The 57,164-nt window shown below is 46.6% G+C and carries 61 protein-coding genes and 5 tRNA genes (1 of these 66 running past the window's edge); 49 read left to right on the top strand and 17 right to left on the bottom strand.

The genetic code is table 11. The features are described 5' to 3' along the window. Positions 1-735, top strand: the 3' portion of a protein-coding gene (gene murB / locus AB1K83_RS16270; protein WP_413059269.1) for a UDP-N-acetylmuramate dehydrogenase. 177 nt of this gene lie to the left of the window's left edge; 735 of the gene's 912 nt are visible here — the last part of the coding sequence; the start codon falls outside the window, past its left edge; the stop codon is at positions 733-735. An 80-nt stretch (positions 736-815) separates the two neighbouring features. On the opposite strand, the gene AB1K83_RS16265 is transcribed toward murB, so the two are convergent. Beyond that, positions 816-1,487, bottom strand: coding sequence for a histidine kinase (locus AB1K83_RS16265; protein WP_413059268.1), 672 nt, complete (start codon positions 1,485-1,487; stop codon positions 816-818). A 340-nt stretch (positions 1,488-1,827) separates the two neighbouring features. Between AB1K83_RS16265 and AB1K83_RS16260 the strand changes: the two genes are divergently transcribed. The 8 genes from AB1K83_RS16260 (at position 1,828) to AB1K83_RS16225 (ending at position 9,220) form a co-directional block, all read left to right on the top strand. Then, positions 1,828-4,239 carry a Na+/H+ antiporter subunit A gene (locus tag AB1K83_RS16260; protein WP_413059267.1) on the top strand — a complete coding sequence of 804 codons (2,412 nt, stop codon included), beginning with the start codon at positions 1,828-1,830 and terminating at the stop codon, positions 4,237-4,239. Beyond that, positions 4,226-4,648 carry a Na(+)/H(+) antiporter subunit B gene (locus AB1K83_RS16255; RefSeq protein ID WP_413059266.1) on the top strand — a complete coding sequence of 141 codons (423 nt, stop codon included), beginning with the start codon at positions 4,226-4,228 and terminating at the stop codon, positions 4,646-4,648. The genes AB1K83_RS16260 and AB1K83_RS16255 overlap by 14 nt, the downstream gene beginning before the upstream one ends. 3 nt (positions 4,649-4,651) lie before the next feature. After that, a complete protein-coding gene (locus AB1K83_RS16250) occupies positions 4,652-4,990 on the top strand; it encodes a Na(+)/H(+) antiporter subunit C (protein ID WP_413059265.1) in 339 nt (112 codons plus the stop codon). Beyond that, positions 4,983-6,458: a Na+/H+ antiporter subunit D gene (locus AB1K83_RS16245; protein WP_413059264.1), complete on the top strand. Its 1,476-nt coding sequence runs from the start codon at positions 4,983-4,985 to the stop codon at positions 6,456-6,458. The genes AB1K83_RS16250 and AB1K83_RS16245 overlap by 8 nt, the downstream gene beginning before the upstream one ends. Before the next feature lie 53 nt (positions 6,459-6,511). Continuing rightward, positions 6,512-6,994, top strand: coding sequence for a Na+/H+ antiporter subunit E (locus AB1K83_RS16240; protein WP_413059263.1), 483 nt, complete (start codon positions 6,512-6,514; stop codon positions 6,992-6,994). Beyond that, entirely contained in the window at positions 6,994-7,278 is a 285-nt protein-coding gene (locus tag AB1K83_RS16235) for a Na(+)/H(+) antiporter subunit F1 (protein WP_413059284.1), read from the top strand. Before AB1K83_RS16240 ends, AB1K83_RS16235 begins: the two co-directional genes overlap by 1 nt. Then, positions 7,256-7,633 (top strand): Na+/H+ antiporter subunit G, encoded by a 378-nt coding sequence (locus AB1K83_RS16230; RefSeq protein ID WP_413059262.1) that lies wholly within the window; start codon positions 7,256-7,258, stop codon positions 7,631-7,633. Before AB1K83_RS16235 ends, AB1K83_RS16230 begins: the two co-directional genes overlap by 23 nt. 102 nt (positions 7,634-7,735) lie before the next feature. After that, entirely contained in the window at positions 7,736-9,220 is a 1,485-nt protein-coding gene (locus tag AB1K83_RS16225) for a potassium/proton antiporter (RefSeq protein ID WP_413059261.1), read from the top strand. A gap of 68 nt (positions 9,221-9,288) precedes the next feature. On the opposite strand, the gene AB1K83_RS16220 is transcribed toward AB1K83_RS16225, so the two are convergent. Then, positions 9,289-9,708, bottom strand: a complete 420-nt coding sequence (locus tag AB1K83_RS16220) for a universal stress protein (protein WP_413059260.1) — start codon at positions 9,706-9,708, stop codon at positions 9,289-9,291. Between the two features lie 166 nt (positions 9,709-9,874). Here AB1K83_RS16220 and AB1K83_RS16215 point away from each other — a divergent pair, with 166 nt between their 5' ends. The 3 genes from AB1K83_RS16215 (at position 9,875) to AB1K83_RS16205 (ending at position 13,586) form a co-directional block, all read left to right on the top strand. Further along, on the top strand, positions 9,875-10,246 hold the full coding sequence (locus AB1K83_RS16215) for an ArsR/SmtB family transcription factor (protein WP_413059259.1): 372 nt from the start codon (positions 9,875-9,877) through the stop codon (positions 10,244-10,246). Continuing rightward, positions 10,233-12,347 (top strand): heavy metal translocating P-type ATPase, encoded by a 2,115-nt coding sequence (locus tag AB1K83_RS16210; protein WP_413059258.1) that lies wholly within the window; start codon positions 10,233-10,235, stop codon positions 12,345-12,347. Before AB1K83_RS16215 ends, AB1K83_RS16210 begins: the two co-directional genes overlap by 14 nt. Before the next feature lie 126 nt (positions 12,348-12,473). Further along, complete coding sequence (locus AB1K83_RS16205) at positions 12,474-13,586, top strand: GNAT family N-acetyltransferase (protein ID WP_413059257.1); 1,113 nt, start codon at positions 12,474-12,476, stop codon at positions 13,584-13,586. Between the two features lie 51 nt (positions 13,587-13,637). On the opposite strand, the gene AB1K83_RS16200 is transcribed toward AB1K83_RS16205, so the two are convergent. Continuing rightward, the gene (locus AB1K83_RS16200) at positions 13,638-13,793 is read right to left on the bottom strand and encodes a lmo0937 family membrane protein (RefSeq protein ID WP_413059256.1); all 156 of its coding nucleotides are present in this window, start codon (positions 13,791-13,793) and stop codon (positions 13,638-13,640) included. 122 nt (positions 13,794-13,915) lie between these two features. Here AB1K83_RS16200 and mntR point away from each other — a divergent pair, with 122 nt between their 5' ends. From mntR to AB1K83_RS16175, 5 genes are all read left to right on the top strand, one after another. Beyond that, entirely contained in the window at positions 13,916-14,341 is a 426-nt protein-coding gene (gene mntR, locus AB1K83_RS16195) for a transcriptional regulator MntR (RefSeq protein WP_413059255.1), read from the top strand. Then, on the top strand, positions 14,338-15,186 hold the full coding sequence (locus AB1K83_RS16190) for a S1 RNA-binding domain-containing protein (protein ID WP_413059254.1): 849 nt from the start codon (positions 14,338-14,340) through the stop codon (positions 15,184-15,186). Before mntR ends, AB1K83_RS16190 begins: the two co-directional genes overlap by 4 nt. A gap of 64 nt (positions 15,187-15,250) precedes the next feature. Beyond that, positions 15,251-16,138 (top strand): DUF1002 domain-containing protein, encoded by an 888-nt coding sequence (locus AB1K83_RS16185; protein WP_413059253.1) that lies wholly within the window; start codon positions 15,251-15,253, stop codon positions 16,136-16,138. 310 nt (positions 16,139-16,448) lie between these two features. After that, positions 16,449-17,411 (top strand): ring-cleaving dioxygenase, encoded by a 963-nt coding sequence (locus AB1K83_RS16180; RefSeq protein WP_413059252.1) that lies wholly within the window; start codon positions 16,449-16,451, stop codon positions 17,409-17,411. Between the two features lie 165 nt (positions 17,412-17,576). Next, a complete protein-coding gene (locus AB1K83_RS16175) occupies positions 17,577-17,858 on the top strand; it encodes a GNAT family N-acetyltransferase (RefSeq protein ID WP_413059251.1) in 282 nt (93 codons plus the stop codon). Positions 17,859-18,200: 342 nt separating this feature from the next. On the opposite strand, the gene AB1K83_RS16170 is transcribed toward AB1K83_RS16175, so the two are convergent. The 5 genes from AB1K83_RS16170 to AB1K83_RS16150 all read right to left on the bottom strand — a co-directional run bounded on the left by AB1K83_RS16170 (position 18,201) and on the right by AB1K83_RS16150 (position 22,822). After that, positions 18,201-19,472 (bottom strand): TRAP transporter large permease, encoded by a 1,272-nt coding sequence (locus AB1K83_RS16170; RefSeq protein ID WP_413059250.1) that lies wholly within the window; start codon positions 19,470-19,472, stop codon positions 18,201-18,203. Continuing rightward, positions 19,453-19,950, bottom strand: coding sequence for a TRAP transporter small permease (locus AB1K83_RS16165; RefSeq protein ID WP_413059249.1), 498 nt, complete (start codon positions 19,948-19,950; stop codon positions 19,453-19,455). Before AB1K83_RS16165 ends, AB1K83_RS16170 begins: the two co-directional genes overlap by 20 nt. Before the next feature lie 131 nt (positions 19,951-20,081). Next, positions 20,082-21,122, bottom strand: a complete 1,041-nt coding sequence (locus AB1K83_RS16160) for a DctP family TRAP transporter solute-binding subunit (RefSeq protein WP_413059248.1) — start codon at positions 21,120-21,122, stop codon at positions 20,082-20,084. Between the two features lie 266 nt (positions 21,123-21,388). Beyond that, the gene (locus AB1K83_RS16155; RefSeq protein WP_413059247.1) at positions 21,389-22,060 is read right to left on the bottom strand and encodes a response regulator; all 672 of its coding nucleotides are present in this window, start codon (positions 22,058-22,060) and stop codon (positions 21,389-21,391) included. Positions 22,061-22,327: 267 nt separating this feature from the next. Further along, the gene (locus AB1K83_RS16150; RefSeq protein ID WP_413059246.1) at positions 22,328-22,822 is read right to left on the bottom strand and encodes an N-acetyltransferase family protein; all 495 of its coding nucleotides are present in this window, start codon (positions 22,820-22,822) and stop codon (positions 22,328-22,330) included. 276 nt (positions 22,823-23,098) lie between these two features. On the opposite strand from AB1K83_RS16150, the gene AB1K83_RS16145 reads away from it, so the two are divergent. The 3 genes from AB1K83_RS16145 to AB1K83_RS16135 all read left to right on the top strand — a co-directional run bounded on the left by AB1K83_RS16145 (position 23,099) and on the right by AB1K83_RS16135 (position 24,772). Then, entirely contained in the window at positions 23,099-23,446 is a 348-nt protein-coding gene (locus AB1K83_RS16145; protein ID WP_413059245.1) for a hypothetical protein, read from the top strand. 164 nt (positions 23,447-23,610) lie between these two features. Continuing rightward, positions 23,611-24,474, top strand: a complete 864-nt coding sequence (gene yidC / locus AB1K83_RS16140; RefSeq protein ID WP_413059244.1) for a membrane protein insertase YidC — start codon at positions 23,611-23,613, stop codon at positions 24,472-24,474. Positions 24,475-24,520: 46 nt separating this feature from the next. Continuing rightward, the gene (locus tag AB1K83_RS16135) at positions 24,521-24,772 is read left to right on the top strand and encodes a hypothetical protein (RefSeq protein WP_413059243.1); all 252 of its coding nucleotides are present in this window, start codon (positions 24,521-24,523) and stop codon (positions 24,770-24,772) included. A 32-nt stretch (positions 24,773-24,804) separates the two neighbouring features. On the opposite strand, the gene AB1K83_RS16130 is transcribed toward AB1K83_RS16135, so the two are convergent. After that, positions 24,805-25,965, bottom strand: a complete 1,161-nt coding sequence (locus AB1K83_RS16130) for an MFS transporter (protein ID WP_413059242.1) — start codon at positions 25,963-25,965, stop codon at positions 24,805-24,807. A 113-nt stretch (positions 25,966-26,078) separates the two neighbouring features. Here AB1K83_RS16130 and AB1K83_RS16125 point away from each other — a divergent pair, with 113 nt between their 5' ends. Further along, the gene (locus AB1K83_RS16125) at positions 26,079-26,930 is read left to right on the top strand and encodes a D-alanyl-D-alanine carboxypeptidase family protein (protein ID WP_413059241.1); all 852 of its coding nucleotides are present in this window, start codon (positions 26,079-26,081) and stop codon (positions 26,928-26,930) included. Positions 26,931-27,197: 267 nt separating this feature from the next. Here AB1K83_RS16125 and cls read toward each other — a convergent pair whose 3' ends face one another. From cls to AB1K83_RS16100, 5 genes are all read right to left on the bottom strand, one after another. After that, a complete protein-coding gene (cls, locus tag AB1K83_RS16120; protein ID WP_413059240.1) occupies positions 27,198-28,652 on the bottom strand; it encodes a cardiolipin synthase in 1,455 nt (484 codons plus the stop codon). Between the two features lie 181 nt (positions 28,653-28,833). Continuing rightward, complete coding sequence (locus tag AB1K83_RS16115; protein WP_413059239.1) at positions 28,834-30,009, bottom strand: MFS transporter; 1,176 nt, start codon at positions 30,007-30,009, stop codon at positions 28,834-28,836. Positions 30,010-30,294: 285 nt separating this feature from the next. Beyond that, positions 30,295-32,697, bottom strand: coding sequence for a heavy metal translocating P-type ATPase (locus tag AB1K83_RS16110; protein ID WP_413059238.1), 2,403 nt, complete (start codon positions 32,695-32,697; stop codon positions 30,295-30,297). Between the two features lie 70 nt (positions 32,698-32,767). Continuing rightward, on the bottom strand, positions 32,768-32,980 hold the full coding sequence (copZ, locus tag AB1K83_RS16105; protein WP_413059237.1) for a copper chaperone CopZ: 213 nt from the start codon (positions 32,978-32,980) through the stop codon (positions 32,768-32,770). Positions 32,981-32,993: 13 nt separating this feature from the next. Continuing rightward, positions 32,994-33,314: a metal-sensitive transcriptional regulator gene (locus AB1K83_RS16100; protein ID WP_413059283.1), complete on the bottom strand. Its 321-nt coding sequence runs from the start codon at positions 33,312-33,314 to the stop codon at positions 32,994-32,996. 300 nt (positions 33,315-33,614) lie between these two features. Here AB1K83_RS16100 and AB1K83_RS16095 point away from each other — a divergent pair, with 300 nt between their 5' ends. Then, the gene (locus AB1K83_RS16095; protein ID WP_413059236.1) at positions 33,615-33,755 is read left to right on the top strand and encodes an Lmo0850 family protein; all 141 of its coding nucleotides are present in this window, start codon (positions 33,615-33,617) and stop codon (positions 33,753-33,755) included. 60 nt (positions 33,756-33,815) lie between these two features. Further along, positions 33,816-34,220: a hypothetical protein gene (locus AB1K83_RS16090; protein ID WP_413059235.1), complete on the top strand. Its 405-nt coding sequence runs from the start codon at positions 33,816-33,818 to the stop codon at positions 34,218-34,220. 39 nt (positions 34,221-34,259) lie between these two features. Here AB1K83_RS16090 and AB1K83_RS16085 read toward each other — a convergent pair whose 3' ends face one another. Together AB1K83_RS16085 and AB1K83_RS16080 are read right to left on the bottom strand one after the other, a co-directional pair. Continuing rightward, positions 34,260-35,441 (bottom strand): FtsW/RodA/SpoVE family cell cycle protein, encoded by a 1,182-nt coding sequence (locus AB1K83_RS16085; protein ID WP_413059234.1) that lies wholly within the window; start codon positions 35,439-35,441, stop codon positions 34,260-34,262. A gap of 110 nt (positions 35,442-35,551) precedes the next feature. Next, the gene (locus AB1K83_RS16080; RefSeq protein ID WP_413059233.1) at positions 35,552-36,745 is read right to left on the bottom strand and encodes an FtsW/RodA/SpoVE family cell cycle protein; all 1,194 of its coding nucleotides are present in this window, start codon (positions 36,743-36,745) and stop codon (positions 35,552-35,554) included. A gap of 256 nt (positions 36,746-37,001) precedes the next feature. On the opposite strand from AB1K83_RS16080, the gene AB1K83_RS16075 reads away from it, so the two are divergent. From AB1K83_RS16075 to AB1K83_RS16050, 6 genes are all read left to right on the top strand, one after another. Further along, entirely contained in the window at positions 37,002-38,069 is a 1,068-nt protein-coding gene (locus tag AB1K83_RS16075; RefSeq protein ID WP_413059232.1) for a D-alanine--D-alanine ligase, read from the top strand. A gap of 12 nt (positions 38,070-38,081) precedes the next feature. After that, positions 38,082-39,458: a UDP-N-acetylmuramoyl-tripeptide--D-alanyl-D-alanine ligase gene (locus tag AB1K83_RS16070; RefSeq protein ID WP_413059231.1), complete on the top strand. Its 1,377-nt coding sequence runs from the start codon at positions 38,082-38,084 to the stop codon at positions 39,456-39,458. Further along, complete coding sequence (locus AB1K83_RS16065) at positions 39,455-40,144, top strand: alpha/beta hydrolase (protein WP_413059230.1); 690 nt, start codon at positions 39,455-39,457, stop codon at positions 40,142-40,144. Before AB1K83_RS16070 ends, AB1K83_RS16065 begins: the two co-directional genes overlap by 4 nt. A 560-nt stretch (positions 40,145-40,704) precedes the next feature. Further along, a complete protein-coding gene (locus AB1K83_RS16060) occupies positions 40,705-42,198 on the top strand; it encodes a DEAD/DEAH box helicase (RefSeq protein WP_413059229.1) in 1,494 nt (497 codons plus the stop codon). Between the two features lie 123 nt (positions 42,199-42,321). Then, positions 42,322-42,801: a PH domain-containing protein gene (locus tag AB1K83_RS16055; RefSeq protein WP_413059228.1), complete on the top strand. Its 480-nt coding sequence runs from the start codon at positions 42,322-42,324 to the stop codon at positions 42,799-42,801. Then, entirely contained in the window at positions 42,791-44,302 is a 1,512-nt protein-coding gene (locus AB1K83_RS16050) for a PH domain-containing protein (RefSeq protein ID WP_413059227.1), read from the top strand. Before AB1K83_RS16055 ends, AB1K83_RS16050 begins: the two co-directional genes overlap by 11 nt. A gap of 37 nt (positions 44,303-44,339) precedes the next feature. On the opposite strand, the gene AB1K83_RS16045 is transcribed toward AB1K83_RS16050, so the two are convergent. Further along, positions 44,340-44,963: a rhomboid family intramembrane serine protease gene (locus AB1K83_RS16045; RefSeq protein WP_413059226.1), complete on the bottom strand. Its 624-nt coding sequence runs from the start codon at positions 44,961-44,963 to the stop codon at positions 44,340-44,342. Between the two features lie 70 nt (positions 44,964-45,033). On the opposite strand from AB1K83_RS16045, the gene acpS reads away from it, so the two are divergent. The 20 genes from acpS (at position 45,034) to AB1K83_RS15945 (ending at position 57,164) form a co-directional block, all read left to right on the top strand. Then, a complete protein-coding gene (gene acpS, locus AB1K83_RS16040; protein WP_413059225.1) occupies positions 45,034-45,393 on the top strand; it encodes a holo-ACP synthase in 360 nt (119 codons plus the stop codon). 139 nt (positions 45,394-45,532) lie between these two features. Then, positions 45,533-46,531 carry a LolA family protein gene (locus AB1K83_RS16035; protein WP_413059224.1) on the top strand — a complete coding sequence of 333 codons (999 nt, stop codon included), beginning with the start codon at positions 45,533-45,535 and terminating at the stop codon, positions 46,529-46,531. Positions 46,532-46,596: 65 nt separating this feature from the next. Continuing rightward, positions 46,597-47,742, top strand: coding sequence for an alanine racemase (gene alr, locus AB1K83_RS16030; RefSeq protein WP_413059223.1), 1,146 nt, complete (start codon positions 46,597-46,599; stop codon positions 47,740-47,742). 133 nt (positions 47,743-47,875) lie between these two features. Beyond that, positions 47,876-48,166, top strand: a complete 291-nt coding sequence (locus AB1K83_RS16025; protein ID WP_413059282.1) for a transcriptional regulator — start codon at positions 47,876-47,878, stop codon at positions 48,164-48,166. A gap of 4 nt (positions 48,167-48,170) precedes the next feature. Then, on the top strand, positions 48,171-48,521 hold the full coding sequence (locus AB1K83_RS16020) for a type II toxin-antitoxin system PemK/MazF family toxin (protein WP_041071628.1): 351 nt from the start codon (positions 48,171-48,173) through the stop codon (positions 48,519-48,521). Between the two features lie 143 nt (positions 48,522-48,664). Beyond that, on the top strand, positions 48,665-49,495 hold the full coding sequence (locus AB1K83_RS16015; protein WP_413059222.1) for an STAS domain-containing protein: 831 nt from the start codon (positions 48,665-48,667) through the stop codon (positions 49,493-49,495). Beyond that, positions 49,492-49,854, top strand: coding sequence for an STAS domain-containing protein (locus tag AB1K83_RS16010; RefSeq protein ID WP_413059221.1), 363 nt, complete (start codon positions 49,492-49,494; stop codon positions 49,852-49,854). Before AB1K83_RS16015 ends, AB1K83_RS16010 begins: the two co-directional genes overlap by 4 nt. Before the next feature lie 2 nt (positions 49,855-49,856). Further along, the gene (locus AB1K83_RS16005; RefSeq protein ID WP_413059220.1) at positions 49,857-50,258 is read left to right on the top strand and encodes an anti-sigma regulatory factor; all 402 of its coding nucleotides are present in this window, start codon (positions 49,857-49,859) and stop codon (positions 50,256-50,258) included. 14 nt (positions 50,259-50,272) lie between these two features. Beyond that, positions 50,273-51,283: a PP2C family protein-serine/threonine phosphatase gene (locus tag AB1K83_RS16000; protein ID WP_413059219.1), complete on the top strand. Its 1,011-nt coding sequence runs from the start codon at positions 50,273-50,275 to the stop codon at positions 51,281-51,283. A 79-nt stretch (positions 51,284-51,362) separates the two neighbouring features. Continuing rightward, positions 51,363-51,701 carry an anti-sigma factor antagonist gene (locus tag AB1K83_RS15995; protein WP_413059218.1) on the top strand — a complete coding sequence of 113 codons (339 nt, stop codon included), beginning with the start codon at positions 51,363-51,365 and terminating at the stop codon, positions 51,699-51,701. Then, positions 51,688-52,161, top strand: coding sequence for an anti-sigma B factor RsbW (rsbW, locus tag AB1K83_RS15990; protein WP_413059217.1), 474 nt, complete (start codon positions 51,688-51,690; stop codon positions 52,159-52,161). Before AB1K83_RS15995 ends, rsbW begins: the two co-directional genes overlap by 14 nt. After that, entirely contained in the window at positions 52,136-52,921 is a 786-nt protein-coding gene (gene sigB / locus AB1K83_RS15985) for an RNA polymerase sigma factor SigB (RefSeq protein ID WP_413059216.1), read from the top strand. The genes rsbW and sigB overlap by 26 nt, the downstream gene beginning before the upstream one ends. Next, the gene (locus AB1K83_RS15980; protein WP_413059215.1) at positions 52,921-53,517 is read left to right on the top strand and encodes a PP2C family serine/threonine-protein phosphatase; all 597 of its coding nucleotides are present in this window, start codon (positions 52,921-52,923) and stop codon (positions 53,515-53,517) included. Before sigB ends, AB1K83_RS15980 begins: the two co-directional genes overlap by 1 nt. A gap of 110 nt (positions 53,518-53,627) precedes the next feature. Further along, entirely contained in the window at positions 53,628-55,793 is a 2,166-nt protein-coding gene (locus AB1K83_RS15975) for a Tex family protein (RefSeq protein ID WP_413059214.1), read from the top strand. Between the two features lie 10 nt (positions 55,794-55,803). Further along, entirely contained in the window at positions 55,804-56,265 is a 462-nt protein-coding gene (locus tag AB1K83_RS15970) for a SprT family protein (RefSeq protein WP_413059281.1), read from the top strand. Between the two features lie 231 nt (positions 56,266-56,496). Continuing rightward, a tRNA-Glu gene (locus AB1K83_RS15965) sits at positions 56,497-56,568 on the top strand. A gap of 52 nt (positions 56,569-56,620) precedes the next feature. After that, positions 56,621-56,695: transfer RNA gene (locus tag AB1K83_RS15960), tRNA-Gln, on the top strand. Between the two features lie 144 nt (positions 56,696-56,839). Further along, positions 56,840-56,915 (top strand) — tRNA-Lys (locus AB1K83_RS15955). 67 nt (positions 56,916-56,982) lie between these two features. Then, positions 56,983-57,069, top strand: a tRNA-Leu gene (locus tag AB1K83_RS15950). Between the two features lie 18 nt (positions 57,070-57,087). Further along, positions 57,088-57,164 (top strand) — tRNA-Arg (locus tag AB1K83_RS15945).

Genomic DNA, 57,164 nt, shown 5'->3' with positions numbered 1-57,164 from the left:
GAAATCCCTCTTCTTCTGCTTGGTAATGGGTCGAATATGGTCGTGCGGGATGGGGGAGTCAGAGGAATTGTACTTCATCTCTCCAAGCTAAATGCGATTCACATTGAGGGGACGCAGGTCCATGCGGAAGCAGGGGCGCTGATCATCGATGTTTCTAGACGAGCAGCAAGCGAAACGTTGACCGGATTGGAATTCGCCTGTGGCATCCCGGGATCCATCGGGGGGGCGATGGCGATGAATGCAGGTGCCTATGGTGGCGAGATCAAGGACGTCATCAAACAAGCGACCGTCCTTACGAAATCCGGGGAACGGCTGGTCTTGTCGAAGGATGAACTGGAGCTTGGTTATCGTCAAAGCATCATTGCGAAAAAAGGATACTATGTATTATCGGCCGATTTCGAACTGGCTCCGGGAAGCCAAGAAGAGATTGATGCGAAGGTGGCAGACTTGACGTTTCAACGGGAATCCAAACAGCCGCTCGAATATCCGTCTGCCGGGAGTGTATTCAAAAGACCGCCTGGAAAATTTGCCGGAAAACTGATCCAGGATAGCGGATTGCAAGGCAAAGGGCATGGGGGCGCGGAAGTGTCGTTGAAGCATGCCGGTTTTATTATTAATAAAAACAACGCGACCGCTACGGATTATATTCGGACGATTGACATGGTGAAAGAAGAAGTGAAAAAACGATTTGGAATTGAATTGGAGTTAGAGGTGAAAATTGTGGGCGAGGAGTAATCCGGATTATCCTCTATTTCCAGTCTAATCCAAAACAGGCGGATGACCTATTTCTGGGCCGTCCGCCTGTTCCATGTCTATTATTCGATTTTACAACTAATCAAAGACGGGTCGCTTACTTGGTCGTCAATAATGGGTACTTGGCACATCTTGTTATTGTGCATGAATTTAAAAATACCATTGTTAAAATCCGTTCCGATTTCCTTGAAAAATATTCCTTCAAAACGGACATCCTTGGAAAGAGTGAAGTTGATACGAAAACTGGATCCATCCTCGACTAAATAAGCCCGCACTCCTTTTTCGAATAACCCTTCACTTTCATCCCGAATGGAGCGCGCGACCGAGACGACATGAAAGTCGACAAACGTAATTTCGCGCAACAATACATTCATAAAGGAACCTTTGGTGATTTCTTCCCACCTGCTTTGCGCGGTTTGCCCAATAATAATCTGTGTAATGTTATATTGATGTGCGACCTCCTTGATCACTTTTGCAGTAGAGCGTTTTTCATTATCCTGAATAATGAATTCTTCTACTTCAAGTTCCTCGGCCAATTCCTTCCAGCTTTCCAGATACTCGGATTTTTCAGCGTCGAAATCATCGAGGGGAAGTGGATCGACAGTCAATATATATAATGGGCAGTCCATAATACTTGCCATTTTATGTCCGCGCCTGATAAGACGTTCACCATTTGGACCGTAGTAGACACAGACGAGAATACTCTCATCCATACGGCCTTTCACTTTGCCCATGACGGTAGTCACCTCTTAATGAATAGTAATTGTATTGTTCTATCAAAACTACGAAATTATATAGGACAACGGTGAGTTTTTCAAGAAGAAATTGAAGAAAGTCATCAATGTGCGACGTATCTGATATTAGTGTATAATTTCTTATGTAAACTCATCGAAGTTCCCCTAACATGGTGCCTATGGCTACCTATTATCTCGCCAGTAGCGTTACGAGTCAAGTGTACGACAAGCTGGATGAACTCCATTCTATCTCTATAATGAAGTAAGTTGCAACAATATTACGAATTTGTCGTTCGTCCCCAGTTTGAATTCAAGTCCTTTCCATATTGGAGGTATAGATTTGTTGATTATCACGATTGCTATCTTTGCCCCTTTTTTAGCTGCAGTATTAGTGCCTTTCATTTATAAGCAGATTCCCAATCGAAATATCGGTTGGTTTGTTCTGCTCGTTCCGCTCTTGTTATTTCTCTTGCTTTCCAGTTTCATACCTAATGTTGCTTCTGGAAATGTATACATACATACCATTCAATGGATTGAGTCAGCGGGGATTCATTTTACGACCTATCTAGATGGCCTTAGTCTAATTTTTAGCCTTCTTATTACTGGGGTCGGGACACTCGTTATCCTTTATTCCATATATTATTTATCGGAACGCGAATCATTAGGGCGTTTTTACGTTTATTTGCTCCTGTTCATGGGTGCCATGCTAGGAGTAGTCTTTTCGGATAATTTAATGGTGCTGTATGTTTTCTGGGAGTTAACGAGTATTTCCTCCTTTCTATTAATTGCCTTTTGGTACTATCGAAAAAAATCTAGATATGGTGCACAAAAATCAATGCTCATTACCGTTACGGGTGGAGTCGGGATGCTTGCCGGATTTATTATGCTATTTGTGATGACCGGCTCCTACAGTGTTCGGGAAATCATCTCCTCGATCGGACAATATACGGATGATAGTTTGTTCATGCCGGCGATGGCACTCATCCTGCTCGGCGCCTTTACTAAATCTGCCCAGTTTCCATTTCATATTTGGTTGCCTGATGCCATGGAGGCACCTACGCCGGTCAGTGCCTATTTGCATTCGGCTACCATGGTCAAAGCGGGCATCTATCTGGTAGCGCGTTTCACGCCTATATTCGGTGGGGAAATGGTTTGGTTTTATGCTGTCAGTTGTGTCGGGATCTTCACATTATTCTGGGGCTCGTTCAACGCAGTAAAGCAGACCGACTTAAAAGCGTTGCTTGCATATTCCACTATTAGTCAGCTGGGTCTCATCATGTGTCTGTTAGGCCTGGGCTCTATAGGTCTTCGAGAGGGCTACAGTGCGAATGCCATCCTCTATACGCAGGCAACATTTGCGGCATTATTCCATCTCATAAATCATTCGACGTTCAAAGGAGCCCTCTTCATGGTGGTCGGTATTTTGGACCATGAACTAGGCACGAGGGATATCCGGAGACTTGGCGGGCTCATGTCATTCATGCCTGCCACGTTTACGATCGCTTTGATTGGCAGTTTTTCTATGGCGGGATTGCCTCCGTTCAATGGTTTCTTGAGTAAGGAGATGTTCTTTGAGGCAATAGTAAGTATCAGGAATCTTGATATTCTTTCGACGGGAATGTTGGGATCGATGTTTCCGGTTGTCGCTTGGATAGCGAGTGTGTTGACGTTTGTTTACTCGGTGATCATTGTCTTCCAAACATTTCTGGGGCAGCATCATCCAACTAGGCTCGACCGTAAAGCACATGAAGCGCCGATTGGAATGCTGATAGCACCCTCAATTCTTGCTGTTCTTGTCCTCGGTATCTTCTTTTTCCCGAATGTGATCGGTTCTTATTTATTGCGTCCTGCGATGATGGCGGTTTTCCCGGCATTTGAGGGTGCTCCTGGATTGGTTCCGGAAATATCGGCTTGGCACGGTTTTAATCCTGCGCTCTGGATGACGGTGGGTGTGGTGGTTGTCGGGACACTGCTATACTTCTCTCTTCGGTATTGGAAGGGCATTTACAACATTGCACCAATGCGCTGGAGTCTTGACTCGCTTTACAATAGCCTGTTGATCCGGACAGAGCTAGGGGCCTCGGTCCTGACAAGAAGTTATATGACAGGTTATCTTCGGGATTACTTTACCTATATCTTCATTTTCTTCATTGTCGTTGTAGGAGGGGGCTTATTTTGGACAGGCCAGGTTACGATTGATCTATCGAATGACGCCTCGATCACCATTAATGAATACATCATCGTATGCGTCATGATGGTGGCGGCAGTAGCGATCCTCTTTGCAAAATCACGCACTTCCGCGATTATCTTGAATGGGGTTCTGGGCTATTCCATTGCCATCCTGTTTGTTGTCCTCCGGGCACCGGATCTGGCTCTCACTCAGATCATCGTAGAGACGGTAACAACAGCGTTGTTTCTTCTTTGCTTCTATTTCCTACCTGAATGGAAGAAAGAAAAGTCTCTTTGGACTACTAAAATTATCAATGGGATGATTGCCATTTCAATGGGTACCGTCGTCACAGTTCTAGGACTTGTTGTGCAGGGCAATAAAATGTTTGAGTCGATATCCGTTTACTTTGAAAATGCGTATGATCTCGCTGGGGGGTCCAATATTGTAAACACAATATTGGGAGACTTCCGTGCTTTCGATACGATGTTGGAAGTCGTTGTTCTATTCCTGGCTGGAATTGGTGTATTTGCTTTGATTAAACTGAAGGCTGGTAAAGGAGGGCGAGACGTTGAAGATCAATGATGTCATTTTAAGGACTGTCACAAAAATTGTCGTCTTTATCATTTTGACATTTGGAGTGGAACTCTTCCTATCTGGTCACCATAATCCCGGTGGGGGCTTCATTGGCGGACTTGTCCTATCTTCCGCGTTCGTCCTGCTATACCTGGTACATGATATCGAAACGGTTCACAAAGGAATTCCATTTGACTTTAAAAAAATTGCCGCTTTTGGTGTCTTGCTGGCAGTCGGTACAGGGGCAGGAGCTGTTCTGTTCGGAGCTCAGTTTCTTACACAGACGTTCGGCTACTTTCAATTACCGGTTTTCGGTGAAACGGAACTGGCAACCGTCATCTTGTTTGAAGCGGGGGTGGCGTTAACAGTTGTTGGTGTAGTTGTCACCATTATTTTAAGTATAAGTGAGGATGTGTAGCAGATGGAAACGTTCATAACGTTACTGGTTGGAGTTCTCGTCACGGTTGCGGTTTACTTGCTGCTATCCAGAAATCTGATTCGGGTTATTCTTGGCACGGCTCTCTTGTCCCACGCTGTTCATTTATTATTAATGACAATGGGGGGGCTGAAGAAGGGGAGTGTTCCTTTGTTAAGCGAAAATGCCGAGAGCTATACAGATGCTCTTCCACAGGCGCTCATTTTGACGGCGATCGTTATCAGTTTCGCAGTCACTGCTTTTTTACTGGTGCTCGCTTACCGTACATATAAAGAGACAAATTTTGACGAACTCGACGCATTGAGAGGGTTCGAAGATGAATAATAGTATTGTTATGCCTATGATTATTCCACTATTGACAGGCATTGTGCTTATCTTCTTGAGACCGTATGTGAGAGTCCAGCGGATGCTTAGCATTGTCTCCATTTTGGCAATAGCATTTGTCAGTTTATTTATTTTGAATCGCGTTCAGTCTGAAGGGATTTTGCGGCTTGATTTCGGAGGGTGGTTGCCGCCTTACGGAATATTGTTTGTTGCAGATTCCTTCTCCGTTTTGCTGGTATTGACATCGGTAGTCGTAGCTGGAGTCATTCTTCTATATTCTTTTTTATCAACTGGCAAAGAGCATGAACATATGTTTTTTTACCCCTTTGTCTTTTTCCTTCTTGCCGGTGTTAACGGGTCATTTTTGACGGGCGATCTCTTTAACTTATTTGTCTGCTTTGAGGTCATGCTCCTCTCATCTTATGTACTTATTGCGCTGGGGGGAAGAAAGGTACAACTGGTCGAATCGATTAAATATGTCGCCATTAATGTCTTATCATCTTGGTTTTTCCTTCTGGGAATTGCGTATCTCTATGGTGTGGTGGGTACGCTGAATATGGCACATCTATCGGTCCGTGTAGCGGAAGTAGGGCAAGGGCCTCTCCTGACTGTCATCAGTATCATATTCCTTGTCGTCTTTAGCCTGAAGGCCGGCCTGCTTCTATACTTCTGGTTGCCGGGCTCCTATAGTGCCCCCCCGACGGCAGTGGCCGCTTTGTTCGGGGCATTATTGACGAAAGTCGGGATCTATGCGATGTTTCGGACATTCACACTCATTTTTTATCATGAACCGGAAATCACCCATACACTTATCGGTATCATGGCTGCGGTGACAATGATTGCTGGGAGTATTGGGGCTATAGCCTATAACGATATCAGGCAGATCGTTTCCTACAATGTGATCATTGCGGTTGGATTCATCCTGGTGGGTCTTGCTGTTTCAACAGAAGCCGCATTTCAAGGATCCATTTATTATTTAATTCACGACATGATCATCAAAGCGCTATTATTTCTCCTTGCAGGTACCATGATATTTTTGACAGGCACTGCAAAGATAGGGGAAATGAGTGGACTGATCCGGAACTACCCAGTACTAGGATGGTTATTTTTTATCACGATGCTTTCGCTTACGGGGATTCCGCCACTTAGCGGGTTTATCGGAAAAGTGTACATCGGCCAAGGATCAATAGAAGCCGGGGCGTTTGTCTTGCTGGCCATCGGTTTTCTATCAAGTATTTTTGTCCTGTATTCATTACTGCGGATATTCTTGAACTGTTTTTGGGGTGAAACCATCATTAATGAAGATGATGACGTTCCTCTGCGCAAAGGATTGCTCGTTCCTGCAGTGATTTTAAGTTTGATGACCATTGCATTGGGAATTGGAGCGGAAGGGATTGCGCCGTATGTGAGCGACGCCGCAAGAACGCTGATGAATCCGGAAATATATATCGAGGCCGTATTGAATTGAAATGGAATTGGGGTGTTTTTTCCCCAACGACAAGAAGGAAGAGGTGACGAATCTTGCCCGCTCAGCTGCTGTTAAATTTATTCATAGCATTTCTCTGGATGACCTTGATGGATGAAGACGAGCTGAAGTTTACGACTTTCTTTGCCGGCTTTCTTGTCGGGATTGGAATCATTTTTTTCATGCATCGGTTTTTCGGCACCCAATTTTATTTGCGCCGGTTATATTCATCTTTCAAATTGATGCTCATTTTTATTTCGGAGCTTACCCAGTCGAGCATTATTGTGTTAAAGCAGATTTTAAGTCCAAGATTGAAGATAAAACCTGGCATCTTCAAATACGAAACGATTTTGAAAAGTGATGTGGAAGTAACGATGCTTTCGCTTCTCTTAACTTTGACACCGGGATCTGTCGTAATGGAAGTCGCCCCAGAAGGGAATTTGCTCTATATTCATGCGATGGACGTGGAGCAGTCCCGTGCAGGACTTATTAAACAGTTGAAGAATTTTGAAAAGGCGATTATGGAGGTGACCCGATGATGATTGAAATAATGCTTGCGGTCTCCATTGTCTTATTTGCCATTACCATTGCGATTGCGGTATTACGTATAATTCTCGGGCCCTCCATGCCGGACCGGGTCATTGCCCTGGATGTCATAGGCGTCAACTTGATCGCGACAATTGCAGTCATTTCAGTCATTATGAAAACAAAAGCATTCTTGGAAGTCATTCTGATCCTAGGAATATTATCGTTTATTGGGACGATCGCTTTCTCCAAATCTATCGAGAGGGGTGTTATCGTTGAGCGTAGACGAGATCGGTAAATTTATAGGGGCATTATTAATTTTAACGGGCGGAATTGCAAGTGTAATCAGTGTCTTCGGGCTCATCCGTTTGCCTGATGTGTATACGAGATCCCATGCTGCCACGAAAAGCTCGACACTTGCGGTTTTGCTGACATTGTCTGGTGCTTTTTTATACTTTTTGTTTAGTGAACATTTTATCAGTGTCCGGTTGCTTTTAGGAATTGTTTTTGTGTTTTTGACAGCGCCAGTTGCGGGACACTTGATTATTCGGGCGGCGTATCGGTCGAATGTGAAATTGGCCGATATCTCCGCTGAGGATGAACTTTACGAGGTACTGCATGGCAAAGAGGGGGAAGACAACGCGGATAGATAGAGTTCCTCTTTTTTCTGCGGGCTTTCGTATTAAATGAAAGAGCCTGTAATTTACTACCTTCTCCATTACTGCTAATTGCTATCTGAGAGATGAGGGTGTTGGATGAATTCAATTTCCTTGGACGGACTAATTTTCCTGATTGGTTTTTTTCTATTAAGTGGGGTTTTCATGACGAAGATCACATCCCGTGCAGGGGTTCCGGCATTGGTTCTCTTCATGATTTTGGGGATGGTGTTAGGTAGTGACATTACGGGGCTGATTGATTTTTCGGATGTACACCTTGCCCAGACAATCGGTATGGTTGCACTAATCGTCATCCATTTTGAGGGTGGGTTGCGGACAGATTGGAATCATGTCCGGCCGAATTTAGGCGGAGCTGCTGTTCTGGCAACAGCGGGCGTCATTTTCACTGCAGCTATTCTGGCAGGCGCGGCACATTATTTGCTAGGCCTCGGATGGTTGGAATCGTTTCTACTTGGCTCCATCGTTGGCTCAACAGATGCTGCTGCCGTATTTTCTGTGATGGCGGGACAAAACATTCGGAAGAATATGTCGTCAACACTCGAATTGGAATCAGGTTCCAATGATCCAATGGCGATGTTTTTGACCATTGCCTTCATTGAATGGCTAACCCGACCCGAATTTTCCAATGGGAATCCTTACCTTATACCTAGTTTTTTCATTCAAATGGGGATGGGACTTGCATTAGGACTTGGTTTCGGCTATTTATCTTCACGGTTGATGAACAAAATTAAGTTAGATGCGAGCGGTTTGTATGCGGTGTTGTCAATGGGGCTAGCCATTTCCATTTATAGTGTAACAACGGTAACCGGAGGAAGTGGCTTGCTCGCAGTGTATGTGGCCGGCATTCTGATCGGCAACCGGGAATTGAGCCATAGTCATTCCATTTTCCGGTTCCACGAGGGGTTTGCTTGGTTAATGCAGATCACCATGTTTGTCATTCTGGGGTTATTGGTCTTCCCGAATGAATTGACAAGTTGGAATTTAATTTGGAAAGGGCTTGTCCTGTCATTCGTTTTGATGTTCATTGCCCGACCGATTGCTGTTTTCCTTTGTACTATGTTTTTCGATTATACTTTCAAAGAGAAACTATTTCTGTCTTGGGGAGGACTCCGTGGCGCCGTCCCAATCGTTCTCGCAACATTTCCTCTCCTCGCTGGAGTACCAGATCCGTTTCTCTATTTCAATATGGTATTTTTCATTGTCTTAATGTCGGCCTTACTACAGGGTTCAACGATTTCAATCGTAGCAAGTTGGCTTGGCCTCGAAGCACAACCCCCGCCGAAACGAATTCATCAGCTGGAGCTCATTTCGATGGGGAAGGCCAATGCGGAAATGCTTGAGGTGGAAATATCGGCACATTCACCGTTCCTCAATCAGGAAGTACAAACGCTCGGACTTCCGAGAGAGACGGTCATTTCAGCCATTATCCGCAACGGTACACTCGTTATGCCTACTGGAAAAACGATGTTAGAGGTGGGGGATGTTTTATACATATTGACCGCCAAGGAACAAGTGCCGAAGGTGAAACTGGTCTTGGCGGAGGAAATTGGGATCGAAGTGTAAGAATATGCAATAGGGCTGTTACCGAGATCCGAGGTAACAGCCTTGTTTTATGTTTGGATAGGAGTTATTTACTTGACAATCAACACAGGGGCCTTCGCCCGCTTTGCCACTTTGTGGCTGACGCTTCCGAGGACCATTTCCTGGAATGCGTTCAGCCCGCGACTGCCGAGGATGACCAGGTCGAATTGGCCTTCATTGGCGTAGATAACAATGGTCGGACCGGGTTCGCCATGTTTAATGACCAGTTTATATGAAATACCTTGCTCTTTGAATAATTTCTCAATCGGCGCAATCCGATTTTTTCGGTCGATGTGTAAATCGTCTGCGCTTGCATCCAGGATGACATCCGCCCGGATTCGATCATAATCCAAGATATATATCAAATCCACGGTTGCGCCGGGAGTCAACGAAGCCAAATGAACAGCATGCTGTGCGGCCCGTACAGAGTTATCCGACCCATCTACCGCCACTAATATTTTGTTATACACATCGAATGCCTCCTTTTCTTACAGTATATGAAAAAGTTTCACAAATCTCTAATAGAAACCTTTATTATTTAAAAACATTCAAAGATCTGTTTGTTTGACCTTGTAACCCGAGAGTGAATTGCATATACTAAACTTAATCAAACTAACATTTGAATGAGGTGTCTATATGACGATAAAAGATGTTTGTGAAACTACGATTGTTCATGAAGAGGTTGTAGAGCGAATTCAAGGATTACTTCCGGATTTGGATGGGATGGTTCAAATCTTCAAAGCGCTGGCAGATGAAACGAGACTGAAGATCGCGTATTCGTTAACACTGGAAGAAGAGATGTGTGTATGTGATGTGGCTGCAGTTATCGGGTCATCTTCCGCCACCGCCTCGCACCATCTTCGATACTTACGGGATCATGCACTCGCAAAATCGAAACGCAAAGGAAAAATGGTCTATTATTCATTGGCCGACGATCATATTCATCAACTGGTGAAAGTCGCATATGACCATGCTATTGAAGAAGGTGATGATCATGGCAACGGTTAACGAAAACGAATACAGGTTAGAAAACTTAACATGCGCCAATTGTGCGCTGAAATTCGAGAGAAATGTAAAAAACCTACCATCTGTCGACGAAGCCCAAGTCAACTTCGGTGCTTCCAAATTGCGCTTCAGCGGCAGTGCCACGATCGAGGAGCTGGAAGCGGCAGGTGCATTTGACGGTATCAAAGTCGTTCCGCTGCATCAGGAACAGCGTAAGTTAGAACCAAAGACTCCATTTTATAAACGAAAAGAGAATATTGTATCTTTCATTTCCCTGATTTTCCTTTTGGTCGGGTCATTCGTCTCCTTCCGTTATGAAGAAACGCATCCTATGGCCATTGCTTTATTTGCCGCGTCTATCGTAGTAGGGGGAACGGGCATGTTCCGAACGGGTTTGGCCAATCTCGCCCGATTCGAATTCGACATGAAAACGCTCATGACGATTGCCATTATCGGGGCTGCAATTATTGGGGAGTGGCGCGAAGGGGCGGTAGTCGTGTTCCTGTTTGCGGTTAGCGAAGCCCTCGAAGCGTACTCGATGGACAAAGCGCGCCAGTCCATTCGGCAACTGATGGATATCGCGCCGCCTTCCGCACTCGTAAAAAGGGACGGCGAGCTAGTCGAATTGCTGACCGAAGATATCCGGATCGGTGATATCCTGGTTGTTCGACCTGGACAAAAAATCGCGATGGACGGTACCGTGCTGTCCGGGACCACAACTGTCAATCAAGCGGCCATTACGGGAGAGTCTGTCCCGGTCTTGAAAGAGCAGGGGGATGAGGTATTCGCCGGGACGCTCAACGAAGAGGGGGCGCTCGAGGTTAAAGTCAACAAATTGGTCGGTGACACAACCATCGCGAAAATTATCCATTTAGTCGAAGATGCGCAGGCGGAAAAAGCGCCTTCCCAAAAATTTGTCGATACATTTGCCCAATACTATACTCCGGTCATTATCGTCATTGCCATTTTGGTAGCCATTGTACCACCATTCCTCGGTGGAGATTGGAGTGAGTGGATTTACCAAGGGTTAGCTGTTCTCGTCGTCGGTTGTCCATGTGCGCTCGTCGTTTCCACCCCGGTAGCCATCGTCACAGCGATCGGCAATGCCGCCCGCCAAGGTGTGCTCATCAAAGGCGGCATCCATTTGGAGGAGACGGGGCGCCTGGACGCCATTGCATTTGATAAAACGGGAACCTTGACGAAGGGTTATCCGGAAGTGACGGACTTCATTGCAGCGGAGGGGACGGAAGCAGACCGGTTGCTCGGCATGGCAGCCGCAGTGGAATCGATGTCCCAGCATCCACTTGCGAAAGCGGTAGTCAATTTTGCAAAGGAAAACGGAGCTGGCACATACGAAGTTTCCGATTTCCAATCGGTAACTGGAAAAGGGGCATACGGCAAAGTGGATGGAGTCACAATCTCAATTGGAAGCCTGGATTGGGCTAATGAACTGACACAAGTGCCAGCCTTCATCATGGAGCAAGCCGTCGCTCTTCAGAAAGAAGGAAAAACGGTAATGGCCATCGTGCAAGAGAATCGATATGGTGGACTGCTCGCTGTGGAAGATCCGGTACGGGAAGAAAGCCGAACGGTCCTTGCGAAGTTGAAAGAAATCGGAATTCGGCATACGGTCATGTTGACGGGGGATCATCCGGGCACTGCGGCTGCAATCGCAGAAAAACTCGGAGTCACCGATGTCCGTGCCAGCCTGATGCCGGAGGATAAACTGACGGCCATCAAACAATTGAGAGACAAATACGGCCGTGTTGCTATGGTGGGGGATGGCATCAATGACGCTCCCGCTCTCGCTGCCTCCTCCATTGGGATTGCAATGGGCGGAGCAGGAACAGACGCTGCACTCGAGACGGCAGATATCGCATTGATGGCAGATGATTTACGTAATTTGCCATATACGATGAAATTAAGTAGAAAAACATTGCGAATTATTAAGGAAAACATTATGTTTGCATTAGGGCTGAAAATTGTAGCGCTGCTTCTCATCATTCCAGGATGGCTCACGCTCTGGATTGCCATTTTCGCCGATATGGGAGCGACCTTATTAGTAGTGCTAAATTCGCTGCGTTTATTGCGGATTCAAAAGTAAACAGCATAGTTCAGCCAATTGGCTTTGCGGGCCGGACGATCTGAAAAGAGCTGGGTTGGCATACCAGCTCTTTTAGATATTTAAATAAATGAAAGTAGAACTGAAATAGAATGGAGGCGGTTATGGATGCACTTGGAAGAATGGACAATGGAAGAGCAAGAGCAGCTGATCCATTTTATGACGACCAATACTTGGCCATTCCACGGAATTCCACACCCTGGCCGTGATATGATTGAAAAGGCGATTGAAGAAGGAGGCTATGAGTCGGATGAAGTAAAAACCTTCTGGGTCGAGAATGAAGAAGGTGAAAAAGTCGGCATAGTGAAAATTTACGACTTGCAAGACGAAATTCCACTCTTTGACTTGCGGATCGCTGATGTCTCGCGCGGATTGGGTTATGGTCCGAAGGCACTTCGACTCGTCGCGGAATATGTATTTGGATTGAAAGAGAAGAAAATTCGCTTGGAAGGGCATACCCGTCAAGATAATCTGGCTATGAGAAAAACGTTCGAACGGGCTGGTTTTGTCAAAGAGGCCCACTTGCGGAATGCTTGGTTTTCACCGAGGGAAAATAAGTATTATGATGCCGTTACATATGGAATCACCCGAGAGGATTTTATCATGGGAACGACTACGCCTGTTATTTGGGAAGATGGGGACAAGCCCAAGGTCTTCGTATCGCCACGGCGTATTCCGGATTTTCCGGATTCATTTGAATCGGAACGGCTTTTGATCCGGGCTCCCAAAATAGAAGATGCGCCGGATGCACTGCGTGCCATTCAGAGATCATTGGAAGGACTACGGAAATGGATGCCGTGGGCGAAACCGGAACCTGAGCTGCATATGACAGAGGAAAGTTTGCGGAAGGCGATTGCAAACTTTATTACCCGCCAAGACTTGCGGTTTCATATTTATCATAAAGAAACGGGGGAATTCATCGGGTCATCCGGACTGCACCGGATCGATTGGTCCATCCCTAAATTTGAGATTGGCTATTGGCTGTCAAAAGACTTTCAAGGAAATGGCTATATGACGGAGGCGGTTGTAAGAATTGAACAATTCGCTTTTGAACAACTCGGGGCGAGACGGGTGGAAATTCGTTGTGATGAGGCGAATATGAAAAGCCGCCGGGTAGCGGAGCGTGCGGGCTTCGTCCTGGAAGGAATCTTGAAACAAGATTCTCTGTCGCCTGATGGAAATGTTTTACGGAATACATGCATCTATGCGAAAATAGACTGATGAGGGTAGAACGGGGAAAGGGATGCCGACATGACGTCGACATCCCTTTCGTTACACGGTTCGTTTCCCCGTAAAGAGCTGGATGACAAAAATGATTCCGGCAACTACGAGTAAAAGGTGGATCAGTCCACCGCCAATTTTAAACACAAGCCCTAACAGCCAAAATACAATCAGGGCAACGATAAGCAACCAAATAATTCGGCCCATGCAGATCACCTCTTTCCTGATTACGTCTTACTTTAAAATTACCCTTCTAAAAGTCAGGCTAAACATAGAGGGGAAGGAGTAGAGGCGATACCATGCGGGAATCCAAATAGGAGGCGTTCCGGTTGGCAACACCAGGAATGGAAGACTATATCGAACAAATTTATTTGCATATTGAAGCGAAGGGGGAGGCACGTGTATCGGATGTTGCGGAATCACTCGCCGTCCTCCCTTCCTCTGTCACAAAAATGGCGCAGCGCTTGCATCGAGAAGGCTATGTCGTCTATGAACGGTATAGAGGACTTGAGTTGACGGACAAAGGGTTGAAATTCGGCAAGAAATTAGTGCGACGCCATGATTTGTTGGAGCAATTTCTCCGTATCATCGGAGTGGAAGAGGAGAATATTTATGGTGATGTGGAAGGGATCGAACATCATCTGAGTTGGAATGCCATGGATCGGATCACCGACCTGGTGGAGGCATTGAATCAAGACGAAGAGTTCGTCCGGAAATTGAAAATGGGAAGAGAGAAAGAAGGCGATTGGGAATGAAAGAAGTGCAACCTGGTACAACGACCGAATTGGAAGTCATCGAAAGAGAAGGCTCAAGATGGATCTTGGAAGGCGATGTAAGGATGAATGCCTCTGATGCGGACGAGGCCATTCAAGAAGGGGATCGGGTAACCGTGTTTCTCTATGTCAACCGGCGCAAGGAACTGTCCGCCACGATGCAACTCCCTCACGTGACTATCGGTTCGTACGGCTGGGCCCGCGTCATCCGGGTCGATGCCAAGGAAGGGGTCTATGTCGATATCGGGGCTCCTGTGGAAGTGCTGGTGAATAAAGCGGATATGCCCAGAATCCGTGCCCTATGGCCACAAACGGATGATATGCTCTATATGACATTACGTACCGATTTGGGAGGCAATCTGTTTGGCAGGCTAGTGACTGAAGAGAGAGTGCTCGAGCTGATTGCAGAAGCGCCTAGTGACGTAACGAACGCCAATTTGAAAGCAAGGGCATATCGTTTATTGCCTGTAGGATCTTTCCTATTAAGCATTCCGGAAAACTACCGGATTTTCATTCATAATACCGAAATGGAGAAAGAGCCGCGCCTGGGCGAGGAGCTGGAAGTCCGGGTGATCGGGGTCCGGGACGACGGGACGTTAAACGGCTCCCTGCTGCCGCGAAAACAAGAGCGCCTAGCGGACGATTCGGAGGTTATTCTTCGTTATTTACAAGACAGCGGAGGACAAATGCCATTCACCGATAAATCCACTCCTGATGAAATCCAGGAGATGTTTGCAATGAGCAAAGGGTCTTTCAAGAGAGCGCTCGGCAGACTGATGAAGGAAGGGAAAATCACCCAGGAAGATGGATGGACCAGGTTGAAATAATTGCTCGTCGGGAACTTTTCCGAGTCTCCCATCGTATTAATCCGTAAAGGAGAGGAGAATGACTATGAGACGGTTCATCACGACACTGGCGGCCATTTTGCTGACGTTTGGTGTCTTATTTCCCCAAAACATCCATGCTGAGAAGGCAATCGATGAAAAACTCGGTGTCCCTATTGTAGTGTATGGCGCCAATTTATCAGAGGCTGAGAAAGAGACGATGAAAAAAAGCTTGGGAGTTGACCAAGAGGCCGAAGTCGAAGAAATTATGGTCGATGGCAGTGACCTTGTCAAATATATTAAGAACGGCAATAGTCAGGCAAGAATGTATTCATCTGCCAAAATTACGCGTCAAGATGCAGGAAAAGGACTCGTTATTTCTATTGTCACAGAAGAGAATATTACGGAAGTGACAGCGGACATGTATGCAAACGCCATGCTGACAGCGGGAATCGAGGACGCCATCGTTGAAGTGGCGGCTCCGAAAAAAGTGTCGGGTCACTCCGCACTTGTTGGAATTTACAAGGCGTATGAAGTGACAGGTGAAACACTCGATACCGAACGGACAGATGTGGCAAACGACGAGTTGAATCTGGCAACAAAATTCGCAAAAGACTCCGGCATCGAGCAGGAGCAAGTGACAACCCTCCTGACGGAAATCAAGAAGCAGATCGCTGAACAAAACCCGGCAACCAAGGAAGAAGTCGAGCGGATCGTCAAAGAACAATTGTCCAAATTGAATATTGAGTTAAATGAAGCCGACCGCCAATTGCTCATCGACTTGATGGACAGGATCCGGAACTTGGACATCGATTTCACCAAGTTTTCCGATCAACTGAATGACATGGCTTCAAAAATAAAAGACAAAATCGGTGATATTGATCCCGGCTTTTGGGAAAAAGTGAAACAATTTTTTGCTGACCTGTTTGAATCCATCCAATCTTGGTTTAAATGATAGGTAAGAGGGGCTGTCCGGTAAATCGGATAGCCCCGTTTTTGGAAGGGGCGTAGAGTTCGGCAGCGTTATGAGCGCTTGTGAAGAAATATGAGCGGTTCTCTGCCGCTATAAGCACTTGTGGCGAAATATGGACGGCCGCGTTCGACTTATGGGCGGTTCATTGAAAATATAGGCGTAAAACATTTTTTATGGGCGTTTGTGGAAAGATATGAGCGATTACCAAAAAGCGAGATATTTGAAATCAATCGATGGAGATGATACACTTCGATTACCTTGAATTCAAGATAATGTGAAGGGAGAAATTTTTATGCGATTAGAAGGAATCCATCATGTGTCCGCCATTACAGCGGATGCGGAGCGGAATTTTAATTTTTTTACTAGGGTGCTCGGTATGCGGCTCGTGAAGAAGACGGTGAACCAAGACTCGACGTCCTCCTATCATTTATTTTACGCGGATGCGGTCGGTACACCAGGAACGGATATGACGTACTTTGACATTCCGATGGCGGGGAAGACGTACCCAGGTGTTTCCAGCATCAGTAACACGGCATTCCGGGTCATGTCCGAGGAAGCACTTGATTTTTGGAAACAACGATTTGCAACACTGGGCATTGAACACGATGCAGTAGAGGAGCGGTTCGGTCGCAAAACATTGGCATTCCGTGACCAAGAAGGATCCCGGCTCATGTTGGTCGTCGATGATGGAAAAGGGATTCCGTACGGTATTCCATGGGGCCGCGATGATATTCCGGAACAATACGCTATCGTTGGATTGGGTCCAGTCACCTTGACTGTCCGCCGTGCGGAAGCGACAGTCGATATGCTGACAACGGTGCTTCATTTCAACGAAATCGGATCCTATCCTTCAAATGTGGCAGGCATGCCCAACATCCGGGTATTTTCCACAGGGGAAGGCGGACCGGCTGGGGAAGTCCATGTCGAAACGAGGACAGATCTGCCGATGGAAAGACCCGGCCGTGGGAGTGTACATCACGTAGCATTCCGCATTAAATCTATGGATGACTACGATCGGTGGGACAACTGGCTGCGGAGCCGAGGCTTCATGACAAGCGGGCTAGTCGACCGATATTACTTCAAATCCATCTACTTCCGGGAGCCGAATGGCATTCTCTTTGAGCTGGCGACTGATGAACCGGGTTTCGCGACCGACGAGCCGTTGGAATCATTGGGCGAAACACTGGCCCTCCCACCATTTTTGGAGTCGCGGCGGGAACAGATCGAAGGCTCGCTACGGCCATTGGACTTTTGAGAGAGCAGGCGGCAAATCGAGAAAAATCGTAACTAATTTGCCGAAAAGTCGAAACATTAATTTAACCGTGTAAGCCCAATCTATGATAAAGTAATAAAAAAGTTTATCTCCAACCGTCAGGCACAAGCGTACAGGATGGAGCGCAGCTTAGAAAGGGGTAATAACATGGAATTCGAATTTGTGGAACTCGGCGGAGACGCTTTTGCATTTCGCAAGCAAGAGGATGGGAAGACAATTGCAGAAATTACATGGACGTTATTGGGAGATGTCATGGTAATGGATCACACCTTTGTCTCGCCTGCTCTACGGGGCCAAGGTGTTGCCAAGCAACTGTTGGACCAGGCCGCAGCGTATGCACGGGAGAATGACCTGAAGATGGAAGCGGTCTGCTCTTACGTTGTGACCGCGTTTGACCGCTATGCGGAATATGATGATATCAAAGCATAAGCATATTAAAAGGCAATCCTCCTCGATTCTGGTGGATTGCCTTTTATTCATAAGCTGACATGTAGATCCCTCACACTGACATCATGATGAAATGAACAATCGTCGTTAACGCAGATGCTCCGGCGACTGTATACAGCATGTCGACAGGGCTGAAAATGAGCTCTTTCTCCATTTGTATCGTCCCCTTTTCCTAAGGTGTAATTCTGTATATCTATATAAATACCCAACATTTTCCGGGGTAAACTTCGTAACCTAAAAAAACATCCCTCGGCCAGTCTCCAGGCAAGGGATGTTTCATTTTTACTGATTAGCGTCAAGAAGGTGTTCAGGAGTGCGAACCGTCTACCGTGTCCGTTCTGCAAGCCATAACGAAAGTTGCGGAAATACGATGACTATGACGAGAACAAAGATCATCAGTACAATAAAAGGAATTACACCCTTTACGACGGCCCCTAGTTTTTCTTTCGCAATGCCACTGACGACAAATAAGTTCAGACCGACCGGTGGAGTAATCATACCCAATTCCATATTAATCGTCATGATGATGGCAAAATGGATCAAGTTGATATCAAAATGTTTCAGCATTGGAAGTAAAATCGGTAGTGTAATCAAAATGATTGAAACAGCTTCCAAGAACATTCCCATGAAGAAGAACAGGATATTGACCATAATCATGAATGTCCATTTATTCACATCACTCGCTGAAATCCATGCACCGATTTGCTGTGGAATCTGCGCATTTGTCAAATACAGGCCGAACAAACTGGCTGCACCGATAATTAAGAAAATCATCGCCGTAATATTGACCGATTCAACGATAATTGGCTTGATATCTCTCCAATGAAGTTCCCGATAAATGAATGCAGAAACAATGATACCGTAGAATACTGCGATTACTGCTGATTCAGTCGGTGTAACAACCCCACTGTAAATACTTCCAAGGATCAGGACAGGCAAGAATGCGCCCCAGATCGCTTTAAGCGAACTTTTTCCCCGTTGCTCCCAAGTCGCTTTTTCTCCTTTTCCATACCCATTTTTCTTGGCATAGAAAATAGCGGAAACGATTAAGACGCCTCCAAGTAATAGACCAGGAATTACACCGGCCATGAAAAGCTTTCCGATTGATTCTTCTGCGGTAATCCCGTAGATGATCAATGGAATACTTGGTGGAATCAAAATCCCTAACGTACCCGCCGCGGCAACAAGGCCCATCGAGTACTTTTTATCATATCCTGCTTGAACCATTGCAGGGATCATGATCGAACCGATTGCTGCTGCCGTCGCCGGACTGGACCCGGAAATGGCGGCGAAAATCATACAAGCCATAATCGTAACGACGGATAGACCGCCTGGCAGATGACCGACCCAAGATTTGAGCGCTTCAATCAAGTACTTTGATATTCCCCCGCGAGCAAGCAAAACACCAGCCAAGACGAATCCTGGAATCGCCATCATCGGGAAGGAGTCAAGCGCCGTGAAGATCCGCTGCGGAACCATATTCATATTGAAGTCGCTTTGCATTAAAACAATCATAGTGGAAAGGGCAAGACTGATGGCAATCGGAACCCGCAAAACGAGTAGGCCGAAGAAAATACTAAGTAATAGGATTATCATATTGCACGTCCTTTCCTCTCACTATGTTGACAAGCCGTTCAACGAAACGTAATAAGAACATCGTTCCGGAAATCGGCAAGATCAAATAGACGATCCACATCGGAATCCCGACATCCAAGGAAACCATTCCGGATGTAAATCGGTTTTCAACCAGGATGATGCCGTAATAGGTGTAGACCGCACAAAATGCAATGCTGACCAAGGTTGCAAAAAGGTCTACAAAAAATTTAGCTTTCTTTGGAAGCTTGTCATAGACGATATCCACTTGGATATGCTGATTGTGACGCAATGCTAAAGAGAAGCCTAAAAAGACCCCCCAAATGATGACGTAACGGACGACTTCTTCCACCCATGCTTTCGGTTCATTGAACACGTACCGCATGAGAACGCCGTAAAAGATCAGGGTAATTCCCGCGAAAAAGAACGTACCCGCTGAAACTTCTTCAAATAAGTTCCAAAACTTTTTCAACTTTTTCATGTTTCGCACTCCTACTCCTTCTTCGCCTAATCAAAAACGCAAGTGACTATCGGACACATTCCAAAACATGGAATACGCTGTGTGAAAGTTTTACGGGTGTCGATCCCTGGAAGATCGACACCCGTTACATATTACTGAAGACCGCGAATACCATCGATTAGTTCAGGAGTGATCGTTTCAGTGAACTCATCGTATACAGGTTGAAGAGCATCAATTAATGCTTGGCGCTCTTCGGCAGTCAACTCAAGAACTTCAACTTTTCCAGAGTTTTTGATGTTATCCAAGCTTGCCGCGTTTTCATCGGAAGCGAGTTGCCACTCAAGTTCTGTCGCTTCTTTCAAAGCTTCTTCCACTTGTGTGCGGATATCTTCTGGCATGCTTTCCCAGAATGGTTTGTTAACGAAAATTGCATAGTCCAGACGTCCATGCTCACTAAGAGTCATGTATTTTTGAACTTCTTGATATTTTTGTGTGTCAATGTTGTTGTATGTGTTTTCTTGTCCATCAACAGTACCTTGTTGTAGAGCAGCATACGTTTCACCGAATGCGATCGTTGCACTTCCAGCACCTAGTGCTTGGAATTGAGCTTCTAGCACTTTACCTGCTTGCGCACGGAATTTAAGGCCTTTGAAGTCTTCTGGATTTTTCAAAGCGTGCTTGTTGTTCGTGAAGTGTTTGAAACCATTTTCCCAGAAAGCAAGTCCCATGATATCGTTAGCAGCCAATTTATCACTGTTTAGAAGTGTTTGAGCTACATCACTCTCAAAGAATTTGCGAGCGTGTTCTTGGTCGTTAAATAGGAACGGCATGTCAACATACTGCCAACGTGGGTCCAATTTAACCATTTTTGTAACAGATGGAGCGATCATGTGGACGTTGCCGGATACAAGCGCATCCAATTCGTCGTTATCTCCGTAAAGTTGGGAAGATGGATACACTTCCACTTTTGCCTTGCCGCCCGTTTTTTCTTCTACTAATTTAGCGAAGTGGTCAGCAGCTTGACCTTTAACACTATCAATCGATGTTACGTGCGAAAACTTGATGATAACCGGTTTATCGTCAGAAGCTTTTTCGCCGGAACCTGTAGAGCCTTCGTTCGCTTTGTCGCCAGAACATGCAGCTGCAAAAATGGCGAGCAAGCTGATGATGCTGACCAACAGAAACTTTTTCATCTTTTTTCCCCCTCTTGATGTTTTCTTCTGTGAATAAAACGTTTTCACAGATGACTATCCACAAATTAAAGATTAATTTGATAATTGCTAGTTTAGACGCTTTCATACAAAATTCAATATTAAGTAAGTATTGGGCTTTTTGGTCTTTATGGTATCTTGGTGAAATATATCGAAATTCCACGAAAAAAGAGATTGCACGGCGGCAATCTCTTTTCACAATATTTTTTATATTGCTCAACACGCTCCTGTTGTTGGGACCTGAATCTTTATTTTAAAGAATAATACTTTGTCGGCCTGCCGACTTGCCCGTACTGCATTTCAATGCGCACTTTCTCTTTGATGGCGAGAAAGTCCAAATACTTTCGGACTGTCACTCTCGCCATTCCGACATGCCGGGCCAGTTGCTCGGCCGTGACCGGAGACCCTTCCTCTTCGACGAGGCTAAGGAGGATTTGCTTCATTGTCAATTCATTCAAGCCTTTTGGCAATTCGATGGCATCCCCAGTGCTTCCGAGCCATTCATCGATATCTTCTTGTTTCAGCTGTTGCAACCCTTTAATCCGTTTGGTCATTTTATGGTAATCTTGGAGCGCTTTTTGGAAACGGTCGAAGCGGAACGGTTTCACCATGTAGTCGACTGCTCCGAGACGCATCACTTCCTGGATGGTTTGGGCATCCCGTGCTGCGGTAATCATGATTACATCGGAAGGGATGCGCTCTGATCGAAGTTCCACTAAAATGTCCAAGCCGGATACATCAGGCAGGAACATATCGAGCAAAACGAGATTGGGTTTCAATTTTTTGATTTGCCGGAGGGCGTCCTGTCCGTTAGCTGCGGTACCCACTAACGAAAAGCCGGTCACTTTTTCTAAAAAACCTATATTAACGTCCAATACCATCGGATCATCTTCAACGATAAAAACGGAGATGTTAGTCATTTACTCGTACCTTCCCCATATAGTCAGTGATATTGCTAAGATGTAGCGAAGTAAGTAGTATGTAGTATTTCATTCCCAAAACATGACAAACTTCATGCCAGTTCAGAATTATATAATAGTTATCTTGTATTATAACAGTTATATAGACTAATTTACATCTGAAAAGTGAAAACTCTTGTAACAGGTGCGAAGATGGGGCAGGTGTTTGAATGAAGATATCCAAAAAAAAACGCTCCCTCTCAAATTAGGAAGCGTTCTTTTCATCATTCAAGCCAACACAGGCTCTTGGATATAATAAACGTATTGGGCTGTTTCGACAGGATAGCCTTCGAACAATTCGTCAAACACATCAAGCAGTTCAAACCCTTGTTTTTCATAGAATGTCCGACCTATTTGATTGTGGCGATCGACGTAGACAAATAATTGTTTGGCATCCTGCAATTTAGATAGAGCATATTCGAATAATTTTCGTCCGTATCCATCTTGTTGATGGGAAGGTAAAATGTAGAGTGCTGTTAATTCAGAGTCTCCATCTTCATCTTTTTTCGTGAAATTGGCAAAGCCGACAGGGACTCCATTGCATTCCGCGATAAGCATGCATGTCTTTTCCATTCGTTTCCTTAACATGGCTTCCGAATAGGCACGGTCAATAAAATCCGTCTGAATTTCTTCGGGGATCATTCCATCATACGTAGCGCTCCACGTTTCCCGAGCGATATGTTGAACATGAATAATATCTGCTACTGTCATAGGTCGAATCATAGCGCTATCACCTCAGCAATCCTTTTTGTTATCATAGCAAAGAAATCGGGTAAAAACTATGGTTGTAATCAAATTGATATATTCGAAATGAACTAGGCACACTTACAAAACTGAGCGGCGAAACACCTATGAAATAGCGCCTGTAAGCATTATGAGTTGACAGACCAGGAGGAGTTCCTTCTGTCACCTTCTGCCAGCTGCAAGTTTCTAATCCTGGATTAAGGGGTATACTCCCTGTACAATCCAATATAAATTTACTTTGGAAGGATGATGGAAATGGCACGTAAACGAAATACATTATTGCTTGCTACATTGGCAACCGGTGCGTACGCGTACTTCAGCAAGAAAGAGAACAGAGATAAAGCGCAAGTCGCGTTCAACAATATGAAGACGAAACTCGATTCCTTTGTTCAAACGCAAAAATTGAATCGCGACCCTGAGACAAAGGCTGGTCATTCGGATCCGTACGATCTGCAGGACAACAAAATGGTGAGTGAAGGTGCACAGACGAGCGTCCATTATTACAATGAAGCGGTCCAAGACACAAAGTCTACGCCGGAAGACGATGGCCTCTACCACAAAAAGCATACTGGCGAAACTCCAATTGAAAATACGGCACAATAAACGTTGCCTCATGCTGTACGCTTCCTAACTAGGAAGCGTTTTTCTAATTCAATCAAACGGCGATTCTTTAACATAAAATAACGGTTGTCGACGGACATTCATTGTAATGCGCTAGCCTTTTGATGTATACTTTTCAGTAGTTTGAAATAGTGAAGGTGAATCTATTGAGGAAAAAAATCGGTCTTTGGACCTTGTTGATGACGACCGCGGTATTGTTAAGCGGGTGCGCCGGTGTAGAAAATAAAGAGGGAACTTTTTATAGCTTTTTTGTTAAACCTATGGATTCGCTACTCCATTTTTTCGCCGATAAGTTCAACGGAAGTTACGGTCTAGCGATCATTTTGATCACCGTACTCATCCGACTTGTCTTGATGCCGCTTATGTTGAAAAACTATAAGGCTCAGCAAGAGATGAAAGTGAAGATGGATGCGTTGCGTCCTGAAATGGAAGACATTCAGAAACGGATGAAAGAGGCACGGGAGAAAAATCTGCCGAAAGAAGAGCAGATGAAAATCCAACAGGAAATGATGGGGCTGTATTCGAAACATGGCGTGAATCCATTGAATATGGGCTGCTTGCCGTTATTGCTTCAAATGCCATTCATCATGGGGCTCTATTTTGCCATCCTGTATTCGCCAGACGTCAAGTCTCATCAATTCCTTTGGTTTAATCTGGGCGAACCGGATATGGTCATGATGCTCTTAGCCGGGCTCGTGTATTTCGTCCAAGCCCGCGTTTCGTTGTGGACGATGCCTGAACAGCAAAAACAACAGATGAAAATGTTCATTTACATGTCTCCGATCATGATCATGTTCATCTCCTTCAAGGCGATGGCCGCCTTGCCATTGTACTGGGCGGTAGGGGGACTCCTGCTCATCTTCCAAACCTACTTGGGCCGGAAGTTTTATTACAAAGAAGTGACGGCGGACAATGTTGATTTAACGGAAGTGAAGGAAGATGTTCAAAAGGTTGAAGAAGAATTGGAAGAAGATCTGGAAGAATCGAAAAACAAGAAGTCGAAAAAGTAATGAGGCAGGCTGGAGAGCGATCTCCAGCCTTTTTGGAGGGATTCACATGCAATTGAAATGGATATCGGGTATCGCCATCGTACTGGCTGCCCTCGCTTCCCTTTATTTTGTCGTCAAATCTAACTTGAATTATGCAGTGCTCGCGATGACTCTATTATTCACGTTGACCAACGGAGTGCGTGCGAAATCATTCCGCGAACAAGGTTTTGAGCGCCAATCCAAATGGATGGCCGGCATGTCTATTTTTTTCGGGATTTCATTCGTCGGTGCCTTGCTTTATCTACTATTTGGCCAATAAGACAGGAACGAAAAGCGAACCAAAGCGTCTAATTAGTAAGGTCCATCTAATTGTTTCCGCTTCGCCCATACTAGGATCGTCGCAGGAATAGTACATATGGTCATCCCTAAGAAAGCCAATTCCGGGGAGATGTCATAGAGATAGCCGCCCGGGAATGTTAGGATGGCCGTGCTAAGACTCATCGCAAATGCAGCGTACATCCCTTGGGCCGGAGCAATATGGCTGGCAGGAAGTCGTTCTGAAATAAATGCGACGAAGGCATAATGAGCCACGCCGAACGTCACGGCATGCAGCAATTGCGTGCCGATGAAAACAACAGTGGACGGAAACAGGTAGATCAATAGCCATCTGGCAGTCGATGCCAGCCCCGCAAGTAGGAACATTGTCGAAATACGGACGTTCGCTAGCAGCCGGTCCGCCCGTGTGAAAAATAAAATCTCAAACAGAACGGCAATATTTAATAGTATTCCGATCATAAAACCGTTGACCCCAAGATCGTCGAGGAAAATGAAACCGAAATTGTAGTAGGAAGCATGGGCGCCTTGCAACAAAATGGCCAGCCATAATGCGACAGCGAACCCTTTCGTAGTGAATAACGATTTGAAATTAACCTTTTGAGCAGCCCGGCCCTTAGCTATTGGCTTTCTTTGTAAAGCTTTTGGAGCGGTTTGCATGAAAAATACAGTGGCCAGCAAGAGACTCATAATCATCATAAAGAGGATGGCCTGCCCACCCCACAAGGACGTGACCGCCCCGACCAGCAAAAGGGCTACCGTATAGCCGATCGAACCGAATGATCTGCTTTTTCCGTAATGGATCCGACCGGATTTCATTAATAGAGAAGCGCCGCTTTCGACAGCGGGCAAAATCATCGGATAGACGGCACTAAACAAGATGGTGATCACTAGCAAAACAACGAATGGCGAAACGGGTAAATAGACAAGGGCCAACAGCAATGATAGTAGGGTCGTCCATCGTATTACGTGGATCATGGACAGTTTGCGGGTTAAATAGGGAAAGACCAAGAAAGTGGAAAACGTGCGTGCCACCATGCCCGCCCCCATGATGATACTCGCATGGGTGACGGATAGCCCTTTCTCCATGTTCAACCAACCTGTCCAATAGGGAAGAAAGATCCCCCACGTAAAGAAGAAAGCGAGAAAGCTTAGGGAAAGCCACCGTTGATCATTCATCGTACAAACTCCCTGTCCCGTGCAGTTATTTTGAACCCATATAATAGCATACAGATGTTAGAATGAGAAATCGTATAGAGAAGCAGATCTTGGTAGAAGGAAGGCTAGCTGTAATGAAGAACAAGAACCATATGAACCGAAGGAAAAAAAGAGGGAACGGGTTGACCATTGCCTTGTTGTTGTCCGGTTTCGTGATGACCGGAATCGTCGTTTGGGTTTGGATGAATGATTGGGATATCGAACAGAGCTTCCAGCGGGTAATGGGCAGTGCAAGTCCTTCGGAAGAAGCAAGTAAGCCCGAAGAGGACTCTTCGGTTTTATTGCCGACGGGCGGTGAAGTCGAGGAAGATGCTCCTGGGAATCCAGCGGAAAATCCTGCTGGAACTGAACCAAAACCGGCTGTGGATGCGGGGGGCTATATCATAGGGCAGCAACTTCCCGATGAACCGACCTATGTTCAAGACATATTGATTGCGAGTAAAAAATACCCATTGCCGAAGGAATATGACCCTGGAGAAGACCCGGAAGCCCGCGCCGCGTTCAATAATATGGCAGCAGAAGCGAAGTTATCCGGATTCCACCTGACCGCTTTCAGCACATACCGCTCGTTTGAATACCAGACGACTCTATATGAGCGATATGTCGAAAGAGACGGCAAGGAGGCGGCCGACCGGTACAGTGCCCGTCCGGGATATTCCGAACACCAGACAGGGCTTGCCTTCGATATCGGCGAAGTGAACTTCGAAACGCATTGGGCCTCCCCGACATTCGAAGAGACGGAAGCAGGGAAGTGGGTGGCAGCCAATGCCCATCGGTACGGTTTCATCATGCGCTACCCGAAAGGCAAGGAAGAAATCACGGGATATATGTACGAGGCTTGGCATTTCCGTTATGTGGGAGAGAAGATAGCAGGCGAAATTTACGAGAAAAATAGCACTTTGGAAGAGTTTTTGGGCATTGAATGAAAGAATGGGGTTGTCCTGTATAGGCAGTCCTTTTCGTAATGGGGACGATGCGCTCATAACTTTCCGCAAGTGCTCATAAAAATGGAATGGAGCTTATATTTTTGAAGAACGGCTCATAAGCTTCAGGTTGGCGCTCATATTTCGCCACGAGCGCTTATGCCGGCGGAGAACCGCTCATATTTCGAAACAACCGATCATAACCAATCCGTCCACATTCCCTCTCATTTGAAAACGGGCCTATCCAGCTAATTGGACAGTCCCGTTTTTTTATAAGATTGGAGACACAAGTCTTGAAATCGATTCTTTCAATTTAATAGTCCTTGACCGTTCTTCATACATTTCGTATGTCAATTCCGTCGCCAATTGCATGTCTTGTTCGAATAACTCTGCGAGCGCATGGGAGGTTTCCCGATCGTAGATGAACGCATTGACTTCAAAATTCAATTTGAAACTTCGAACGTCGATGTTGGCGGTTCCGACCGTTGACAGTTCGTCGTCCACTACGATTTGTTTCGTATGAATGAATCCATTGTCATAAATATAAACACGTGCGCCCGCTTTCAATAGTTTTCCGATATTCGAATAGGTCGCCCAATAAACAAACATATGATCCGGCTTGTTCGGGATCATGATCCGCACGTCAATTCCGGAAAGGCAAGCGATCCGGAGGGCATCCAAGAAACTGATGTCCGGGATAAAGTACGGGGTCTGGATATAAATATACCTTTTGGCCAGGAAAATCATTTTCAAATAGCCATCTTTAATATGTTCCCATTCCGCGTCAGGTCCGCTTGAGACGATTTGCATGCCGACACTGCCTTTACGCGGGATGGCAGGAAAATAACGATCGGTATACTCGATCTGGTATTTTTCGGGGGAGGCCTGATTCCAGTCCAAGATGAATCGGGTTTGCAACGGATGTAACGCGCTGCCTTCAATCCGGAGGTGGGTATCGCGCCAGTAGCCGAACCGCTTAGATAGCCCCAAATATTCATCCCCCACATTAAAGCCGCCGATGTATCCGATGCGGCCGTCAATAATGACGATTTTCCGGTGGTTCCGATAATTTAAGCGGGGATTGATGAGCGGAAGGATGGCGGGGAAGAAGGCCTCTACCTCTCCGCCAGCTTCCATGAGTTCTTTCAAATGTCTTTTCCGTAACCCACGGGACCCGATATCGTCGAATAAGACCCGTACACGGACTCCTTGTTTTGCTTTTCGGATCAACACATCCAGAATCCGTCTTCCTAAATTATCCAATCGCAAAATATAGTATTGGAAATGGATATGGTCTTTTGACTGCTCCAAATCTTTAAGGAGTGTGGCGAATTTATCCTTTCCATCATTAAAAATCTGGACATCATTGTCCTGTGTCAAGACGGCATGATTGTTCCGCAAATGCATATAAATCATATCTTTATAATGAGCTGTATCGTCTAACCGGAATTCAAGCGTGCCATCTTCGATTGCGGCGATTTGGTAATCAATCAATGTATCAATTCCGATTTTATTGCGGCCATCCCACCGGAATAGTTCATCCTCCCGTAATCTCCTGCCGAGTAAGAGGTAGATGAAGAACCCGAAAAACGGGATGAAGAATAGAACCAGGAGCCAAGCCCACGTTGCAGTGGGGTCTCGTCGTTCCAAGAAGATCAAGGCGATGGCCAGGAGGATGTTCAGGATGAGGATGATCGTAACGGACAGACTAATCAAATGGGTCATAAACGTCCTCCTTCCAAGTATCGTCGTCATAAATTCATTATACCGGAGTTTTCCGGGAATGGGCGAGATGAGTGGTTTTCGGGTGGTGGCCCGTTTTCCATACTTCATTATATGGACTTTATGAGAAAAAGGTTTCGTGTTCCTCTGGGAAGACGAAACCTTCTATGCTTGTAGATTTGCCTCATTTCGTTGCTGCATCCACAGTTCGCAATGAATGGGTTGATTTTCTGAAGGCGATGATCAGGAAAATGGAGAGCACAGCAAGAATAGCAGAAAGGTAATACATATTGCCCGCTTCTTTCGTGAAGATCCAAGTGAACAACAACGGGCCGATGATGCGTCCCATGTTGTCCATTGAATACGTCATGCCGGCAGCAGTGCCGTATTTTCCGCCGGATTCTTTCGTCGTCAAGGAAACTAGCACTGTCCGTGCGAGCGCGTTCCCGGCTGTGAAAACGCTCATCGCGAAGCCCGCCCAAAATAAATTCATCGTAAACGGAATGAGCAGCAATCCGGCCGCTGTAATCAAATGCGCCGCAAAAATCCAAGTTGTTTCGGTCCCGTTTTTCACCCGGCGTACGACTCCGCCCTGAATCGCAGCATCGACAAAGCCGCTGGCCATAAACAGGTAGCCGATCTGCAACGGCGTAATGCTGATCTGCTCGATTTGGAACAGTTGAAATGTCGCTTCAATCCCGGCCAGAATGAACGTCACCATGAACGAAGTCAGGAAGAGATAGCGGATCCGATATTGCCATAGTGTGGTGCCGCCTTTAGGGAGGAGCGCCCGTTTATTCGCCTCGCCCCGGCGCTCAGGCTCCTTCAAGATGAATTGGGCATAGACTAAGAGAAGCAGAGTCAAAATTCCTGAAGCTAAGTAAGGGGCTTGCAGATTGATATGACCCAGAACTCCCCCGATAGCTGGTCCGAAAATGAACCCAAGTCCGATCGACATACCTAGGAGACCCATATATTTATTGCGATTCTCCTCATCCGTCATATCCGCGACAAACCCGGTGACCGCTGTGTACAGGGCACCGGAGAACACTCCGCCGACAACTCGAGAGAAATAGAGAAGAGCTAGGTTGTCCATGAACATGGCAAATAAAAAGAAGCTCGCGCTGAAGCCGATAAGCCCGGTCAAAATCAATTTCTTCCGGCCTGTCCGATCGGAAAACGAACCCCATAAAGGAGCGGTGAAAAAGGAAGCGAGCGCGTACACGGTAAGCAGCCCACCGACATGCACCTCGGTATATCCTTCTTGTAGAATCACCTCAGGCAAAATCGGAATGACAATGCCAAATCCAAGATACACAAAAAATTGGACGGACATCAAAAGGAGAATTGCTTTTTTCATAAAAAAACCCGCTTTCTATTCGATTGCTAATCTCATTTTACTCGTCCGAACGAAAACGTACAAAGAAAATGGACAGGGGATTGGAGAATATGGGGGAATAGGGAGCTGGGGAGCGTATTGGTATGGAATAGTTTATTAGGTGTGGAAACTGTCATGGCGATATGCCGGGCTGTCATGGCAATTGGGCGAACTGTAAGGGCTCGCCTCGAAACTGTCATGTCGTGCCTGAAGAAAATCCAAAAAGGGGCTGCCCATTTTCGGACAGCCCCTCCTGTATTCATCCTATCAATCCCGTAACGGGACCCGTTGCAGACGCAATGCGTTCAACACGACCGAAACGGAGCTGAAGGCCATAGCCGCGCCAGCTACCCATGGTGCGAGGAGTCCGATTGCCGCAATCGGAATGCCGATCGAGTTGTAAGCGAGTGCCCAAAAGAGATTTTGCTTAATATTTCGGACGGTGAGACGACTTAACCGAATTGTGTCGGCGACGCGCAATAGGTCGCCCTGCATGAGCGTGACGTCCGCTGCTTCCATCGCCACAGCCGTCCCTGTCCCCATCGCCATGCCGATATCCGCTACGACGAGTGCAGGCGCGTCGTTAATACCATCTCCAACCATGGCTACCCGTTTTCCTTCCGATTGCAACGAGGCGATCACTTCCGCCTTCCGGTCGGGCAGGACCCCCGCAATGACATGATCGATGCCAGCTGTTTTGGCAATCGCTTTTGCTGTCAGTTCCTGATCCCCTGTCAACATGATGACGTCCATTCCCAGTTCCCGCAGTTCCGCAATTGCCTGTTTCGAAGTTGGCTTCAGCGTATCCGCGACGGCAATTACGGCTGCATGGACGCCATCGACCGCCATATGCATGACCGTTTTCCCTTCATTCTCCAAGGCGTCAATTGCCGCGATAGACTCGTTGAAAGCAATTTCGCGATCTCTAAGCAATTTCCGGGTGCCCATCAGGACCTGAGATCCCTCGACGAAACATTCGATGCCATGCCCTGGTATGGCAGCGAACTGGTCAGCGCCTGGAAGAGTATTGGCTGAAGAAAGCCCGAACGTCGTAATCGCTTTGGCGACGGGATGTTCCGAATCGCTCTCAGCCGCAGCTGCCAGCCCGATGAGTCGATGGCGGTCAAACCCCGCAGCAACCGTAAAATCGGTCACTTCCGGCAACCCCCGCGTGATGGTACCGGTCTTATCCAATACGACCGTATCGACCGCTTTCGTATTCTCCATCGCTTCTGCTGTTTTGAATAAAATCCCTTGTTCTGCCGAACGGCCGGACCCCGCCATAATCGATGTCGGTGTGGCAAGTCCCAAGGCGCATGGGCAGGCGATGACCAGAACGGCGATACTGCTCGTCAACGCTGCCGCAAAATCACCGGGCGAGACGGCGAAATACCAAACTAAAAATGTGACGATGGCGATACCGACAACAATCGGGACAAAAATTCCTGAAATCTGGTCAGCTAACCTCTGAATAGGAGCTTTGGAACCTTGCGCCTCTTCCACAACACGGACGATATTGGAAAGCATCGTATCTTTTCCAATATGTTTCGCGCGGACGCGCAACGAGCCATTAGCATTGACTGTGGCAGCATAGACGGCATCGCCCGCTGTTTTATCGACAGGCAGACTCTCACCAGTCAACATCGATTCATCGACTGCTGATTCCCCGGACAGCACTTCAGCATCTACAGGGATGGATGCCCCTGGCCGGATGACCAGAACATCTCCAACCTGTACATCGGTAATCGGGATTTCTGCCACACCATCCTCCCGTTCAATAACAGCCATTGTCGGCTGGAGCCCAATCAATTTCTCCAAGGCATCCGAAGAGCGGCCCTTCGCCTGTGCTTCAAATAATTTACCTAATAAAATCAAGGTAATCAGGACGGCGCTCGTTTCAAAGTACAATCCATGATCCGATCCGCTTAGTACGAGATAGACCGAATAAAAGTACGCGGCCGATGTGCCGAGCGCAACGAGGACATCCATATTGGCGCTCCCGTTTTTCAATGAAAAATAAGAACCCTTGTAAAACGTCCAACCGATCCAGAACTGGACAGGCGTCGCCAGAGCCCATTGCATATATGGATTCATAAGCCAGTGGGGGACGTACATCCAGGAAGTGAACGAGAAATGGGAGAACATCGTCCACAAAAGCGGGAAAGATAGGATTGCCGAAATGATGAACAAACGCTTTTTATGACGAATCTCCACTTGCCGATGATCTTCCGTTCCCTCCCGTTGTTCACTTTTCAATTCTGCGTCATATCCGAGCTTCCGGATTTTTTCAATGAAATCTTCCGGGCGCAATAGGGAAGGGTCATACATCACTTTCCCGGTTTCCAAGGCAAGATTGACCGTCGCGGATTGTACCCCTTCCATGCGGGCCAACCCTTTTTCGATCCGGGATGAGCAAGCGGCGCACGTCATTCCGGTGATCTTGAAATCGGCTTCCTCTTTGACGACATCATAGCCAAGCGCTTGGATCTTCTCTTGGATGGCTTGCAGATCGACATGCTCATCATCATACGACACGACTGCTTTTTCAGTTGCGAAGTTGACGTTGGCGGCTACAACGCCATCCATTCGTTGCAACCCTTTTTCCACCCGGTTGGCGCAAGCGGCACACGTCATGCCTGTAATCGCGATATCCCTTTTGGTTTCGCTCATTCGAATTCACCCTTTGTACCCCGTGAGGGTATATAGTTTTGAAAAAAGAACTGCGGTTCATAGCCGCAGTTTAGTTGACGACGTCATAGCCTTGTTCTTCAATGGTTTCTGTGATCTGCTTTAATTCCACTTGGCTGTTGTTGAACTCGACTGCCACTTTACCAGTTTCTAAATCGACCAACACACGCTCGACGCCCTTTAAGCTTCCGACACTTTCTTCAATCGCTTTTACACAATGTCCGCAAGACATGCCTTTCACTTGAATCATTTCTTTTACTGCCATGATCAGTACCTCCTTATTTTCGCATCAGTTTTGTAATCGTAATTAACAGCTCATCTAAGATCTCTTCGTCATTTTCAGCAAGCCTATCTTTGACACAGCCTTTCAAATGCCCCTCTAGCAATACTTTTGCCACGCTGTTGAGCGCGGATTGGGTGGCGGATAATTGGGTAATAATATCATCACAATAGACGTCTTTCTCGACCATTCCTTTAATGCCGCGAATCTGACCTTCAATTCGATTTAATCGGTGAATCAAATTCGTCTTCACGCTATCGGGGTGATGGCTTTTTCGGCAAGAGGTCCCTTGGAACTCCTCTAATTCTTCTACTTTCATGCCTTCCTCCAAATTCCTGCCCCCTTTCTGTTTCATTTCTACCATACCCCCTATCGGTACATTTTGTAAAGAAAAATAAACCCGAATGTATAAACGATTTACAAAAGGGCAATATTTTGTAACATAAATGAAAGATTCAAATTTAGGGAGGAGTGGTATGATAAGAGTGACAGTGTATTGGAATAATTTAGATGCCGCAGGATGGACTTTTGTCTAGGTGGTACTGATTTTCATTATCAATTAAGGAACTTTTCTTAGCTTATTGCGTACTATCATTATAGAAAGGTCGAGGTGGAATAGATGGCAAAAGAAGTGGACTTGAAAATGATCATTTCCAACTTGGCGAAGTTGGGTGTTTCGGCAACAATGACGAAATCCCGTCTAGAAATGCTGAAAGCCCTCGCACCGCCTGCACAAGACCCGCAAATTCAATCACAATGAAGTGAACGCTAAGAAAACGATGCCGTTTCCTTGGCGTTTTTTTTGAAGGAGTCAAAGCATATGACTGGTCAACTGGCCCGGACGAAAAAAATTGCTGTCGGCACTTTACAGACGACCGCGATTCTGTATCTGTTCCTTCTGACTCTCTCCATCGTCTTCACCGTTTTTTTCAGCAAAGAGGAAACCCCGCCGTTTTTCGCAAACAACCAATACAAACTGATGACGGTGAATAATGAACATGTAATTGGCAAGGCCACCGCGGACGGCCGTTTCGACGTGCTGTTGACGGATGTGAGGGGCTATCGCCAAGGCAGGGGAGCAACATATATCGCAGGGGGAGCAGATGAATTTCTCGTCATCGACGAAACCTCCGGAACGTTCCGCTTGAAGAAAATACAGGATGCGACCCCGGAGGAAGCGGAAGAGCTGGCCAAAATCTCTGTATGGAAACCGGAGGATGAATAAAAGGACTGCCGACTGGCTTGGAGGCCAGAGCAGTCCTTTTTAGTCATCTTCATCCGAGCTGAACATATACGTGCGATGATGGAACTTCATGCTGAACACGAGACCGATAGCGAGCATATTCCCCATGAGAGAACTTCCGCCGTAGCTGATAAACGGAAGGGGGATTCCGGTAATTGGCAACAACTGAATCGTCATGCCGATATTTTCGATAACGTGAAAAGTGATCATAGCGATAATTCCCGCGCAAATATACGTACTGAATGGGTCTTTTAATTCCAGCGTAATTTTCGTCAAATGGTAAATGAGGAAGAAATACATACAAATGACGAGACTGGCACCGACGAATCCCCAATCTTCCCCGATCGTCGTGAAGATGAAGTCGGTATGGCTTTCCGCTACATACACTTCACGGCCTTGGAACCCTTTCCCGAAAATTTCTCCGGATCCAATCGCATTCAGAGATGTAATGAGATGGCGTCCTTCATTGGACGAATACGAATAAGGGTCGAGCCAGGAATAGATCCTCTGGAACTGGTATGGCTTGAATCCGAATCCGGCAAGAAAATTCTGCGCATACATCGCCATCCAAAGGAGGGTGGCGCCTATGCTAGCTGTACCGACAAATAGCGGTAACAAAATGCGCCACGTAATTCCTCCGACGATGAGGAGGGCGACGGTGATGGCCAGGAATACCAGCGCCGTCCCTAAATCCGGCTGTAGTAAAATGAACGTCAGCGGAATAAGGAGCACGACTCCGATCTTTCCGAGTAAATAAAAATCAGTCTTAATCGACTTCTCTACAAATTTCTCATGATGTTTAGTGATCATCCGTGCCATGCCGATAATAAAGAAAGTTTTCATGAACTCCGCAGGCTGGATACTCCCGATGCCCGGTAGATGGAACCAGCTTTTGGCACCGTTTCGCCTCGAAACAAGTTCCATACTTTCCGGTAAAATATAGAGGATGGCCAATAGAAATATACCGCCCCCATAAATGGCCCAAGCGGCTTTTTTATATTGTTCGGGCTCCAAATACATAGCGAGTGCGATAATCACAGCCCCAACGACATACCATTGGATCTGAGACGGGATGAAGTTCCGATTATACTGTCCCGTCGTTTGAGCGGAGGCAATGGCGATTAAGCTGATTATACCGAATAGCAGCAAGATGAAGGCGAGCGTCCAATCGAAACGCTCCATCGGTTTTTGTTCTGTTCTCATAGGTGTCACCTTTGCCCTTACTAAATTATTGCAGACTTCTATTATACCGGATTCCATACAGCGCTGCCCATGTCAATTGTTTCAAATAAAACTCACCATCCTTAAGGACCTCATTCGTCCTCTTCCGAACTGAACATATAGGTCCGGTGGTGGAATTTCATACTGAAGACCAACCCGATTGCAAGCATATTGCTGAAAAGGGAACTTCCGCCATAGCTGATGAAAGGCAATGGTATACCGGTGATCGGCAACAGCTGGATGTTCATCCCGATATTCTCGAAAACATGGAACGACAACATTGCGATGATTCCTGTGCAAACGTATACGCTAAATGGGTCCCCCCTTAATTCCAAAGCCACTTTCGTCAAATGATAAATTAGGATAAAAAAGAGAGTGATGACGATACTGGATCCGACAAATCCGTATTCTTCACCAATCACGCTGAAGATAAAGTCGGTATGGTTTTCGGGGATATAGACTTCCCGTCCTTGGAACCCTTTCCCCGTCAATTCACCGGAACCGATTGCTGACATCGTCCGAATCAGGTTATACCCTTCATCAGTCGGATAAGAATGCGGATCGATCCACGAATAGATCCGTTCAAAATGATGTGGATAAAAACCGAGCTTTGTCATGAAGTCTTGAGCGTACAACGCCATCCACAACAGGCTTGTTCCTCCGGCGGCTGCCGTCAGAAATAGGGGCAGCAAGATCTTCCAGGAGATCCCGGCCACGATGACGATGGCCGCCGTAATTGCGATGAAGACAAGAGCGGTCCCCAAATCGGGCTGTTTCATAATGAAACCTAATGGTACCAGCAAGATGAGCAGGATTTTTCCGAGCAACAGGAAATCCTGCTGGAGCGTCTTTTTTTGTTTCGAATATCGTTGTTGGTGTTTGGCGACCATATTGGCCATGCCGAGGATAAAAAAAGTTTTGATAAATTCCGAAGGCTGGATCTTTCCGATGATCGGCAACCGTAGCCAGCGTTTCGCCCCATTTTTAATTTCAGCAATTTGCCCATCACCCCCGGGGGCTAGCATAAGGAACAATAAGAGGAAGATTCCGATGCCATAGAGCCACCAGGAAAGTCTCTTATATTGTTCGGGCTCCAAAAACATCGTCATGGCGATGATGAATATACTAAGAAAATACCAGCGGATTTGCAGTGCGACATAATTGATGCCGTATTGACCGGATGTTTGCGCCGACCCGATGGCGAAAAAACTGACGATCGAGAATAATAATAAAATAAAGGCCAGCGTCCAATCGAATTTATCCGCCGGCCTATTTGTAAGTTTCATTTCAATCCACCTAACAGTCTAGTAGTATTCACATATTTTAGTATAACGCAACGGGAGCGTGGATGCATATGTACCTATTGGACGAAGGGGATTGGATGAAGTTTCCTCATTTCTTCCACAATTTGTGGCGACAGGTGATTGATTCCAAACCTTTCAGGAAACTTCGTAGTAGGCGCAGACATATTTTATTCATGAGAGGGTCGACTTCATGGTAAAGTAAAGGAATGAAAACTAACGGACAGTGAGGGGAACCAATATGAAGAAGAAGTTAGGATTGGTCTACGGAGGGAAGTCGGCGGAACATGAAGTTTCGTTATCGACAGCGCGAGCCGTGACGAATGCGGTCAATCTTGAAAAATATGAAGTGATTCCAATTTATATTACGTATGAGGGTGAATGGCGCAAAGGCAAGCCGCTGACTCAACCTGCCCAAACGATTGAAGAATTGCGGCTCGAGGGAGAAGGGGATAGCAAGCCGGATAATATCCAAAGCTTCCTGAACGGAGAAGGCATTCCGGATATCATCTTCCCCCTTCTTCACGGAACGAATGGAGAAGATGGAACGGTCCAGGGGCTATTCGAAGTGATGAATTTGCCGTATGTCGGAAACGGGGTTCTTGCTTCGTCAGCTGGTATGGACAAAGTCGTCATGAAGCAATTATTCGCACAAGCCGGATTGGCGCAAGTGCCGTATGTCCATTTTATCCGCAGCGATTGGAAAAAAGGGAAAGAACGGTTGCTGGATGAGATGGAACAGGAGTTGAGTTGGCCGATGTTCGTCAAGCCTGCAAATCTCGGTTCCAGTGTCGGCATCAGCAAAGCGGAAGACCGTCAAGGATTGATGGATGCGGTGGAATTGGCATTGAAATTCGACCGGAAAATCATCGTCGAACAAGGCGTAAGCGCGCGCGAGATCGAAATGAGTGTCCTTGGCAATGATGAACCTGCCTGTTCTGTAGCCGGGGAAATCAAGCCAGTAGCCGCTTTCTACGATTACGAAGCAAAATATCAAGATACAAGCACTGAGCTCGTCATTCCAGCAGACATTCCGGAAGATGTGGCAGAGACGATGAAAGACATGGCGATCCGCTCATATAAAGTGCTGGACTGCGCCGGACTCGTACGGGCCGACTTTTTCGTCACTGCTGCAAATGAAGTGCTCATCAACGAAGTGAACACGATGCCGGGCTTTACACCGACGAGCATGTTCCCATTGCTCTGGCAAAAAACGGGTGTCTCCTATCCCGAATTGATTGACAAACTGATCGAACTGGCCTTGGAACGGCATGCAGAAAAACAAACATTACAATATACAATGGATTGAGCGTGGTAAGGAATGAAACGACAATTGAACGAACTGGCCGCTTGGCTGAATACAGATGGCCAACATATTGAGAATGTACTCGTGACAGGGGTTTCCATCGATTCACGATCTGTGACAGAAGGTGATCTGTTCATCCCGTTCCGCGGCGAACGTGTCAACGGCCACCAGTACGTACAACAAGCGGTGGAGCAAGGGGCTGCCGCATCACTTTGGTTGCGGGATGAGCCAAATCCTCCGGCAGATGTTCCTCTTTTATTTGTCGAAGATGCAGAGTTGGCCCTGCAACAGCTCGCCCGGGCGTACCGGGAGGAACTGGACTGCATCGTGCTCGGCATCACCGGATCGAATGGAAAAACGTCGACCAAGGACTTGATCGCCAGTGTCCTTGCGCCTTACTTCAACGTGCGCAAGACGGAAGGCAATTTCAATAATGAGCTTGGTTTGCCATTGACCATTCTTTCATTGGAGGAAGAGACGGCAGTGGCTGTATTGGAAATGGGGATGAGCGGCTTCGGCGAAATTTCGTTTTTATCGGATCTTGCCCGACCTCATTACACGGTTATTACAAATATCGGGGAAGCGCATATGCAGGACCTCGGTTCACGGGCTGGCATCGCCAAGGCCAAGTTTGAAATTATCGATGGCCTGCAAGAAGGAGGCAAATTATTCTTCGATGGTGATGAGCCTTTATTGCAAGAGCTCGTTGTGCGGCAGGAAGGATTGGACGCCGTGTCATTCGGCTTTTCTCCTGGCGCTGCGTTGACAGCAGCCGAAATCGAATCGACGGATGAGGGGAGCCGTTTTACAACGGCCGGATTATTGGAAGGGGACTTCACAATCCCGGTCTATGGTGCACACCAAGTGAAAAACGCACTTGCTGCCATCTTGATTGCGAATGAACTCGGGGTTTCAAAAGAGGCGATTCGGGCTTCCTTGCAAAACAGTGTGCTCACCGCAATGCGCATGCAGCCGATTGTTGCAGACAACGGTGCGTTATTCATCAATGATGCGTATAATGCAGCGCCAACTTCGATGCGGGCGGCTTTGCGGTTCATGGCAGAGTCTAGTTTGCGGACAGAGAAATGGCTCGTGCTCGGCGACATGCTCGAACTAGGAGAGGAAGAGAAGCGATATCACGAAGAACTCGCGGATGATATCGTGACATTGGAGTTGAGCGGAGTCTTGCTATTCGGTCCCCGGATGAAATGGCTGTACGACGAACTGCAACGTCGTGGTTTCACACAGAAGCTGCATTGGTCGGAGCAGGCGTATGAACCGTTGATTGCCGAACTTGCCGAATATACAAGTGAACACTCCATTGTTTTATTAAAAGGATCGAGAGGGATGGCGCTCGAAAACATTTTGGAAGAGTGGAAACAGAGGCAATGAAAACGGGTGTTTTGTTGATCCACGGCTTTACGGGCGGACCTTTTGAAGTCCGTCCGTTCGTGGATTTTTTACAGGAAAAGACCGATTGGGCCATCGCCGTGCCGACGCTCCCGGGACACGGCGTGAAATTGGAGTTGGAAAAAGGATCGGCCGCCTCGTGGTTGATGGAAGCGGAAACCGCGTTTCGTAAGTTGCAAAAAGAAGTCGACCGGGTCATGGTAGTCGGTTTCTCAATGGGCGGTTTAATTGCCCTCTACCTTGCCCTTCGCTATAAGACCGACAGAGTAGTCCTGCTGAGTGCTGCCGCCAAATATATCAGCCCCCGCATTTTACTGGATGATATTCGCGCCATGCTGGCGGAATCAATTACGAAAAAACACACCCCGAATACGTTTTATCATTTGTACAACTACAAATTAACCAACACCCCGATCCAAGCGACCATCGAATTTCTACGTGTCGTCAAAACGGTGGAGCCATATTACGACCTCATCCAGACGCCGGTGTGCATCGTCCAAGGTAAAAAAGACGGCATCGTCCCGTTCGCTTCCGCGGAACATCTATATAAATCCCTCGGTTCCACGGAAAAGGTGCTTATCCAATCCGAAATGGGAAAACACCATATTTGCTACAGCGATGATTGCCACAACTGGTTCGAGGAAGTTCTTGCTTTTATGGAGAAATGAATAGCGGCAGGCCCGTGGAAGAGGTCCTGCCTGCTCATTTCTCGCCAGCGCTCATACTTCGTGAGGACCGCTCATACTTCCTGTCCGGCGCTCATAAGTCACGAAAATTGCTCATAATTTTTAACCAGGACTCATAATTTCACGCAATCCGTTCATACTTCAATTGAAATAACTCTCGGATCTATGCCAATTTCCCTAGAAAAAAGTGGGCAATAAACTGATTATTACTAATAAAGCTGAATGATTGCATGGCTGGATTGGGCATGATACACTGTAGTGAGCATTGGATACATTTACACGTGACTCTTCAACAGCTGAAGAGTACTTTTTTTTGAATAAGAGGTTTGATCAACCGGAGTAAGTTCCTAAAACAAACGTGTTGACCGAACCGCTCGGCAAAAGACCGGGCTTTCCTTTTCAACGATACCATCTTTGGAAGAACGCTTCCCTAGAGATGCCAAAATATCGGAAAACGTTCTTTTCCAGGCTCTAATTTGCCGCGCTTTCATTTGAAAATGTAACCAATTGTCAAATGAAAAAATAAAAGGAGATTGAGAAGTTTGACAAATTTTTCAGAGTTAAATATTAGTGAATCAACCCAAAATTCACTTAAGCGAATGGGTTTTGAAGAAGCCACCCCAATTCAGGAAGGTACAATCACGTTTGGTATGGAAGGCCGCGATATCATTGGTCAAGCCCAAACAGGTACGGGGAAAACAGCTGCTTTCGGAATTCCGATTATTGAAAAAATTGATACGAGCAATCCAGCAGTACAGGCACTTGTCATTGCACCTACACGTGAATTAGCCATCCAAGTTTCGGAAGAAATTTACAAAATCGGCTATGGCAAGCGAGCTCGCATCCTTTCCGTATATGGAGGACAGGAGATCGGACGCCAAATTCGTGCGTTGCGCAATAATCCGCAAATTGTCGTAGGGACACCAGGTCGTATTTTGGACCACATTAACCGTAAAACGTTGAAACTATCCGGAGTCCAAACGCTTGTATTGGATGAAGCGGATGAAATGTTGAACATGGGATTCATTGAAGACATCAATACGATTTTGGCAAGTGTGCCGGAAGAGCGCCAAACGTTACTGTTCTCGGCAACAATGCCTGGACCGATCCGCAAAATCGCGGAAACGTTCATGAAAAACCCGGAAATGGTCAAAATCAAATCAAAAGAGATGACGGTCGAGAACATTGACCAATATTTCGTCAAAGCGCATGAAAGCGAAAAATTCGATGTTTTAACACGTCTATTAAACGTCCACCAACCGGAGTTGGCGATCGTTTTCGGACGGACAAAGCGTCGAGTCGACGAGTTGTCACATGCGTTAAGCATCCGTGGATACTTGGCGGAGGGGATTCATGGCGATTTGACGCAAGCGAAACGGATGTCGGTTCTCCGCCAATTTAAAGAGAATAAAATCGATGTTCTCGTCGCAACGGATGTGGCGGCGCGTGGGCTCGATATTTCAGGCGTCACCCATGTATACAACTTCGATATTCCGCAAGACCCGGAAAGCTATGTACACCGGATCGGTCGGACAGGCCGCGCAGGTAAAAGCGGGATGGCTATTACATTCGTGACTCCTCGTGAAATGGGATACTTGCGAATTGTAGAGGAAACGACGAAAAAACGCATGACACCTCTTCGCCCGCCATCCTCGGATGAGGCTTTGATCGGTCAGCAACGCGTGGCAGTAGCACAGTTGACGGAAGTCATCGAGAAAAACGAATTGAGCGATTACTCCCAGCTGGCAGCAGAATTGCTAGAAAAATTCGATGCCAATGACTTGGTGGCAGCTGCAATCAAATCATTGACACGTGAACCGGACGGTACGCCGGTTTCCATCACGGAAGAGCGTCCGTTGCCGATGCGCCGGACTTCCTCACGAGATCGCGGTGGCTATAAAGGCAATCGCGGCGGAGGCAGCCGTTCATTCGGAGGCGGCCGTGGCCAGGGTGGCGGCGGATCCCGTCGCAGCGGTGGTCGTGACGGCTCGCGTAGAGACGGAAATCGCTCACGTTCCAGTAAATACGATCGGTAATGAATCAATCCAGGCGTGCTATTGGCGCGTCCTGGATTTTTTTGATTCCGGAGGATTAGGAAAAATGAAACATTTTCGGTTACGATACGTATAACTTGTAGGTAGAAGTAGAGGAGGATTCTTATGCGGGCGCAACCAGTCAATCGGATATCGAAAAAAGGGCTTGCGGTCTGGCGTGTCTATGGCATGTTGCAGACGATGCTCATTCTATTAGTGGCGGCCGGGGTCGGCTCGTTAGCATACATATTTGATTGGCCGCCATGGGTCTATGTGATAGCAGGAGTGGTCGTTTTGGTCTTCGCCTATTTAGTCATTTATTTATTTCCGAAAGTGCGGTGGATGCGGTGGCGCTATGAGGTACGGGAATCCGAAATCGAGTTGCAGCATGGGATTTTCATCGTCACGCGTACGTTGATCCCGATGGTGCGCGTCCAGCATGTCGATACGTCGCAAGGACCGATTCTGCGTAAATACGGCTTGTCGGTCATCACCATTTCCACGGCTGCTACAAATCATTCCATCCCGGCGCTATTGATGGAAGAGGCGGATGAGTTGCGGAGCCGGATTTCCGTGTTAGCAAGGGTGGCGGAAGATGATGTCTGAGAACCGTTACAAATTACATTGGGTGGCAGCGGTCATCGAGGCGTTGAAAATGATGAAGGAAATGATATTCCCATTTCTTTTCTTGGTTGTAGCAAACGGGTGGCGAGTGCCTGCCGGAGGGAAATGGTATGAATATTGGTCTTTTATTCTCTTTGGCGTCATTGTCCTCTTTTTTCTAATAAGTGGAATCATTAAGTGGAAGCGGTTTGTCTACTGGTTTGAGGAGAGCGAGTTGCGGATCGAGTCGGGCTTGTTCGTCAAGAAGAAGCGGTATATTCCTTTCGATCGGATTCAAAGTTTGGACTATACGGAAGGGATTTTCCACCGCCCGTTCCAGCTCGTTAAGGTGAGGGTGGAGACGGCCGGCAGCTCCTCGCTAACGAAAGCGGAGGCGGAGTTGACGGCGATTACAAAAGAAGCCGCCAACCGGATTGAAAAAGAAATGGCGCAAGCGAAGCAAAGAAGGCAGGTACCTCCTGTTCCAGCAGATGGTCTATTGGAATTGGATGATTGGACGGAGGAGTCGGTGGCGACAGCTCCTGTTTCGAAGAGAATCTTCACGATATCCACCGATGAGCTGTTATTGTTGGCTACTACATCTGGGGGGATCGGAGTCATTTTGTCCGGTGTCGCCATCTTTCTATCGCAGTTTTCTGATTTAATCCCTTTTGACTGGATGTTTGAGGAGTTCTCTGCATTTATCAAATTCGGATTCCTCATTGTCGCTATCACGCTATTCCTCGGGTTGCTTCTTGTCTGGATTTTATCCGTATTCGTGACGTTATTGTCCCATTATGGCTTTACCGTGGCGCTGGAAGGCGAGGATATGGTCATTACGAGAGGGCTTTTAGAAAAGAAGAGGATTACCGTGCCGCTCAAACGAGTCCAAAGTGTCAGTGTCATTGAAAATCCGCTTCGTCAATTATTCGGTTATGCGACAGTTGCCATCCATAGTGCTGGGGGTGCGGTGGAAGGTTCCAAAATCACCTTGTTCCCGTTAATCAAGAAAAAAGAAATTTGGGAGCCGCTGCATGAAATTTTTCCGGAGTTGAATTTCAGTGAACCCGCCCATCAATTGCCATTACGGGGAAGGCCCTTCTATTACCGGATAGACTTTCTTTGGGTGCTGCCGGTTATTGGGGCGATTACATATTTCTTCTTCCCCTATGGTCTCATTTCGCTGGCTCTCATCCCGATTATCATCGTGCTCGGCATGTGGCAGCATCGATCAGCCGCCTATGACCTCTTCGGCCATCAGTTGACAATGCGCTTCAGGGGCATTAGCCTGCAAACGGCGTTTGTCATGAAGAAACGTATTCAATCCATGGACATGAAACAAAGTTATTTTCACCGGCGGAAACAGGTGGCGACGGTCGTGGCCACTGCCAAGTCGGGAATGGGCACTCATCAGCTTCATGTGCATCACATGGATCAAGCAGAAGCCGAACGCATCCTCTCTTGGTATGAAAAAGGAACAACGGCGGAACAGGCGATGGAATAAAGTCTATACAAAAAGGCCGGCATGACGCCGGCCTCCTTTATTTGACGCGATGTATTTTCTTTTTCCTCCAGCTGACGATGCGCTTCGGATGGAAGTAACTAAGTCCGATTAAAAAGCCGACGATGAAACCGGTAATATGGGCAACGATATTAATATTTGGCTGGAGAAATGTCATAATCAAGCTGATGATAATGATCGGCATCATGATTTGCCGTAACTGTGGAAAGGCATTTTTCGTGTAATAGACGAGTGCACCGAATGCACCAAATAGACCGAAAATCGCACCGCTCGCCCCGACGCTGATGGTCATCGGGTCTTTCAAGAAAAATGTGGCGATATTGCCGAATAGGCCGGACAGCGTATAAATGGTGAGAAACCGAAGTTTCCCTGCAAATCTCTCCAATTCAGGTCCGAAAATGAATAGCGAAAACATATTAAATAACAGGTGCATCAGCCCCCAGTGGAGGAACATTGGAGTAACCAAACGCCACCACTCGCCTTCCGCGATCAAATAGTTGGCGCCGGCCCCACTAAATAAGATGGGTTTTCCGACAAAAGGAAGCATCGTCGCAAGATGGATGGCGATATTAATAGCCAACAACACGGTGACGACCGGATAAAGTCGGATATATTGTGCAAAGCTCTCTGTACGAATAAACATATTTTCACCTCAATCTGTCCTCTCATTATACAGATAATCTATGCAGGAAGGAAAGGAGGTAACTCTTAAAATGATTGCAGGAATTGGACTCGATATCGTGGAATTAAATAGAATCGCCCAAATGGATGCGAGGTCGGATAAATTCCGAAAGCGAATTTTGGTTGCAGAAGAAATGGTCTCCTATGAATCTCTCGCGTCCCATAGGCGGATTGAGTTTTTGGCTGGCCGTTTTGCGGCGAAAGAAGCTTTCGCCAAAGCGATGGGAACGGGGATCGGGGCGGCATGCCGATTTGAGGATATCGCCGTTTTATCCGATACGAAAGGAAAGCCGGTCCTTTATTTCCGAGGGGAGCCGGCCAACGGGTTGGTGTCCATCACCCATACCCAAACGGTGGCGGCTGCGCAAGTGGTCCTCCTTGAAACACCTTGAGTTTCCGGCTTAGACTGGCCCGTTGTTGGCGGGATCGTCTGAAAAATTAACAGAGACAAGTTTTGAAACGTCTCGCATAAATGCTCATCCAATCTCATAAGATGACCTACCCGATTGAAATGAGAAAGGATGAACTGTAATGCGTAGCCGATTAGTTGCTTTTTTGTTAGTTGTCATCATGGTACTCCTTGCGGCATGTGGATCTCCATCGAAAGAGGATGTCATGAAGAAGCTAAGTGGGAAGTGGAGTGATACGAAAGGATATGATCTGCAAGCGACAATGGAAATCAAAACAGGGTCGGAACCGCGTTTGTACGATGTCAGTGTCTGGCATACGAAGCCTGATTTTTATCGGGTCAATGTGACGCAAGAGGGTAGCGAAGATTCCCAGATGATCGTGCGCAACGAGGAAGGGGTTTTCGTCATTACTCCTTCTCTAGGCAAGACTTACAAATTCCAGAGCGATTGGCCAGCCCAGAATAGCCAAGCATATTTAATCGGCGCCTTGTCCGATGATATTAAGGCGGATAAAAATGCGATCATGACCGAGAAAGACAAAACGTATATCTTCGAAACCGCAACTCGGAATAACCATAAGAAAGTGTTGCCGACCCAACAGATTCATATTGATAAAAAGACATTACTTCCGAAACATGTGTCTATCTTGGATGAGAATAAAGAAGAGAAGATCCGCATCACGTTTAAAAAAATTTCGCTAGGTATGGAGCGGAAGCCGGCCGATTATGCGGTGGAAATGGAAAAGTCGGGTACGGAATCGCCACCGGCTGAAAAAGAAAGTATGGCCCTATCAACCTATCTTCCTTCAGTCGAGTGGGAGGGTGTATCGTTAGTCGACGAAGAGGTAATACAAACTGAAAATGGAATCCGATCTTTCATGACATATGGCGGAACGAAAGAGTTCATCATCGTTCAAGAACCGGCTTCGAAACCGGAAAGCACATTACCGGTTTCCGTTGAGGGGGATCCCGTCGATCTCGGATTCACAGTGGCTGCCCTGACTGAAAAGTCGATCAGTTGGGAAAGCGATGGCGTTTCGTTCTTCATTGCGTCCGATATGCTGACGCAGGCTGAACTAATTGAGGTCGCCGCCTCCATGCAGCCGGAAGCAATGAAATAAAATGGATTGACGAAGGAAGGTTGGGGAATAATAATAGGGCTATTACACAAATTTGAGGGATGCTCATGGGAAACCCTATTCATTATCGCCCGACAAAAGCGATTGTCGATCTCCAGGCGATTCAGCACAATCTTAAAAACTTACAAAAGCATTTAGGTCCGAACGTTTCTATCATTGCGGTTGCAAAGGCGAACGGATATGGCCATGGCGCCGTCGAAGTAGCGAAGACCGCTTTAGCGAGTGGTGCGGCACTCGTTGCCGTCGCCACTCCGGATGAAGCGGTTCAGCTGCGGGAAGCAGGTATCATGGGAGATATCCTTGTTCTGGGGCCGTCTCCGCTTCAATTTGCCGACAGGGCAGCTGCCCTGGGTATTACGGTGACTGTGTCTAGCACGGAATGGTTGCGTTCGGTAGTGGAAGGGAGACCTTCCCCTTCATTTCAAAAAAAGTTGAAGGTTCATGTGAAAATTGATACGGGAATGGGTAGAATCGGGATACGGGATGCGGGCGACCTGTCAGCATTGATTCAGATGATTGATAATTCGGGCGACGTGGAACTGGATGGAGTTTTTACGCATTTTGCCCGGGCGGATGAGGAGGATCCGCGCCATACGGAAAAACAGTTCAAGGTATTCATGGACTTGGTCAACCGATTTCCCGCAAAGCCTCGTCTTGTACACGCCGCCAATAGTGCAGCGGCGTTGCTTTACCCTGAATATGCGCTGGACGCGGTCCGGTTCGGCGTCAGTATGTATGGCCTGCCGCCATCTGCTTATGTGGCGGAGAGACTCCCTTTCCGGTTGGAAAAGACTATTCAGCTCATAACGGAACTCTCGCATGTGAAGATGATGGAAAAAGGGAATCCGATCAGTTATGGCGGAACATACGAAACGGCTGGAGATGAATGGATCGGGACGCTTCCGATCGGCTACGCGGACGGTCTGCGCCGAAGCTTGCAAGGCCAGGACGTCCTGGTAGGCGGCCAGAGGGCACCGATTGTCGGGACGATCTGCATGGATCAATGTATGGTAAGGCTCCCGCGTGAATTTCCAATCGGTGAACCGGTCGTGCTGATTGGAACGCAAGGAGACGAAGAAATCACAATGGAAGAGTGGGCACAACGACTCGATACAATCCCATACGAAATTATGGTGTCCTTCAAGGAAAGGATCCCACGGATATACGCAACGAAAAATGGACAACGTGTATAATACTCGCGCTTTCGACAAAACCTCCAGTTAATTTGCAGAAACCTGTCAGTAAAATTCTTTCTATGTCTTCTCATTGTCGATGTTCAATGGTAAGATGGAATTGTATAGAAAAGAGGGAACGGGTTTGTCGGAGGTGCTGACGTTGCGAGCTAATAAAAACATGAAGGAAGTCATTGTTAAGATTCCGAAACGGATGCTGAATGAAAATGAACATACGGTCGTCCATCAGGAGCCGGAACGCGGTGATTTCGTTTATATTTCGACAAGGCGATATGTGTCAGACTATGAAGCGGATACGATCCGAGAAGAAATGATAAAAGGCTATGTCGAAATGTCGCAAATTAATCTGAAAATTGCCGCGGAATGCTTGCATGTTGAGTTTGAAGCCCAGCATACGGTGGAACGTCTCGTAAGCGGAGGATGAAGAGTTGGCAATTAAACGTGGAGACGTCTTTTTTGCAGATCTGTCGCCTGTTGTCGGTTCTGAACAGGGAGGGACGAGGCCGGTCCTAGTCATTCAAAATGACATAGGAAACCGGTTCAGTCCGACAGTGATCATTGCGGCTATCACTGCGCAAATCCAAAAAGCGAAATTGCCTACACATGTTGAAATCGATGCGGCGCGTTACGGATTCGAGCGGGATTCGGTAATTCTGCTCGAACAGGTCCGCACGATCGACAAGTCGAGGCTGACTGATAAAATTACACAGCTAGATGATCATTTGATGGAAAAGGTCGATGAAGCGTTGGAAATAAGCTTTGGCCTCGTCAAATTTTGAGCATACATATTAAAAAACGTGATGGAGCTTGACTTCATCGCGTTTTTTGTTTGTACGAAGGAAAAAACGTGTCTTCCTCATCGTTTTTCGATACAATTGAATTACAACGACTATGTCAGTTGAAGGAGGCAATCCGTTACAATATGAATATGCAGATGATCAATGGAATTCGAGAAAACATGGACGAGATTATAGAAAGATGGCAAGAAGTGATGAAAGATGAAAAAGGAGAACGTTTTTTCCACTTCATGCCGACAGATTTGATAGATAAAACAAGCAAAGAATTTGCAGAGTTGATGACTTCGAACATTGCGGAAGGAGATACAATCAATTCCGAGAAACTGGCGAACTTCACAGAAAAAGTGGTCCGCTTCGGATGGTCCATCAAGTTTGTCAATAAGGCAATTGATAATTTTATGACGATCACTTTCAAGATTTTAGAGAACCACCAGGTGATCGGGAACACCAATATGCGTGATTATATCCGGCTCTTCCTGAACTGGATCACGCCGCTTCGTGAAAGCATGATCGAAGCCTATTCCACGGAGTGGGAGCGGACGGTCAGTTTGCAGCGGATTGCATTGCAGGAACTTTCCGCATCACTCATTCCTGTATTTGAAAAAATATCGGTCATGCCGCTCGTCGGTACGATTGACACGGAGCGGGCCAAGCTGATCATGGAAAATTTGTTGGAAGGTGTTGTAAAACAGCGGGCAGAAGTGGTCCTTCTGGATATTACGGGTGTTCCTGTTGTAGATACAATGGTTGCACACCATATTATCCAAGCAGCAGATGCCGTTCGGCTTGTTGGGGCGAAATGCATGCTAGTCGGAATCAGACCGGAAATTGCTCAAACGATTGTGACTCTGGGCATCAATCTCAACGAATTTACAACAACTAGCACACTACAGCGTGGGATGCAGGAGGCTCTGGCACTGACAAACCGAAGCATAGTGGAGGTTGAAGAATCATGAATATGCGCATACCGATTTTGAAGCTTGACGATACACTCATCGTGTCCATCCAGTGGGAATTGGACGATCAGAAGGCATTGCAATTTCAAGAGGATCTATTAGTGAAGTTATATGAAACATCCGCAAGGGGAGTAGTCATTGACCTAACCCCGATTGACTTTATCGATTCATTTATCGCCAAAGTGCTGGGCGATGTCATTAGTATGTCCGGCCTGATGGGGGCAAAAGTAGTCATTACGGGTATACAACCTGCCGTTGCTATTACGCTAATCGAGCTCGGTATTCGTTTAGAGGAGGTCATGACTGCGCTTGACCTTGAAAACGGGTTGAAAAAACTTCAAAAAGAACTGGAGGCCTGAGCATGAATTACCGGTCTTCTGTGGATATATACACGGAATGGGATATTGTTGCTGCGCGACAGTTAGGCCGGAAAGAAGCGAAGCAAATTGGTTTCGGTACAGTCGATCAGGCGCGCATTACAACGGCCATAAGTGAATTGGCAAGAAATATTTATCTTTATGCGGGGAAAGGCAAAATTGAAATTGAAAGGTTGGCCACTGGCGGTTCGACGGGAATGCTCATTATCGCATCCGATGAAGGACCGGGAATTCCAGATGTCCGCAAAGTGATGGAAGATGGGTTTTCCACTTCCGGAGGCCTTGGGGCCGGGATGCCTGGCGTCAAGAGATTGATGGATGAATTCAAAGTGGAAACGGAACCTGGCGTGGGAACAGTGATTACTGCAACCAAATGGCTCCGTTAAGGAGATGAACAGGGATGCCCAAAGAGGTGGGAAAACAATATAGAGCCCTCTTGAAGCAATACATAGATAATCAAAGCGAAGAGGGCCTATACTTTGGTCAACAGTTTAGCAGGCAGTTTATAGAGAAGAATATTGCTCCGGAGGAAGTCATCAGCATGCACAAGACGGGAGTGGCCGAATTATTTCCCGATCTTCCGACAGAATTGATGCTGACCTACGATTTCCTGATTGAAATGATGATCCACTATGGATTAGCCTTGCAAGAACATCAAAGCCTGATCCGGAAGCAGGAAGAAATTCGAGTGGAGATGAATCTTGCAACGAAAGTCCAAGACACTTTATTGAAAACGAAGATACCCGAAATAAAAGGGTTGGACATCGGCTATTTGACGAAACCGGCCAAGCAAATGAGTGGAGACTATATCTATTTCTTGAATGAGACGGGGAATTCAGCTTGTGTAGCCGTCGCCGATGTGATCGGAAAAGGGATTCCAGCTGCGCTCTGCATGTCGATGGTCAAGTTCGGCATGGACAGTTTACAAAAAGAAAATACGAGTCCGCATCATGTGTTGGATATCGTTAACCGGATAGTTGAAAAAAGTGTGGATGAGTCGATGTTCATTTCCATGTTTTATGGAAAATATAATGCCGATCTCTCCACTTTTTCGTATGCGTCTGCAGGGCACGAGCCGGCTCTTTTATTTAAAGCTTCCAATAGAACGTTTGTGGAGCTGGATGCAAAAGGGCTTCTTCTCGGTGTTCAACCAAATGTCGTTTACGAAGAGAGGTCCGTGGAGTTGGAGAAGGGCGACTTTATCGTTATCATGACGGACGGCGTGACAGAAGTCCGGACCGAGGATGGGTTTATTGATCAAACAGAGATCGAAGCCATGATAGAGGAAGTGAGCGAAGATTCTGCTCAGGAGATTGCGAATTCCCTATATGACAAGCTTGCGAGTCTGCAAAACTTTATCCTGCATGATGATTTTACGATTGTTATATTTAAAAAAACGGATGACGTTTAAATTAGGATGGATAGGGTAAATAACTCACTAGCGCGTTTTCTATGCGTGCAAATCAATACAGAGAGTATGGGGTGTGGATATGACTTTACAAGTTGAGTTGCTAGAAAATAATAGTGTTCATTGCTTTAAGATTGTCGGAGAGATTGATGCATTTACGGCACCGATGTTAAGGGAGCGTCTTGCATCCGTGGAAGTGACCGAAGGGATGCAAACAGAGTTGGATTTATCTGAAGTGGATTATATGGATAGTACGGGTCTCGGTGTGTTTGTCGGTTTCTATAAAACCGTCAAATCGAATGGGGGCCACATGAAAATTACAGGTGTCAATGCCCGCTTGAAAAGGCTTTTTGATATAACAGGCTTAGTGGAAGTGATGGACATCGTAGAAGAAAGTGGGGACCAAGATGCAACCGTATGATTATATTGAAATTCGTGTTCCTGCGAAGGCGCAATACGTGGGTGTTGCCCGTTTAACAATCTCTGGTCTCGCAAGCCGTCTCGGATTTACATACGACGAAATCGAGGATTTGAAAATCGCCTCCAGTGAAGCAATTACGAACGCTGTCCAGCATGCGTATGAAGAAGGCGAAGAAGGTGAAGTGGTCGTCGGTTGTGCCCTTTACGAAGACCGGATAGAAATCATGGTGGCAGACCATGGAAAAAGCTTTGACTTTGATGAAATGAAAAAACATATCGGCCCCTATGGCGAGCAGGAAGAAGTGCAATTTCTCCGGGAAGGTGGGTTAGGCCTTTATTTGATGGAAACGCTAATGGATAGCGTACAGATCCATCAGAAAGAAGGTGTGACGGTCTTCATGACCAAATATCTCGGTAGAGAGCGAGGGGAAGAGGATGTCGAGAGAACAATCTCCTCGTGAAACAGGAACAAAGGATCAGGTGCTCCAGTGGATCAAAGAGTTCCAAGAAAACAATGACGAAGAGGCGCAGACGAATCTCGTCCTGCATTACGAGCGTCTGGTGCACTCGATAGCGCGGAAATATTCGAGCGGAAAACCGTATTATGAAGACATCGTGCAAGTCGGGATGCTTGGATTACTTGGAGCGATCCGTCGATATGACCCCGAATTCGGGAAAAGTTTTGAAGCGTTTGCCGTCCCCACCATCATCGGAGAAATTAAACGGTTTTTGCGAGACAAAACATGGGCTGTCCATGTGCCGCGACGTATCAAGGAGTTGGGGCCGCGTATCAAAGCGACAGTTGAAACATTGACAACAGAACTGCAACGTTCGCCGTTGGTCAGCGAGATTGCAGAGCATTTGGAGGTCGATGAAGAATCAGTCCTCGAAGCCATGGAGATGGGACGAAGCTATCAAGCTTTATCTATGGATCATACATTGGAGGCCGATTCGGAAGGTGGCACGGTGACTCTTTTCGATATAATCGGCTCAACGGACGGCGAGTACGAAAAAACGGATCAGCGCCTGATCGTTTCCAATGCGCTCAATGTCTTGTCAGAACGGGAAAGGCAAATCATTCAATATACATATATTGAACAGTTAAGCCAGAAAGAGACGGGAGAACGCCTCGGCATTTCCCAAATGCACGTTTCCAGACTCCAGCGCAAAGCGATTAAAAAACTACAGGAAGCCATATTGTCGGTTGGTGGTGCATCATAGTGGAGATATTTGTCAACGAACATGTTGAAGCCTATATATATCAACAAGCAAAAAATGGAAATCAAATATCTGGTGATGCCTATTTCGTACACTCGGAGAATGACTATTTCATCTGTGCAATTGCGGATGGGTTGGGCAATGGGCCGATTGCCAATCAATCGGCTCAAGTCATTCCCGATATTTTAAAAGAGTTTCATCATGAGACAGTCGATGAGTTATTAATGCGTTGTAATCTGAAAATGATGCACAAACGCGGAGCGGCAGTTGCGATTGTGAAAGTGGACTTCACAACGAAAACAGTACAGTACAGTTGCGTGGGAAATGTACGGTTCTACATATTGCAGGACCAAGTGAACATGGTTTACCCTCTGCCGGTCATGGGGTATCTGTCCGGAAAGCCGCAAAAGCTGAAAATGCATCAATGTAAGTATCAGACTGGCGATTTGTTTTTTCTTCATTCAGACGGGGTTGTTTTAAAAAGTCCCAAATCTTGTTTGAAAAACAGCAAAGAGCCTTATAAGCTTTCCCAAAATGTCATCCCGACGATTAACCACAACGATGATGCCACTTTTATAGCGGGACGCCTGCTTCTTTAACTAATGGAGCAGGTTTTTTTGTGTTCTCCTATATTGCTGTAAACAGTTTTCATACGCAAGTTTAACAGCACCTATGTTAAAATAATTGCATTGAAGGAAGGGTGATGGGATTGACGAAGCATGTAGCGAAAGCAACAGCCAAAAGGGCAGGCATTCGCCTGAGCCAAGTGGAAAAAGTGATTGCATTACTGGAGGAAGGGAATACCGTTCCGTTCATTGCCCGCTATCGTAAAGAGGAAACGGGTTCTTTGGATGAAGTCCAAATTAAAGAAGTGGAAGACTCCTACCAGTATATAAAAGCACTTGAACAACGGAAAGAAGAAGTCATTCGCTTGATCGAGGAGCAGGGCAAGCTGGATGACGAGTTGAAGAAGGCGATCGAGATAGCGACCGTTCTTCAACGTATTGAAGATTTATATCGTCCTTTTAAACAAAAAAGACGGACCCGGGCGATGGCAGCGATTGAGAAAGGATTAGAGCCGCTTGCGGAATCTTTGCTGTCCTTTTCTACCGAGTCTCCGGAAAAATTGGCCGAGCCTTTTCTAAATGAGGAGAAAGGCATTTCGACTGTGGTAGAAGCGTTGGCGGGAGCACGTGACATCATCGCCGAGCGGGTGGCAGATGACGCTGCTATTCGGGACAAAGTGCGGGAGCGTGCTTGGGCCAATGGTACAATTGTTTCGGCAGTGCGCAAAGAGGCAGTTGACGAACGGAATGTCTTTGAAAACTATTATGAATATGAAGAACCGTTGAAAAAGATTGTGCCTCATCGCGTTCTCGCTTTAAATCGAGGAGAGAAAGAAGAAGTGCTTCGGGTCTCGATCTCTTTCCCATCTGAACAAATTTTGGGAGTTCTTGAACACCAGGTCATCCGCAAGCCCGGCTCTCCTGCTACTGAACAAGTGAAGGAAGCGGTGGGAGATGCTTTTAAAAGGTTGATTGCTCCATCGGTGGAACGAGAAATCCGTGCAACTTTGACCGAAAAGGCGGAAGAACAGGCCATTCATGTGTTTTCAGAAAACCTGAAAAGCCTTCTATTGCAACCTCCGTTAAAAGGGAGATTCGTGCTTGGAGTGGACCCGGCATTCCGGACAGGCTGCAAACTAGCAGTTGTGGACGAAACAGGGAAATTGCTCGAAATCGGTGTCATCTACCCGCATCCGCCAAAGCCTGACAAGGAAAAGTCGAAACAGACTATCCTGGCATTACTGGAAAAGTACCCGATTACATTGATTGCTATCGGAAATGGCACGGCTTCGCGCGAGACGGAATTATTTATTGCAGACTGCATTCAAGAAGCCTCATCTCCGGTATCCTATGTGATTGTCAATGAAGCGGGAGCGAGTGTGTATTCAGCTTCTGTCCAAGCGAGGGAAGAGTTCCCAACGCTACAAGTGGAGCAACGAAGCGCTGTTTCCATTGCACGCAGATTGCAAGATCCGCTATCGGAACTCGTGAAAATAGATCCAGGATCAGTAGGGGTGGGCCAATACCAGCATGATGTCTCCAAAAAACGATTGGCGGAGTCTCTATCATTCGTGGTGGAAACAGCGGTCAACCGGGTGGGAGTCAATGTGAATACAGCGTCTTCGTCCCTATTGCAATATGTGGCGGGATTGTCAAAGACAGTTGCGGAAAACATAGTGAAAGCCCGGGAAGAAAATGGTCTGTTTACAAAACGGGGCCAATTAAAAAAAGTGCCACGGCTAGGGGCGAAAACATATGAGCAGGCAATTGGATTCCTCCGGGTTCCGGAAGCGGCCGATCCGTTCGACTCTACAGGTATACATCCCGAAAGTTACGACTTGGCCGAACAGGTATTAAAAGAGGCAGGAGTCGACAAACATTCTATCGGCAAAAAAGAGACGGCTGAATTACTGGCGGTAATCGATAGCAAAGCATTAGCGGAAAAGCTCGGAGTCGGAGAGGTGACATTAAAAGATATTCTCGAAATACTGCAACGGCCGAATCGGGATCCGCGAGAAGATTATCCGCAACCATTGTTAAAAGCGAATGTGTTGGATATGGATGATCTAGCCAAAGGGATGGAGATGCAGGGAACTGTCCGGAACGTAGTCGACTTCGGTGCGTTTGTCGATATCGGAGTAAAAGAAGACGGACTCGTCCATATTTCCAAAATGAAAAAAGGCTACGTCAAACACCCGCTGGACGTTGTTTCATCTGGTGATATCGTAACCGTTTGGGTAGATGGGGTAGATAAGGAAAAGGGAAGGATTTCATTAACCATGCTGCCTCCGGTGTCAAAAGAGGGATAATCTTATGCAAATGACAGAAGAAAAGCTGCAAAACCTGATTGAAACCATTTCAATGGATGTGTTCCACAAACCGTTCCGTCACGTCGCCCGAATCAATGGGCGGCTTCGGACGACGGGAGGACGATACAAACTGTCCGACCACTCCATCGAAATTAACCCGCTCGTATGGGAAATGCACGGAGAGGAAGAATTGATAGGTGTTATTAAACACGAGCTCTGCCACTATCACCTTCATATAGAAGGAAGAGGATATCGGCACGGAGATCAGGATTTTCGGGAACTGATGAAAAAGACAGACTCTCCCCGCTACTGCAAAGCATTGGCCGAGCCGAGAAGAAGACAGTCGACACTCCATTTCTACAAATGCACCAATTGCCATCTCTCTTATAGAAGGAAACGAAGAATGGATCCAAAGAAGTACCGGTGTGGCAAGTGCGCGGGAGCTATTATCGAAGTGCCTTCGATTCAATAAGTGGGATAAAGACAGGTGGCTGCTAAATTTGTGGGCGCGTCCAGTTGTGTGAAGCGCCCGTTGAATAGAGAAAATAGTATTGTGGCTATTGTTCTTATCAGCGATTTGAGGGCGTTTTCGCTAAGATATAAAAAAAGTTTATAAAAACAGTTGACGAATTGAACAACACTGTCTATAATAGAAAAAGTCGGTTAGGAACAACGTTGTTCCCGAGACACCAATCAATTATATGGCCCCTTGGTCAAGCGGTTAAGACACCGCCCTTTCACGGCGGTAACACGGGTTCGAATCCCGTAGGGGTCATCTCTTCTTATGAAAATAGAAGGACAGAAGTTTCTGTTCGATGCAAACTTATTGGGGTATAGCCAAGCGGTAAGGCAACGGACTTTGACTCCGTCATTCGTTGGTTCGAATCCAGCTACCCCAGCCAAGTTTTTTTAGCCGCTTCGCGGATAAAAAAACTTTGCGAAAGACCCGAAGGGTTTTGAGCAAAACACAAACTAGGCTAAAGTAATCGGATAAGAATGATCATGAACTATGAAGAATAATTAATTTCAATACCTATAATAGCAACGAGCCATTAGCTCAGTCGGTAGAGCATCTGACTTTTAATCAGAGGGTCGCAGGTTCGAATCCTGCATGGCTCACCACTTTATTAAAAAGTTGTTGACATTCTCTGTGAGGGTGGTATACTAGAGTAGTCGCTAAAATAACGACGCGGTAGTGGCGGAATGGCAGACGCGCTAGGTTGAGGGCCTAGTGGGGGTTAACCCCGTGGAGGTTCAAGTCCTCTTTACCGCACCAAAACTTTGAAACTTAGGGGCGCCCGTAGCTCAATTGGATAGAGCGTCTGACTACGGATCAGAAGGTTATGGGTTCGACTCCTGTCGGGCGCGCCA

It is taken from the genome of Sporosarcina sp. 179-K 3D1 HS (assembly GCF_047228905.1).
Taxonomy (GTDB): Bacteria; Bacillota; Bacilli; order Bacillales_A; family Planococcaceae; genus Sporosarcina.
This window is presented reverse-complemented; position numbering and strand designations above follow the sequence as displayed.

Bases quoted from the DNA above. Each gene is read 5' to 3' on its own strand.
- AB1K83_RS16265 (WP_413059268.1), bottom strand. From the start codon at position 1,487: ATGGGCAAAGTGAAAGGCCGTATGGATGAGAGTATTCTCGTCTGTGTC.
- AB1K83_RS16250 (WP_413059265.1), top strand. From the start codon at position 4,652: ATGGAAACGTTCATAACGTTACTGGTTGGAGTTCTCGTCACGGTTGCG.
- AB1K83_RS16245 (WP_413059264.1), top strand. From the start codon at position 4,983: ATGAATAATAGTATTGTTATGCCTATGATTATTCCACTATTGACAGGC.
- AB1K83_RS16235 (WP_413059284.1), top strand. From the start codon at position 6,994: ATGATTGAAATAATGCTTGCGGTCTCCATTGTCTTATTTGCCATTACC.
- AB1K83_RS16225 (WP_413059261.1), top strand. From the start codon at position 7,736: ATGAATTCAATTTCCTTGGACGGACTAATTTTCCTGATTGGTTTTTTT.
- AB1K83_RS16215 (WP_413059259.1), top strand. From the start codon at position 9,875: ATGACGATAAAAGATGTTTGTGAAACTACGATTGTTCATGAAGAGGTT.
- AB1K83_RS16210 (WP_413059258.1), top strand. From the start codon at position 10,233: ATGGCAACGGTTAACGAAAACGAATACAGGTTAGAAAACTTAACATGC.
- AB1K83_RS16205 (WP_413059257.1), top strand. From the start codon at position 12,474: ATGCACTTGGAAGAATGGACAATGGAAGAGCAAGAGCAGCTGATCCAT.
- AB1K83_RS16200 (WP_413059256.1), bottom strand. From the start codon at position 13,793: ATGGGCCGAATTATTTGGTTGCTTATCGTTGCCCTGATTGTATTTTGG.
- AB1K83_RS16190 (WP_413059254.1), top strand. From the start codon at position 14,338: ATGAAAGAAGTGCAACCTGGTACAACGACCGAATTGGAAGTCATCGAA.
- AB1K83_RS16185 (WP_413059253.1), top strand. From the start codon at position 15,251: ATGAGACGGTTCATCACGACACTGGCGGCCATTTTGCTGACGTTTGGT.
- AB1K83_RS16180 (WP_413059252.1), top strand. From the start codon at position 16,449: ATGCGATTAGAAGGAATCCATCATGTGTCCGCCATTACAGCGGATGCG.
- AB1K83_RS16175 (WP_413059251.1), top strand. From the start codon at position 17,577: ATGGAATTCGAATTTGTGGAACTCGGCGGAGACGCTTTTGCATTTCGC.
- AB1K83_RS16170 (WP_413059250.1), bottom strand. From the start codon at position 19,472: ATGATAATCCTATTACTTAGTATTTTCTTCGGCCTACTCGTTTTGCGG.
- AB1K83_RS16165 (WP_413059249.1), bottom strand. From the start codon at position 19,950: ATGAAAAAGTTGAAAAAGTTTTGGAACTTATTTGAAGAAGTTTCAGCG.
- AB1K83_RS16160 (WP_413059248.1), bottom strand. From the start codon at position 21,122: ATGAAAAAGTTTCTGTTGGTCAGCATCATCAGCTTGCTCGCCATTTTT.
- AB1K83_RS16155 (WP_413059247.1), bottom strand. From the start codon at position 22,060: ATGACTAACATCTCCGTTTTTATCGTTGAAGATGATCCGATGGTATTG.
- AB1K83_RS16150 (WP_413059246.1), bottom strand. From the start codon at position 22,822: ATGATTCGACCTATGACAGTAGCAGATATTATTCATGTTCAACATATC.
- AB1K83_RS16145 (WP_413059245.1), top strand. From the start codon at position 23,099: ATGGCACGTAAACGAAATACATTATTGCTTGCTACATTGGCAACCGGT.
- AB1K83_RS16135 (WP_413059243.1), top strand. From the start codon at position 24,521: ATGCAATTGAAATGGATATCGGGTATCGCCATCGTACTGGCTGCCCTC.
- AB1K83_RS16130 (WP_413059242.1), bottom strand. From the start codon at position 25,965: ATGAATGATCAACGGTGGCTTTCCCTAAGCTTTCTCGCTTTCTTCTTT.
- AB1K83_RS16125 (WP_413059241.1), top strand. From the start codon at position 26,079: ATGAAGAACAAGAACCATATGAACCGAAGGAAAAAAAGAGGGAACGGG.
- cls (WP_413059240.1), bottom strand. From the start codon at position 28,652: ATGACCCATTTGATTAGTCTGTCCGTTACGATCATCCTCATCCTGAAC.
- AB1K83_RS16115 (WP_413059239.1), bottom strand. From the start codon at position 30,009: ATGAAAAAAGCAATTCTCCTTTTGATGTCCGTCCAATTTTTTGTGTAT.
- AB1K83_RS16110 (WP_413059238.1), bottom strand. From the start codon at position 32,697: ATGAGCGAAACCAAAAGGGATATCGCGATTACAGGCATGACGTGTGCC.
- copZ (WP_413059237.1), bottom strand. From the start codon at position 32,980: ATGGCAGTAAAAGAAATGATTCAAGTGAAAGGCATGTCTTGCGGACAT.
- AB1K83_RS16100 (WP_413059283.1), bottom strand. From the start codon at position 33,314: ATGAAAGTAGAAGAATTAGAGGAGTTCCAAGGGACCTCTTGCCGAAAA.
- AB1K83_RS16095 (WP_413059236.1), top strand. From the start codon at position 33,615: ATGGCAAAAGAAGTGGACTTGAAAATGATCATTTCCAACTTGGCGAAG.
- AB1K83_RS16090 (WP_413059235.1), top strand. From the start codon at position 33,816: ATGACTGGTCAACTGGCCCGGACGAAAAAAATTGCTGTCGGCACTTTA.
- AB1K83_RS16085 (WP_413059234.1), bottom strand. From the start codon at position 35,441: ATGAGAACAGAACAAAAACCGATGGAGCGTTTCGATTGGACGCTCGCC.
- AB1K83_RS16080 (WP_413059233.1), bottom strand. From the start codon at position 36,745: ATGAAACTTACAAATAGGCCGGCGGATAAATTCGATTGGACGCTGGCC.
- AB1K83_RS16075 (WP_413059232.1), top strand. From the start codon at position 37,002: ATGAAGAAGAAGTTAGGATTGGTCTACGGAGGGAAGTCGGCGGAACAT.
- AB1K83_RS16070 (WP_413059231.1), top strand. From the start codon at position 38,082: ATGAAACGACAATTGAACGAACTGGCCGCTTGGCTGAATACAGATGGC.
- AB1K83_RS16065 (WP_413059230.1), top strand. From the start codon at position 39,455: ATGAAAACGGGTGTTTTGTTGATCCACGGCTTTACGGGCGGACCTTTT.
- AB1K83_RS16055 (WP_413059228.1), top strand. From the start codon at position 42,322: ATGCGGGCGCAACCAGTCAATCGGATATCGAAAAAAGGGCTTGCGGTC.
- AB1K83_RS16050 (WP_413059227.1), top strand. From the start codon at position 42,791: ATGATGTCTGAGAACCGTTACAAATTACATTGGGTGGCAGCGGTCATC.
- AB1K83_RS16045 (WP_413059226.1), bottom strand. From the start codon at position 44,963: ATGTTTATTCGTACAGAGAGCTTTGCACAATATATCCGACTTTATCCG.
- acpS (WP_413059225.1), top strand. From the start codon at position 45,034: ATGATTGCAGGAATTGGACTCGATATCGTGGAATTAAATAGAATCGCC.
- AB1K83_RS16035 (WP_413059224.1), top strand. From the start codon at position 45,533: ATGCGTAGCCGATTAGTTGCTTTTTTGTTAGTTGTCATCATGGTACTC.
- alr (WP_413059223.1), top strand. From the start codon at position 46,597: ATGGGAAACCCTATTCATTATCGCCCGACAAAAGCGATTGTCGATCTC.
- AB1K83_RS16015 (WP_413059222.1), top strand. From the start codon at position 48,665: ATGAATATGCAGATGATCAATGGAATTCGAGAAAACATGGACGAGATT.
- AB1K83_RS16010 (WP_413059221.1), top strand. From the start codon at position 49,492: ATGAATATGCGCATACCGATTTTGAAGCTTGACGATACACTCATCGTG.
- AB1K83_RS16005 (WP_413059220.1), top strand. From the start codon at position 49,857: ATGAATTACCGGTCTTCTGTGGATATATACACGGAATGGGATATTGTT.
- AB1K83_RS16000 (WP_413059219.1), top strand. From the start codon at position 50,273: ATGCCCAAAGAGGTGGGAAAACAATATAGAGCCCTCTTGAAGCAATAC.
- AB1K83_RS15995 (WP_413059218.1), top strand. From the start codon at position 51,363: ATGACTTTACAAGTTGAGTTGCTAGAAAATAATAGTGTTCATTGCTTT.
- rsbW (WP_413059217.1), top strand. From the start codon at position 51,688: ATGCAACCGTATGATTATATTGAAATTCGTGTTCCTGCGAAGGCGCAA.
- sigB (WP_413059216.1), top strand. From the start codon at position 52,136: ATGTCGAGAGAACAATCTCCTCGTGAAACAGGAACAAAGGATCAGGTG.
- AB1K83_RS15970 (WP_413059281.1), top strand. From the start codon at position 55,804: ATGACAGAAGAAAAGCTGCAAAACCTGATTGAAACCATTTCAATGGAT.